Origin of the sequence: Microbacterium sp. UBA1612, assembly GCF_002321605.1 — a bacterium.
GTDB classification, from domain to species: Bacteria; Actinomycetota; Actinomycetes; order Actinomycetales; family Microbacteriaceae; genus Microbacterium; species Microbacterium luteum.
Genome location: NZ_DCMW01000004.1, coordinates 61,526 through 118,287, shown reverse-complemented (window position 1 = coordinate 118,287; position 56,762 = coordinate 61,526). Strand labels below are relative to the sequence as shown.

Annotated in this window: 55 protein-coding genes and 1 riboswitch (1 of these 56 cut by a window edge); of the genes, 29 read left to right on the top strand and 26 right to left on the bottom strand. The window is 69.5% G+C overall.

The features are described from left to right. Window positions 1–280: the 3' end of an isoprenyl transferase gene (locus B3S45_RS02525; RefSeq protein WP_194385469.1), read on the top strand. The gene continues 491 nt to the left of window position 1, outside the view; 280 of the gene's 771 nt are visible here — the last part of the coding sequence; its start codon lies beyond the left edge, outside the window; its stop codon occupies window positions 278–280. A 227-nt stretch (window positions 281–507) separates the two neighbouring features. Beyond that, window positions 508–1,863, top strand: coding sequence for a PhoH family protein (locus tag B3S45_RS02520; RefSeq protein ID WP_071042882.1), 1,356 nt, complete (start codon window positions 508–510; stop codon window positions 1,861–1,863). A gap of 137 nt (window positions 1,864–2,000) precedes the next feature. On the opposite strand, the gene B3S45_RS02515 is transcribed toward B3S45_RS02520, so the two are convergent. The 7 genes from B3S45_RS02515 to xseA are packed head-to-tail and all read right to left on the bottom strand — an operon-like array spanning window position 2,001 to window position 8,472. Beyond that, window positions 2,001–2,657, bottom strand: a complete 657-nt coding sequence (locus tag B3S45_RS02515) for a response regulator transcription factor (protein ID WP_071042883.1) — start codon at window positions 2,655–2,657, stop codon at window positions 2,001–2,003. Further along, on the bottom strand, window positions 2,654–4,162 hold the full coding sequence (locus B3S45_RS02510) for a sensor histidine kinase (RefSeq protein WP_071042884.1): 1,509 nt from the start codon (window positions 4,160–4,162) through the stop codon (window positions 2,654–2,656). Before B3S45_RS02510 ends, B3S45_RS02515 begins: the two co-directional genes overlap by 4 nt. A gap of 38 nt (window positions 4,163–4,200) precedes the next feature. After that, window positions 4,201–5,595 carry a class II fumarate hydratase gene (locus B3S45_RS02505; protein ID WP_194384959.1) on the bottom strand — a complete coding sequence of 465 codons (1,395 nt, stop codon included), beginning with the start codon at window positions 5,593–5,595 and terminating at the stop codon, window positions 4,201–4,203. A gap of 30 nt (window positions 5,596–5,625) precedes the next feature. Further along, entirely contained in the window at window positions 5,626–6,225 is a 600-nt protein-coding gene (locus B3S45_RS02500; protein WP_083336368.1) for a carbonic anhydrase, read from the bottom strand. 32 nt (window positions 6,226–6,257) lie between these two features. Continuing rightward, a complete protein-coding gene (locus tag B3S45_RS02495) occupies window positions 6,258–6,896 on the bottom strand; it encodes a DUF4245 family protein (protein WP_194384960.1) in 639 nt (212 codons plus the stop codon). Next, window positions 6,896–7,147, bottom strand: a complete 252-nt coding sequence (locus tag B3S45_RS02490) for an exodeoxyribonuclease VII small subunit (RefSeq protein WP_071042888.1) — start codon at window positions 7,145–7,147, stop codon at window positions 6,896–6,898. The genes B3S45_RS02495 and B3S45_RS02490 overlap by 1 nt, the downstream gene beginning before the upstream one ends. Further along, window positions 7,144–8,472, bottom strand: coding sequence for an exodeoxyribonuclease VII large subunit (gene xseA / locus B3S45_RS02485; RefSeq protein ID WP_071042889.1), 1,329 nt, complete (start codon window positions 8,470–8,472; stop codon window positions 7,144–7,146). The genes B3S45_RS02490 and xseA overlap by 4 nt, the downstream gene beginning before the upstream one ends. Window positions 8,473–8,575: 103 nt before the next feature. Between xseA and B3S45_RS02480 the strand changes: the two genes are divergently transcribed. After that, window positions 8,576–9,598, top strand: coding sequence for a 4-hydroxy-3-methylbut-2-enyl diphosphate reductase (locus B3S45_RS02480; RefSeq protein ID WP_286717212.1), 1,023 nt, complete (start codon window positions 8,576–8,578; stop codon window positions 9,596–9,598). Beyond that, on the top strand, window positions 9,595–10,182 hold the full coding sequence (locus B3S45_RS02475) for a DUF6264 family protein (protein ID WP_194384961.1): 588 nt from the start codon (window positions 9,595–9,597) through the stop codon (window positions 10,180–10,182). The genes B3S45_RS02480 and B3S45_RS02475 overlap by 4 nt, the downstream gene beginning before the upstream one ends. Before the next feature lie 247 nt (window positions 10,183–10,429). Here the strand turns inward: B3S45_RS02475 and fbaA are convergent, their stop codons facing one another. Beyond that, on the bottom strand, window positions 10,430–11,461 hold the full coding sequence (gene fbaA, locus B3S45_RS02470) for a class II fructose-bisphosphate aldolase (protein ID WP_286717181.1): 1,032 nt from the start codon (window positions 11,459–11,461) through the stop codon (window positions 10,430–10,432). A gap of 203 nt (window positions 11,462–11,664) precedes the next feature. Here fbaA and glpX point away from each other — a divergent pair, with 203 nt between their 5' ends. Next, complete coding sequence (gene glpX / locus B3S45_RS02465; RefSeq protein WP_071042894.1) at window positions 11,665–12,654, top strand: class II fructose-bisphosphatase; 990 nt, start codon at window positions 11,665–11,667, stop codon at window positions 12,652–12,654. A 138-nt stretch (window positions 12,655–12,792) separates the two neighbouring features. Further along, entirely contained in the window at window positions 12,793–12,999 is a 207-nt protein-coding gene (locus B3S45_RS02460) for a UDP-N-acetylmuramyl pentapeptide phosphotransferase (RefSeq protein WP_071042895.1), read from the top strand. Window position 13,000: 1 nt separating this feature from the next. Here the strand turns inward: B3S45_RS02460 and B3S45_RS02455 are convergent, their stop codons facing one another. Further along, on the bottom strand, window positions 13,001–14,332 hold the full coding sequence (locus B3S45_RS02455; RefSeq protein WP_071042896.1) for a DNA recombination protein RmuC: 1,332 nt from the start codon (window positions 14,330–14,332) through the stop codon (window positions 13,001–13,003). Between the two features lie 111 nt (window positions 14,333–14,443). Next, complete coding sequence (locus B3S45_RS02450) at window positions 14,444–15,052, bottom strand: exonuclease domain-containing protein (RefSeq protein WP_071043357.1); 609 nt, start codon at window positions 15,050–15,052, stop codon at window positions 14,444–14,446. A gap of 64 nt (window positions 15,053–15,116) precedes the next feature. Between B3S45_RS02450 and ychF the strand changes: the two genes are divergently transcribed. Next, the gene (gene ychF / locus B3S45_RS02445; RefSeq protein WP_071042897.1) at window positions 15,117–16,190 is read left to right on the top strand and encodes a redox-regulated ATPase YchF; all 1,074 of its coding nucleotides are present in this window, start codon (window positions 15,117–15,119) and stop codon (window positions 16,188–16,190) included. Between the two features lie 21 nt (window positions 16,191–16,211). Here ychF and B3S45_RS02440 read toward each other — a convergent pair whose 3' ends face one another. Beyond that, window positions 16,212–16,517: a hypothetical protein gene (locus B3S45_RS02440; protein ID WP_071042898.1), complete on the bottom strand. Its 306-nt coding sequence runs from the start codon at window positions 16,515–16,517 to the stop codon at window positions 16,212–16,214. A gap of 219 nt (window positions 16,518–16,736) precedes the next feature. On the opposite strand from B3S45_RS02440, the gene B3S45_RS02435 reads away from it, so the two are divergent. After that, entirely contained in the window at window positions 16,737–17,153 is a 417-nt protein-coding gene (locus B3S45_RS02435; protein WP_071042899.1) for an arsenate reductase ArsC, read from the top strand. Window positions 17,154–17,207: 54 nt separating this feature from the next. Here B3S45_RS02435 and B3S45_RS02430 read toward each other — a convergent pair whose 3' ends face one another. Continuing rightward, complete coding sequence (locus tag B3S45_RS02430; protein ID WP_071042900.1) at window positions 17,208–17,708, bottom strand: GNAT family N-acetyltransferase; 501 nt, start codon at window positions 17,706–17,708, stop codon at window positions 17,208–17,210. A gap of 57 nt (window positions 17,709–17,765) precedes the next feature. Between B3S45_RS02430 and B3S45_RS02425 the strand changes: the two genes are divergently transcribed. Together B3S45_RS02425 and B3S45_RS02420 are read left to right on the top strand one after the other, a co-directional pair. After that, on the top strand, window positions 17,766–18,650 hold the full coding sequence (locus tag B3S45_RS02425) for a metalloregulator ArsR/SmtB family transcription factor (protein ID WP_075807064.1): 885 nt from the start codon (window positions 17,766–17,768) through the stop codon (window positions 18,648–18,650). A 20-nt stretch (window positions 18,651–18,670) separates the two neighbouring features. Continuing rightward, window positions 18,671–19,522 (top strand): DNA-formamidopyrimidine glycosylase family protein, encoded by an 852-nt coding sequence (locus B3S45_RS02420; protein WP_286717176.1) that lies wholly within the window; start codon window positions 18,671–18,673, stop codon window positions 19,520–19,522. A gap of 197 nt (window positions 19,523–19,719) precedes the next feature. On the opposite strand, the gene B3S45_RS02415 is transcribed toward B3S45_RS02420, so the two are convergent. From B3S45_RS02415 to B3S45_RS02405, 3 genes are all read right to left on the bottom strand, one after another. Beyond that, window positions 19,720–20,271: a type 1 glutamine amidotransferase domain-containing protein gene (locus B3S45_RS02415; RefSeq protein ID WP_071042902.1), complete on the bottom strand. Its 552-nt coding sequence runs from the start codon at window positions 20,269–20,271 to the stop codon at window positions 19,720–19,722. Between the two features lie 105 nt (window positions 20,272–20,376). Continuing rightward, window positions 20,377–21,894, bottom strand: coding sequence for a DHA2 family efflux MFS transporter permease subunit (locus tag B3S45_RS02410; protein ID WP_194384963.1), 1,518 nt, complete (start codon window positions 21,892–21,894; stop codon window positions 20,377–20,379). 154 nt (window positions 21,895–22,048) lie between these two features. Next, a complete protein-coding gene (locus B3S45_RS02405; RefSeq protein WP_071042904.1) occupies window positions 22,049–22,249 on the bottom strand; it encodes a hypothetical protein in 201 nt (66 codons plus the stop codon). Window positions 22,250–22,291: 42 nt separating this feature from the next. Between B3S45_RS02405 and B3S45_RS02400 the strand changes: the two genes are divergently transcribed. After that, on the top strand, window positions 22,292–24,256 hold the full coding sequence (locus B3S45_RS02400; protein WP_071043359.1) for an ABC transporter ATP-binding protein: 1,965 nt from the start codon (window positions 22,292–22,294) through the stop codon (window positions 24,254–24,256). Here B3S45_RS02400 and B3S45_RS02395 read toward each other — a convergent pair. The 6 genes from B3S45_RS02395 to B3S45_RS02370 are packed head-to-tail and all read right to left on the bottom strand — an operon-like array spanning window position 24,243 to window position 30,860. Beyond that, window positions 24,243–25,205 (bottom strand): glycosyltransferase family 2 protein, encoded by a 963-nt coding sequence (locus B3S45_RS02395; protein ID WP_286717175.1) that lies wholly within the window; start codon window positions 25,203–25,205, stop codon window positions 24,243–24,245. The two genes, B3S45_RS02400 and B3S45_RS02395, sit on opposite strands and share 14 nt — an antisense overlap. A 24-nt stretch (window positions 25,206–25,229) precedes the next feature. After that, window positions 25,230–26,357, bottom strand: a complete 1,128-nt coding sequence (locus B3S45_RS02390) for a cysteine desulfurase family protein (protein ID WP_286717174.1) — start codon at window positions 26,355–26,357, stop codon at window positions 25,230–25,232. 4 nt (window positions 26,358–26,361) lie between these two features. Next, window positions 26,362–27,225, bottom strand: coding sequence for a carboxylating nicotinate-nucleotide diphosphorylase (gene nadC, locus B3S45_RS02385; RefSeq protein WP_194384965.1), 864 nt, complete (start codon window positions 27,223–27,225; stop codon window positions 26,362–26,364). Next, window positions 27,219–28,772: an L-aspartate oxidase gene (nadB, locus tag B3S45_RS02380; protein WP_194384966.1), complete on the bottom strand. Its 1,554-nt coding sequence runs from the start codon at window positions 28,770–28,772 to the stop codon at window positions 27,219–27,221. Before nadB ends, nadC begins: the two co-directional genes overlap by 7 nt. Window positions 28,773–28,782: 10 nt before the next feature. Continuing rightward, the gene (gene nadA / locus B3S45_RS02375) at window positions 28,783–30,105 is read right to left on the bottom strand and encodes a quinolinate synthase NadA (protein WP_194384967.1); all 1,323 of its coding nucleotides are present in this window, start codon (window positions 30,103–30,105) and stop codon (window positions 28,783–28,785) included. 29 nt (window positions 30,106–30,134) lie between these two features. Next, entirely contained in the window at window positions 30,135–30,860 is a 726-nt protein-coding gene (locus tag B3S45_RS02370; protein ID WP_083336351.1) for an NUDIX hydrolase, read from the bottom strand. A gap of 112 nt (window positions 30,861–30,972) precedes the next feature. On the opposite strand from B3S45_RS02370, the gene B3S45_RS02365 reads away from it, so the two are divergent. The 4 genes from B3S45_RS02365 (at window position 30,973) to gcvP (ending at window position 36,935) form a co-directional block, all read left to right on the top strand. Next, entirely contained in the window at window positions 30,973–32,145 is a 1,173-nt protein-coding gene (locus B3S45_RS02365; RefSeq protein WP_194385471.1) for a MarP family serine protease, read from the top strand. Window positions 32,146–32,228: 83 nt separating this feature from the next. Further along, a riboswitch (glycine riboswitch) is annotated at window positions 32,229–32,319 on the top strand. Window positions 32,320–32,467: 148 nt separating this feature from the next. Continuing rightward, window positions 32,468–33,673, top strand: coding sequence for a glycine cleavage system aminomethyltransferase GcvT (gene gcvT, locus B3S45_RS02360; protein ID WP_286717172.1), 1,206 nt, complete (start codon window positions 32,468–32,470; stop codon window positions 33,671–33,673). After that, on the top strand, window positions 33,670–34,053 hold the full coding sequence (gene gcvH, locus B3S45_RS02355) for a glycine cleavage system protein GcvH (protein ID WP_071042913.1): 384 nt from the start codon (window positions 33,670–33,672) through the stop codon (window positions 34,051–34,053). Before gcvT ends, gcvH begins: the two co-directional genes overlap by 4 nt. Before the next feature lie 62 nt (window positions 34,054–34,115). Further along, the gene (gcvP, locus tag B3S45_RS02350) at window positions 34,116–36,935 is read left to right on the top strand and encodes an aminomethyl-transferring glycine dehydrogenase (RefSeq protein WP_414683062.1); all 2,820 of its coding nucleotides are present in this window, start codon (window positions 34,116–34,118) and stop codon (window positions 36,933–36,935) included. A 54-nt stretch (window positions 36,936–36,989) separates the two neighbouring features. On the opposite strand, the gene B3S45_RS02345 is transcribed toward gcvP, so the two are convergent. Next, window positions 36,990–37,769 carry a CPBP family intramembrane glutamic endopeptidase gene (locus B3S45_RS02345; protein WP_071042914.1) on the bottom strand — a complete coding sequence of 260 codons (780 nt, stop codon included), beginning with the start codon at window positions 37,767–37,769 and terminating at the stop codon, window positions 36,990–36,992. Between the two features lie 159 nt (window positions 37,770–37,928). On the opposite strand from B3S45_RS02345, the gene B3S45_RS02340 reads away from it, so the two are divergent. From B3S45_RS02340 to B3S45_RS02330, 3 genes are all read left to right on the top strand, one after another. Then, window positions 37,929–39,761 (top strand): ABC transporter family substrate-binding protein, encoded by a 1,833-nt coding sequence (locus B3S45_RS02340; protein WP_071042915.1) that lies wholly within the window; start codon window positions 37,929–37,931, stop codon window positions 39,759–39,761. 161 nt (window positions 39,762–39,922) lie between these two features. Next, complete coding sequence (locus tag B3S45_RS02335; RefSeq protein ID WP_071042916.1) at window positions 39,923–41,440, top strand: ABC transporter permease; 1,518 nt, start codon at window positions 39,923–39,925, stop codon at window positions 41,438–41,440. A gap of 3 nt (window positions 41,441–41,443) precedes the next feature. Continuing rightward, window positions 41,444–42,652, top strand: a complete 1,209-nt coding sequence (locus B3S45_RS02330; RefSeq protein WP_071042917.1) for an ABC transporter permease — start codon at window positions 41,444–41,446, stop codon at window positions 42,650–42,652. A gap of 7 nt (window positions 42,653–42,659) precedes the next feature. Here the strand turns inward: B3S45_RS02330 and B3S45_RS02325 are convergent, their stop codons facing one another. Continuing rightward, entirely contained in the window at window positions 42,660–43,268 is a 609-nt protein-coding gene (locus B3S45_RS02325) for a PH domain-containing protein (protein WP_071042918.1), read from the bottom strand. 31 nt (window positions 43,269–43,299) lie between these two features. Here B3S45_RS02325 and B3S45_RS02320 point away from each other — a divergent pair, with 31 nt between their 5' ends. The 8 genes from B3S45_RS02320 (at window position 43,300) to B3S45_RS02285 (ending at window position 51,814) form a co-directional block, all read left to right on the top strand. Further along, window positions 43,300–45,201 (top strand): dipeptide ABC transporter ATP-binding protein, encoded by a 1,902-nt coding sequence (locus B3S45_RS02320; RefSeq protein WP_286717164.1) that lies wholly within the window; start codon window positions 43,300–43,302, stop codon window positions 45,199–45,201. 80 nt (window positions 45,202–45,281) lie between these two features. After that, window positions 45,282–47,195, top strand: coding sequence for a translational GTPase TypA (gene typA / locus B3S45_RS02315; protein WP_071042920.1), 1,914 nt, complete (start codon window positions 45,282–45,284; stop codon window positions 47,193–47,195). A gap of 215 nt (window positions 47,196–47,410) precedes the next feature. Next, complete coding sequence (locus B3S45_RS02310; RefSeq protein ID WP_071043364.1) at window positions 47,411–48,163, top strand: AzlC family ABC transporter permease; 753 nt, start codon at window positions 47,411–47,413, stop codon at window positions 48,161–48,163. Beyond that, window positions 48,160–48,474 carry an AzlD domain-containing protein gene (locus B3S45_RS02305; protein ID WP_194384971.1) on the top strand — a complete coding sequence of 105 codons (315 nt, stop codon included), beginning with the start codon at window positions 48,160–48,162 and terminating at the stop codon, window positions 48,472–48,474. Before B3S45_RS02310 ends, B3S45_RS02305 begins: the two co-directional genes overlap by 4 nt. Before the next feature lie 23 nt (window positions 48,475–48,497). Then, complete coding sequence (locus tag B3S45_RS02300; protein ID WP_071042922.1) at window positions 48,498–48,881, top strand: histidinol dehydrogenase; 384 nt, start codon at window positions 48,498–48,500, stop codon at window positions 48,879–48,881. A gap of 9 nt (window positions 48,882–48,890) precedes the next feature. Then, window positions 48,891–49,211 carry a ferredoxin gene (gene fdxA, locus B3S45_RS02295; protein WP_071042923.1) on the top strand — a complete coding sequence of 107 codons (321 nt, stop codon included), beginning with the start codon at window positions 48,891–48,893 and terminating at the stop codon, window positions 49,209–49,211. A 3-nt stretch (window positions 49,212–49,214) separates the two neighbouring features. Continuing rightward, on the top strand, window positions 49,215–50,327 hold the full coding sequence (gene dapC / locus B3S45_RS02290; protein WP_071042924.1) for a succinyldiaminopimelate transaminase: 1,113 nt from the start codon (window positions 49,215–49,217) through the stop codon (window positions 50,325–50,327). Between the two features lie 191 nt (window positions 50,328–50,518). Further along, window positions 50,519–51,814 (top strand): citrate synthase, encoded by a 1,296-nt coding sequence (locus B3S45_RS02285; protein WP_075807067.1) that lies wholly within the window; start codon window positions 50,519–50,521, stop codon window positions 51,812–51,814. A gap of 43 nt (window positions 51,815–51,857) precedes the next feature. Here the strand turns inward: B3S45_RS02285 and B3S45_RS02280 are convergent, their stop codons facing one another. Genes B3S45_RS02280 through dapD form a run of 3 tightly spaced genes read right to left on the bottom strand, consistent with a single transcriptional unit; the run spans window position 51,858 to window position 54,153 of the window. Then, window positions 51,858–52,520: a hypothetical protein gene (locus B3S45_RS02280; RefSeq protein WP_071042925.1), complete on the bottom strand. Its 663-nt coding sequence runs from the start codon at window positions 52,518–52,520 to the stop codon at window positions 51,858–51,860. Window positions 52,521–52,559: 39 nt separating this feature from the next. Continuing rightward, complete coding sequence (locus B3S45_RS02275; protein ID WP_071042926.1) at window positions 52,560–53,165, bottom strand: YdcF family protein; 606 nt, start codon at window positions 53,163–53,165, stop codon at window positions 52,560–52,562. 31 nt (window positions 53,166–53,196) lie between these two features. Then, on the bottom strand, window positions 53,197–54,153 hold the full coding sequence (dapD, locus tag B3S45_RS02270) for a 2,3,4,5-tetrahydropyridine-2,6-dicarboxylate N-succinyltransferase (RefSeq protein ID WP_286717159.1): 957 nt from the start codon (window positions 54,151–54,153) through the stop codon (window positions 53,197–53,199). Window positions 54,154–54,197: 44 nt separating this feature from the next. Here dapD and dapE point away from each other — a divergent pair, with 44 nt between their 5' ends. From dapE to B3S45_RS02255, 3 genes are all read left to right on the top strand, one after another. Beyond that, window positions 54,198–55,271, top strand: a complete 1,074-nt coding sequence (gene dapE, locus B3S45_RS02265) for a succinyl-diaminopimelate desuccinylase (RefSeq protein ID WP_286717157.1) — start codon at window positions 54,198–54,200, stop codon at window positions 55,269–55,271. Next, a complete protein-coding gene (locus tag B3S45_RS02260) occupies window positions 55,268–56,479 on the top strand; it encodes a hypothetical protein (RefSeq protein WP_083336352.1) in 1,212 nt (403 codons plus the stop codon). Before dapE ends, B3S45_RS02260 begins: the two co-directional genes overlap by 4 nt. A gap of 74 nt (window positions 56,480–56,553) precedes the next feature. Further along, complete coding sequence (locus B3S45_RS02255) at window positions 56,554–56,727, top strand: DUF3117 domain-containing protein (protein ID WP_064485917.1); 174 nt, start codon at window positions 56,554–56,556, stop codon at window positions 56,725–56,727. Window positions 56,728–56,762: the final 35 nt, after the last annotated feature.

The following is a 56,762-nucleotide window of genomic DNA, read 5'->3' as shown; positions in this document are numbered from 1 at the left end:
CCTCATCTCCGCCCACCACCGCAGCGGCGGTTCGTTGGAGGATCTCGCGGAGAGCCTCACTCCGGAGCAGATCGGGGAGCACCTCTACACGGGCGGACAGCCCGATCCGGACCTGGTCATCCGCACGTCGGGCGAGCAGCGTCTCAGCGACTTCCTGCTGTGGCAGTCCGCGCACAGCGAGTTCTACTTCGTCGAAGCGCTCGGGCCCGACCTGCGCGAGGTGGACTTCCTGCGCGCGATGCGCGACTACGCAGAGCGCGATCGGCGCTACGGCAGCTGAACGGATGCGGCGTCACGTCGTCGCATCCAGGAATTCACTCCGGCGTAACGCGCGGACAGCGTGTCGGGATGGCGTGTCGCCGTTCGCGGTCGTAGCTTCAGAGCATCGGGCAAGGCGCCCGGTCGAGTCGGCCTCGAAGGATCGCGACTCGTGACCCACGGTCGACTCGAGTTCCCGGGTACCGGACCCGGAGCGGGGAGTGGGTTGTGACCGCACGAGCACCACACATGCAGCGCCGACAGGACGAGGGCACCGCGGGTCTGGGGGAGGCGATCCCCGACGACCAGGACCAGGCGCTTCGCACCTACGTGCTGGACACCTCGGTTCTGCTGAGCGATCCACGGGCCATCTCGCGGTTCGCCGAGCACAATGTCGTCATCCCGGTTGTGGTGATCTCCGAGCTGGAGGGGAAGCGCCACGATCCCGAGATCGGCTACTTCGCCCGGCAGGCGCTGCGCCTCCTCGACGACCTGCGCACCGATCACGGCCGGCTGGATTTCCCGATCCCGATCGGTGAGGGAGGCACGCTGCGTGTCGAGCTCAACAACACCGACGCCGCGGTGCTCCCGTCCGGTATGCGGATGGGCGACAACGACTCCCGCATCCTCGCGGTGGCGATGCACCTGTCACAGGACGGCACCGAGGTGGTGGTCGTCTCCAAAGACATGCCCATGCGGGTGAAGGCCGCCTCGCTCGGCATCAGCTCGGAGGAATACCTCGCCGAGCAGGCCGTCGACTCCGGGTGGACCGGCATCGCCTCGATCGACGTCTCCGGCGATGACATCAGCGACCTCTACGAGAGCGAAGTGGCCGTCAGCGACGACGTCGTGGGCCTCCCGGTGAACACGGGCTTGATCATCCACTCCGAACGCGGCTCCGCACTCGGGAGGGTGACCGGAGACGGCTCCTACCGGCTGGTGCGCGGTGACCGGGACATGTTCGGCCTGCACGGTCGATCGGCCGAGCAGCGCATCGCGATCGACCTGCTGATGGATCCCGACGTGGGGATCGTCTCGCTCGGTGGCCGCGCCGGCACGGGCAAGTCCGCTCTCGCGCTGTGCGCGGGCCTGGAGTCCGTCCTGGAACGTCAGCAGCAGAAGAAGATCATCGTCTTCCGGCCGCTCTACGCCGTCGGCGGGCAGGAGCTGGGCTACCTGCCGGGCGATCAGGGCGAGAAGATGAATCCGTGGGGTCAGGCCGTCTTCGACACCCTCGGTTCCATCGTCTCGTCGAACGTCTTCGACGAGGTGGTCGAGCGCGGGCTCCTGGAGGTGCTGCCGCTGACCCACATCCGCGGTCGCTCGCTGCACGATGCGTTCGTGATCGTCGACGAAGCCCAGTCTCTGGAGCGCAATGTGCTGCTGACGGTGCTCAGCCGGATCGGGCAGAACTCCCGCGTCGTGCTCACCCACGACGTCGGGCAGCGTGACAACCTGCGCGTCGGGCGCCACGATGGCGTCGCGTCCGTGATCGAGACGCTGAAGGGTCACGACCTCTTCGGACACGTCACGCTCACGCGTTCGGAGCGCTCGGCCATCGCCGCGCTCGTGACGGAGCTGCTGGAAGCAGGGGAGCTGTCCTGACGGACATGAGAGGACTCTCATCGGCCTTTCCTCCGGCTCTCATCTGAGAGCGAGAGCATGGAAGATGCCACGGTCCCCCCGCCTGGCATCTCAGCCCCCGGCGCCCCGCGACGCCGGGGGCTCTTCCGTGCCGGTGGCTATTCCCACCGGTAGCCCGCGCCGCGCACGGTGGCGATGTGGTGGGCGCCGAGCTTGCCGCGGAGGTAGCGCACGTAGACGTCGACGACGTTGGAGCCCGGGTCGAAATCGAGTCCCCAGACCCGGCTGAGGAGCTGCTCGCGGCTCAGCACGTGACCGGGACTGCGCAGGAATTGCTCGGCGAGCGCGAACTCCCGCGCCGACAGTTCGACCTCTCGGCCGCCCACAGTCGCCCGGCGACCGAGGATGTCGAGGGTCACGTCGCCGTGGGACACCGACGTGCCGGCGGGTGCGGCGTGTTCGCGCAGCCGCGAACGGATGCGTGCGAGGAGCTCGTCGAAGGTGAACGGCTTCGGGACGTAGTCGTTCGCGCCGGCGTCGAGTCCGTCGACGGTGTCGCGTGTGCTCGAGCGCGCCGTGAGCATGATGACCGGAACCGCCGAGCCGTGGCCGCGGAGGCGGCGAAGCACCTCGAACCCGTCCATGGACGGCAGGCCGACGTCCAGCAGTACGAGCGCCACATCGTCGTCGAGCGCCCGGGCGAGCCCCTCGGCACCGTCTTCGACGACGGCCGTCGCGTAGCCGGCCGATTCCAGGCCGCGCCCCACGAACGAGGCGATGCGCGGTTCGTCTTCGATGATGAGGATCAGGGTCACGACGAGGCCTCTCTCTGGAGCACGTCTCCGGCGCGCACGGGGGCAGGCAGCTCGGAGGTCGGGGACGGCAGGTGGATCGTGAAGGTCGCGCCGCCGCCGGACGTGTCGGTCACGACGCATCGACCCCCGTGGCCCTTCGCGATCGCATCGACGATCGCCAGGCCCAGTCCCGAGCCTCCCACGGCGCGGGATCCGTGGGCGCGATCGAAGCGCCGGAAGATGCGGTGACGCTGCGCGCGGGGGATCCCCGGCCCGTGATCGCGGACCCACAGGCGAGCACCCGACGGCTCGAGGGTGCTTCCGATCTCGATCGGGGTGCCTTCGGGGGTGTACTTGGCGGCGTTGTCGGCGAGCTGCAGCCACGCCTGCAGGAGTCGATCCTTGTCGCCGACGACCTTCCCCCGCGCCGTGTGCTCGATCTGCCAGTGGTGGCCGGGGATGACGGCGACGAGTTCGCCGACGCGTGCGGTGAGGACCGCGAGGCTGACGGGTTTCATCTCGAGCTCGTCGCCTTCGACGGTCGCGAGGAGATCGATGTCGCTGACCAGGCGGGTCATGCGGTCGAGCTCGGCGATACCGATGTCGCGCGTCGCGACGACGTCGTCCCGGTCGTCCGGGTTCATGACCTCCAGGTGCCCGCGCACGATCGTGATCGGCGTCTTCAGTTCGTGCCGCACATCGTCCAGGAGCTGACGCTGCACATCGACCGAGCCTTCGAGGCGATCGAGCATCTCGTTGACGGTGCGCGTCATGTCCGAGATGTCGTCGTTGCCCTGCGGACTCAGGCGGGGTGACAGGTCAGCCAGGGTGATGACGCCGGCGGCATCCCGCAGGTGCCGGATGGGGGAGAGCAGCCGTCCGGCCACGAACCACGCGACGAAGCCGATCGCGACGACCACGGCGAGCGCGACGACGCCGAAGGTGATCATCGAGGCGATCACGGGCTGCAGCTCGGCGTCGAGGTTGACGGCACGCACGTAGATTCCCGACGAGGAATCCTCGTCGAGCTCGACGGGGATCGCGATGTATCGCAGTGTGCCGCGCTCCGTGGACACGGTGCCCAGGACGGTGCGGTCGGATTCGTCGACCGCAGCCACGACGGCGTCGACGAGTTCGCTGTCGTCGGCGATGTCGAACCCCGACAGCGTCGTGGGGCGATACTGCACCTCGCCGTCGACGATCGCGGCGGAGCCCTCGTTCCGCGCCGGCACGAGGCGGGCGACCGCGGTCTGCAGGTATTCCTCGACCGAGGCGAAGTCCTCCAGCACGAGGTCGTCGTCGCCGCCGTCGGATGCCGGAGCCCCGGCGCTCTCGTCGGTGGTGACGGCCACCGTGCGCAGCTGCTCGACCTGCGTGCGCAAGCGCTCGTCGACGGTGGTCAGCGTGCGTTCCCGCTGCGCGAGGAACGTGACGCTGCCGACGACGATCAGCCCCACCGCGGCGACGGCGACGATCGCGCCGAGGATGCGCGCTCTCGCCGACAGGGGGCGTGGCAGGGACGACATCCCTCGATTATCGCGCCGAGGGGTGCCGGCGGTCACGATCAGCCCGGATGCGTCATCGAGAGCAGGTCGAGCTTCTCGTCGAGCTGCTCCAGCGTGATCTCACCGCGGTCGACGTAGCCCAGCGAGATGACGGCCTCCCGCACGGTGATCCCTTCGGCGACGGAGTGCTTGGCGATCTTCGCCGCCGCTTCGTAGCCGATGATCTTGTTCAGGGGTGTGACGATCGACGGCGACATGCCCGCGAAGGCGGCGGCCCGCTCGATGTTGGCCTCGAGGCCGTCGATGGTCTTGTCCGCGAGGACGCGGCTGACGTTGGCCAGGAGCGAGATCGACTCGAGAAGAGCCGTCCCCATGACCGGGATGGCGACGTTGAGCTCGAACGAGCCGGTGCCGCCGGCCCACGCGATGGTGGCGTCGTTCCCGATCACCCGTGCGCAGACCATGAGCGTCGCCTCGGGGATCACGGGGTTGACCTTGCCGGGCATGATCGATGATCCCGGCTGCAGGTCGGGGATGTGCAGTTCCCCGAGACCGGTGTTGGGTCCGGATCCCATCCACCGCAGATCGTTGTTGATCTTGGTCAGCGACACGGCCACGGTGCGAAGCGCACCCGATGCCTCGACGAGGGCGTCGCGCGCGCCCTGCGCTTCGAAGTGATCCTTGGCCTCGGTGATCGGCAGTTCGGTGTCGGCCACGATGAGTTCGAGGACTTTCTGCGGAAAGCCCAGCGGGGTGTTGATGCCGGTGCCGGTCGCGGTGCCGCCCAGCGGCACCTCGGCCACGCGGGGGATGACCGCCTGCACCCGCTCGATGCCGAGGCGGATCTGGCGCGCATAGCCGCCGAACTCCTGACCGAGGGTGACCGGCGTCGCATCCATCAGGTGCGTCCGACCCGACTTCACGACGTCCTTCCACTGCTCGGCCTTGGCCTCGAGGGCCACCGCGAGGTGATCGAGTCCCGGGATGAGGTCGTCGATGATCTCCTGCGTCGCGGCGATGTGCACCGAGGTGGGGAACACGTCGTTGGAGGACTGCGAGGCGTTGACGTGGTCGTTCGGGTGAACGGGGGAGCCGAGCGCGCGCGTCGCGAGCGTGGCGAGCACCTCGTTCATGTTCATGTTCGAGCTGGTGCCGCTGCCGGTCTGGTACACGTCGATCGGGAACTGGTCGGCGTGCGACCCCGCGATGACCTCGTCGGCGGCACCCGCGATCGCATCGGCGATCGCACCGTCGAGTGTGCCGAGCTCCTTGTTGGCCAGCGCCGCGGCCTTCTTGATGCGCGCCAGGGCGACGATCTGCGCCGGGTCGAGCGGGTCGCCCGAGATCGGAAAGTTCTCCACGGCGCGCTGGGTCTGCGCGGCGTAGAGCGCATTCTTGGGCACGCGCACCTCGCCCATGGTGTCGTGCTCGATGCGGTACTCGGTGTCGGTCACGTCGTCGTTCCTCCCGTTTCTCAGAGTCGTTCAGGCGTCGGCGTCGACGACGCCCACGGTGATGTCGGGCACGGCGGTGCCCTCGGACAAGCGGTAGTTCGCCCCGACGATCGCCAGGCGCCCGGCGGCGACGGCGTCGCTGATCAGCTCGCTCGAGTGCAGCAGCTCGCCGACCGTGTCGCGGAGATGTTCGCGACCGACCTCTTCGGGGTTGAGCGGCTCGCCCGGATGCTGCTGCTGGAGACGACGCGCCGCGGGAACGATCGGCGCGACCTGTCGCCAGATGCGCGGGGGCAGGGGTGCCGCGTCGGCGGCGGTGCTGTCCATGGCCGCCCTGACGGCGCCGCACGCGTCGTGGCCGAGCACGACGATCAGCGGCACCTCGAGCACCGCGACGGCGTATTCCAGGCTCCCCACGACCGAGTCCGAGATCACCTGGCCGGCGTTTCGCACGACGAAGAGATCGCCGAGGCCCTGGTCGAAGATGATCTCCGCGGACAGGCGGGAGTCCGAGCATCCGAACAGCGCCGCGACCGGCTTCTGTGCCGCGGCGAGCTCGTGACGACGCTCGACATCCTGCCGCGGATGCTGCGGCTCGCCCGCGACGAACCGGCCGTTGCCGGTCGCCATGTCGGTCCAGGCCTGGGCGGGGGTGGGTGCGCTCACGATGCCTCCTGCAGCTCGCGGATCTGGTCGGCGACGCTCTCGGCGGCCTGCGTGAGGCTCGCCTCGTCGGTGTCGCCGTAGATGAGGACGGTGTCGGCACCGGCGGCCACCGCCAGCCCCTGGGTGATGTTGCCCTCTTCGCCGGAGGTGCCGACGTCGTAGCGATCCCAGGTGATGCCGTCGATGGTGACGGTGTCTTCGATCTCGGCGCCGCGGAGGACGCGGGAGGCCCAGGCGGCGTCCGCGTCGAATCCCTGCTCGATGCGGACGTAACCCTGCGCCGATTCCGGAACGTACACGATGGTCCATGCGCGGACGGTGTCGTCGCTCTCGACGACGGCGCTGTTCACTCGCCAGGTTTCGGGCAGCTCCGGCACGATCAGGTCGTCGTCTCCGCCCGATTCGATGGTGGCGGCGGTCTCGGCCACGTCGATCTCGGTCGCCGGCAGCTGTCCACGCGGCACGGCGAGGATGATCACGGCCACGATGCCGAGCGTGACGAGCAGGGCGACGACGAGGTTGCGGACGGTCTTGCTCGACCGGTAGGCGGCGGATGACGCCGCCTTGCGCGCGGCGGTCTCATCAGGGGTCTCCGGGCGCCCGAGCTCGGCGACGACGCGGGGCTGCTTGGCCATCACGCGGTGGCGCCGGAGGGAGCGTCGGCGTCTTCCGAACGGGAGCGGGCCTCGTCGAGGCGACGCTTGGCCCCCAGCAGCCACTGCTCGCACCGGTCGGCGAGGGCTTCCCCGCGCTCCCACAGCTGCAGCGACTCCTCCAGGGTCGGAGCGCCCTGCTCGAGTTGGGCGACGACCCGCACGAGTTCGTCGCGCGCGTCTTCGAAGGAGAGCCCCTCGACATCCGTGCCGGGTGCGCTCGTCTCGGTCATGGTTCCATCCTAGGTGTCGTCCGTTCGTCACTCGTCGCGGCATCGGCGGGGTGCCCGCCCGTGATCTCGCCGTCGGATCGTGCCGCGAAGGCTCCTCGGCCGACGGTCACAACCACCGGACTGCCCGCGGGTGCCTGGGCCGCGTCGCGGACGATCTCACCGCTGTCGAGATGGGCGATCGCGTACCCGCGGGCGAGCGTGGACGCCGGGGAGAGGGCCCGGAGCGAGGCGCGCAGCTCCGCGGCGCGGCGGTGCTGCGCATCCAGGAGTCGTTCGACGATCTCGCGACCGCGCGCCACCTCCACCCAGAGGTGGTGCGACCGGGACTCGAGCATCGTCTGCGGTGTGCGGAGCACGGGGCGCGAACGCAGATGTTCGAGCTGGCTGATGTCGTGCGAGACCCGCTGGGTGAGTCGGCCGGTCAGCCGCGCGCGCAGGTGGGTCACGAGAGCTCGCTGCTCCGCGACGTCCGGCACGACGCGCTTGGCCGCATCCGTCGGTGTGGATGCGCGAAGGTCGGCGACGTCGTCCAGGAGCGGGCGATCGTTCTCGTGGCCGATCGCGCTCACGATCGGCGTCGCCGCCGCTGCGACGGCACGCAGCAGGCGTTCGTCGCTGAATCCGAGGAGCGTCTGCGGATCTCCGCCGCCGCGGGCGATGATGATCACGTCGACGTCGGGGTCCGCGTCGAGAGTGCGCAGGGCGGCGATCGTCTCGGGCACGCACCGGTCGCCCTGCACGGCGGCATGGCGGGTGCGGAACCTCACCTGCGGCCATCGCAGCTCGGCGTTGCGGTGCACGTCCTTCTCCGCGTCGGACCGTTCGCCCGTGATGAGTCCGATGACGTGCGGGAGGAAGGGGAGCGGCTTCTTCCGCTCCGGGTCGAACAGCCCCTCGGCGCGAAGCTGGGCTCGGAGCTTCTCGATCCTCTCGAGCTGCTCGCCGAGACCCACCTGTCGCAGGGAGGACACGGCGAAGCTGAAGTCGCCGGACCGGGGGAAGTAGTCCGCCTTGACGCACGCGACCACGTGATCGCCCACGGAGAAATCCCCCCGCATCCGCTGCCGGGTCGAGGACCACAGTCGTACCGAGACGGTCGAGTCGGTCGCGAGGTCCTTGATGCGCCCGAAGACGTTGCCGCCGCGCACGTTCCAGCTGGTGATCTCGCCTTCGACCCAGACCGACCCCCACCGCTCGATGAACCCGCGGATGGTGTCGTTGAGGCGACCGACCGAGGTCGGTGTGGTGGGAGAAGAATCCCGCGGCGCGACCGAGTCGGGCGGGGGCGCCTGTCCCGGCATCGATTCGGCCGCGAAGGAGGTCATCGGGTCCTTTCTGGGTGCTGAGCACCTGTTCAGGCCGCAACCGTAGACTTGAGGGGTGACCACGACCGCGCCCGCAGTGTCCGTCAGCCTGCCGGCTCCCCGTGTGCCGGGACGGCGAGACCGGCTCCAGGATATCCCCGTCGTCGGACACAAACGTGTGCTCCTGGCCGCTCCCCGTGGATACTGCGCGGGTGTGGATCGTGCGGTCGTGGCTGTCGAGAAGGCCCTCGACCGGTACGGCGCCCCCGTCTACGTGCGCAAGCAGATCGTGCACAACCGGCACGTCGTGAGCGAGCTGGAGCGGCGGGGTGCGGTCTTCGTCGACGAGGTCGACGAGGTTCCCGAGGGCGCACACGTGGTCTTCAGTGCCCACGGTGTCTCCCCGGCGGTCGTCTCGTCCGCCGACGCCCGCGGGCTCCAGGCCATCGACGCCACGTGTCCGCTGGTGACCAAGGTGCACCGCGAGGCGGTGCGGTTCGCTCGCGACGACTATGAGATCCTCTTGATCGGCCATGACGGCCACGAAGAGGTCGAGGGCACAGCCGGCGAGGCGCCCGACCACGTCACGGTGGTGAATTCGCCGGAGGCCGCCACGACGGTCGCGGTCAAGGACCCGACGAAGGTGGTGTGGCTGTCGCAGACGACGTTGTCGGTCGACGAGACGATGGAGACGGTCCGCCGGCTGCGTGAGCGGTTCCCGCAGCTGCAGGACCCCCCGTCGGATGACATCTGCTACGCGACGCAGAACCGGCAGGTCGCGATCAAGAAGGTCGCGGTCGGCGCCGACCTCGTGATCGTCGTGGGATCGGCGAACTCGTCCAACTCGGTGCGCCTGGTGGAGGTCGCCCTGGAATACGGGGCGAAGGCCGCATACCGGGTGGACTACGCCGACGAAGTGCGACAGGAGTGGCTCGAAGGCGTCGAGACCGTCGGTGTGACCAGCGGCGCATCCGTGCCCGAGGTGCTCGTCGCGCAGGTGCTCGAAGATCTCGCCCATGCCGGCTACCGCGACGTCGAAGAAGTGCGCACCGCGGAGGAGGATCTGATCTTCTCGCTGCCGAAGGAACTGCGCGGCGACGACTCCGCCCGACGCGGCGGGCGGGCGACGACGGGATCCGGAGCATGAGCGAGCCGAACACGGAGGGCGCGCGCCCTCGTCCCCAGTACGGCGAGTACGCGAGCACCGAGGAGCAGCGTCGTCGTATCCAGCAGCCCGATGCCACGTGGGCGCTCGAGAGCGGGCAGCAGCTGGACCAGAACCCCGCGCAGCAGCACAGTCCGGCGGAGGCGGCCCCGCTCGCGGATGACACCGCCGAGACGGACCTGACGCGGCGGCGACGGGTGGCTGATCGCGTCATCACGATCGGCCTGCTCGTGTACGGGCTCTTCAACGTCTTCACCAGCATCCCGCTGTTCACCGACTACAGCGCGTACGCGGCGAGCCTCTTCGAGATGATGGGGCTGCAGGCGACCCTCAGCGACCCGGAGGGGGCGCGCGCGTGGGGATTCGCCGCCGCGGTCGTTCTCGGCCTCGGGTGGTTGCTGACCGCCGTGGTGTCGTGGATGAGCATGCGGCGCGGGCGGATCAGCTGGTGGATCCCGCTCGTCGGCGCCCTCGTCTTCTCCTTCGCCAGCGGCATCCTGCTCACCGTGCCGCTGTTCCTGGACCCGGGCGTGTGGGACGTGCTCGTTTCCGGCGCGAGCAGCTGATTCACCCTCGGCTCTCGCCACGCGCCGCAGGTTTCCTCCCTCCCGCCGGTGTCCTCCCTCCTGCAGGCGTCCTCCCTCCTGCAGGCGTCCTCCCTGCGGCGGGCACCAACTCAGGCTGAGTGCGGGATCGGTGGCGCCCAGGGCCTCCCAACGCCCGCTGAGCCTGACTTCGTGCACGCCGAGGCCGACGAGACGAAGGCGAATGGCCCCGCCACCCGAAGGTGACGGGGCCATTCGTGGAGCGGCGTCAGGCTCCGAGGCTCTTGCCGTGCGAGCCCAGCTGCTGCGTCGCGGCGACGACGCGTGCCGCCATCGCTGTCTCGGCGACCTTGCCCCAGGCGCGCGGGTCGTACTGCTTCTTGTTGCCGACCTCGCCGTCGACCTTCAGCACGCCCTCGTAGTTGGAGAGCATGTAGCCGGCGACGGCGCGCGTGAACGCGTACTGCGTGTCGGTGTCGATGTTCATCTTCACGACTCCGTTGGCGACTGCGAGGGCGATTTCCTCGTCGGTCGAGCCGCTGCCGCCATGGAAGACGAGGTCCAGCGGCTTGGCGTCGGTACCGAAGGTCGCGGCGATCCCTTCCTGGACCTCGCCGAGGAGTTCGGGGCGGAGCTTGACGTTGCCCGGCTTGTACACACCGTGCACGTTGCCGAAGGTGAGCGCCGAGATGTAGCGGCCCTTCTCGCCGAGGCCGAGGGTCTCGACGGCCTTCGTGACGTCCGCGACGGTCGTGTAGAGCGCCTCGTTGGAGCCCTCGTGCTTCACGCCGTCCTCCTCGCCGCCGACGACGCCGATCTCGACCTCGAGGATCGAGTTGATGTTCTTCATGCGGGGGAGCAGGTCTGCGGCGATCTCGATGTTCTCGTCCAGCGGCACCGCCGAGCCGTCCCACATGTGCGACTGGAAGATCGGCTCGCCACCGGCCTTCACCTGCTCCTCGGAAGCCTCCAGCAGCGGCAGGACGAAGGTCGGCAGGGCATCCTTCGGGCAGTGGTCGGTGTGGAGGGCCACGGTGATCGGGTAGCTCTTGGCGACCTCGGTCACGTACCGGGCGAACGCGAGTGCGCCGGCGGCGCGGTTCTTCACCGTGTGACCGGCGAAGTAGTCAGCTCCACCCGTGGTCACCTGCAGGATGCCGTCCGAACCGGCCTCGGTGAGACCCTGCAGCACGGCGTTGATGGTCTGCGAGCTGGAGACGTTGATCGCGGGGTACGCGAATCCGCCCGCCTTCGCGCGGTCCAGCATGTCGGCGTACTGATCGGGAGTGGCGACGGGCATGGGTGCTCCTTCGTGACGGGGTCGACACTTCGAGTGTATCGATCCGGTCGAGGCCGTCGGAGGCCGGCTCCGGGCGTCAAGATCGCCCGGTCCCGCGCGATGGGATGCGCGAATTGCGCCACTGCGAAAGAACTGTCATTCCTTCGCCGTTGCCCCTCGTGATTTCCCGCGATCTTCAGGAGCACGCTGGATAGAGTCGACCCATGGTGAGTCTTACCGGCGATATGAGCCCCCTGCACCCCGACCGGAACCTGGCTCTCGAGCTCGTGCGCGCAACGGAGGCGGCGTCGATCCGCGCGGTGCCGTTCATCGGCCGCGGCGCCAAAGAAGCGGCCGACGGCGCGGCCGTGGATGCGATGCGGGCGTTCCTGACCACCGTCAACTTCGATGGCACGATCGTCATCGGCGAGGGCGAGAAGGACAACGCGCCGATGCTGTTCAACGGCGAGCGCGTCGGAAACGGTCGTGGTCCGCAGTGCGACGTGGCTGTCGACCCGATCGACGGCACATCGCTGACGGCCGCCGGGCGCAACAACGCCCTCTCCGTCATCGCGGTCGCCGACCGCGGCTCGATGCTCGACGCGTCGAGCGTGTTCTACATGGACAAGCTCGTGACCGGCCCCGCCGGCGTCGGAGTGGTCGACATCCGGCTTCCCATCGGCGAGAACATCCGCCTCCTCGCGGGCGCGCTCGGCAAGCCCGTCGAGGAGATGGTCGTCTCGGTGCTCCACCGACCTCGTCACGAGAAGCTCATCGACGAGATCCGCGAGGCGGGGGCGGGAACGCGTCTCATGAGCGACGGCGACGTCGCCGGCGGCATCAACGCCGCCCGTCACAACGCGCGCACGGACATGTGCGTGGGTGTCGGCGGCAGCCCCGAGGGCATCGTCACCGCGTGTGCCATCAAGGCCCTGGGCGGGCACATCCAGGGCCGGCTGTGGCCGCGCGACGACGACGAGAAGCAGAAGGGCATCGATGCCGGTCTGCAGTTCGGCGACCACGTGTACGAAGCCGACGAGATGGTCAAGGGAAAGAACACGATCTTCGTCGCGACGGGTGTGACCGACGGCCAGCTCGTGGCGGGCGTTCGCCGAGAGGGCGGCTACGTCTACACCGAGAGCGTCGTGCTGCGTGGCGCCTCGGGCACCCTGCGCCGTATCTCGTCGGAGCATCTCACCTCGAAGTGGCTGTGAGCCGGCTCTCGGCCGAGACGGCCGGACGGGCGGCGAGATCGTGATGGGTATGTGACAAGGCTCTCAGCATCGCTGTGGGAGACTGGGGGCGTCCGTCAGAGGAGACGCCGAACCTTCAACCCAGCGAGGGAGAACTCGATGTCCGCCACCAGCGGAACCACCACGCAGACCGGCGCGCAGGCCGTCGTCGCCGACGCGACCGATCCCGCCCGTCGACCGGATGTGCTCTTCCGGGTGCGACGCGAAGAGGGTCAGCAGCCGTCGGCGTGGTGGATGATCGGTGCCTTCGTCGGTGTCTCGGCGGCGGTGATCGTGCTGCTCAGCTTCGTGCCCGGCGGCGCCTGAGCTAACGCGCGCTCTCCTCGTCGCGCGACGACTGCGCAGAGGCCCCGGACGCGTCACCATCCGCTGTGGGCGTATCGAGCCGGAATCGAAGCGCTCCGATGTCTGCGCCCTGAGCGGGAAGCAGCTCGGGGGCGACGACTCGTCGCGGGCTGCTCTCGATCGGCGCGGGCGCCGTCGCGGAGTCCAGCTTCGTCTCATCGATGCCGGGGAATCGACGGGCCGTCACCAGGACGCGTGACTCGAGGGACCCGATGAGGCCGTTGTAGCTGTCGATCGTCCGCTCGATCGCGCGACGGAGATCGTCTGCGTGCCCGGACAGCGTCGAAAGTCGCGCGTACAGCTCGTTGCCGAGATCGAACAGGGTGCGCGCCTCTTCGGAGACGTTCTGCTGGGTCCACGTGAAGGCGACCGTCTTGAGCACCGCCCAGAGGTTGACCGGGGAAGCCAGGGCGACGCGTCGACCGAACGCGTACTCGAGCAGGCTCGGATCGGCTTCCAGCGCCGCGGCGAGCAGCGCTTCGCTCGGGATGAAGCACACGACGAACTCGGGACTGGCCGACAATCCCGCCCAGTACTGTTTCTTCGCGAGAGCGTCGACGTGCGAGCGAACCGCCTTCACGTGCTTGCGGAGGAGGCTCTCGCGGCGCGCAGCGTCGTCTCCGGTGGCGGTGAACGGAATCGCGCTCGCCTCGAGGTAGGCATCCAGGGGGACCTTCGCGTCGATGGCGATCGCCTTCTCGCCGGGCAGGCGCACGACCATATCGGGTCGGCCGGCGCCGGCATCGGAGTGCACGGATGCCTGCAGGTCGAAGTCGACGTATCGCGTGAGCCCGGCTGCCTCGACGACGCGTCGCAGCTGCGTCTCTCCCCAGACGCCGCGGGTGCTCCCCGAACGCAGTGCGCCCGCGAGCGCCTCCGTGGTCGCTCGCAACTGCTCGTCGGATTCGTGCGACCGTCGCAGCTGCTCGGCGAGAGCGCCGAACTGGTGGTGCCGGTCCCGTTCCAGCTCATCGACCTTGCCCTGCATGGTCTGCAGAGTCTCGTGCACCGGCGAAAGGGCGCGGAGAATCGCCTGCTCTCGGCGCTCGCGATCGTCGCGCGCCGCGAGGTCGGATCGCGCCTGGGACGCCAGCTCCCGATACAGCAGCTGCTGGTGATCGAGTTGCGCCTGCACCCCCTGCCGCGCGGCGTTCGCGGCGGCGACCTGGGCGCGCAGGTCGGCGATCTGCGTGTGCGAACGCGTCGCGGCTCGCGCCCCGCCGGCGGCCCAGCCGGCCAGAAGGCCCGCGAACAGTGCCGCGACGGCGAGGAGGGGAAGGAGCATCGTGTCCATGCCGACACTCTCTCGCAGACCTCCGACACCGCCTCTCTCGGCACGCGCCGGCGCGTTGAAGCGGCGTCCCGACCGACGGGGCCGCCGTCCCGGCCAGGCCGGCGCGATCGATCAGGCGGCGACGACGGCGGATGCCGCGCGACCTGCCGTGGCCGGTGCGATCTGCGAGACCCTCACCCCGGTCGCCTCCGCGAGGGCCACGATGTCGGCGGCGCCGGCACGGCGCGCGGCATCCACCATCACGTGCGCGCAGGCGAGCGCGTCGGCAGTGGCGTTGTGGTGCGCGAAGGAGGCGAAACCGGCCTCGGCGGCGACGAACGGCAGGCGATACGACTCGAGCGAGTACACCCGGCGGGCCACCTGAAGGCTGCAGGCGTACCGATAGGGCGGGCACTCGTCACCGGTCGCCTCGCATGCGCGCTTGATGACGGCCATGTCGAAGCCGGCGTTGTGGGCGACGAGGATGTCCTCGCCCACGAACGAGGCGATGTCCGAGAGCTGCTCGGTCCACGTCGCCGCATCCGCAACGTCCCGGGCTTGGATTCCGTGGATGCGGGTGTTCAGTTCGAAGAACGCATCGTGACCGACAGGTGGCCTGATCAGCCATCCGGTCTTCGCCACGACCTCTCCGGCGCGCACACGGACGAGTCCGACGGCGCAGGCCGATGCGCTGCTGGAATTCGCCGTCTCGAAGTCGATCGCCGTGAAATCCAGTGACACGTCGACAGCATCGCGTGCGAGCGGCGTCTTCTCGCGCAGGCGCGCCGCCCTAGACTGGACTCCCGTGGCTCTCACCATCGGAATCGTCGGACTCCCGAATGTCGGCAAGTCGACCCTCTTCAACGCGCTGACCAAGAACCAGGTGCTCGCGGCGAACTATCCGTTCGCCACGATCGAGCCCAACGTCGGGGTGGTGAGTCTGCCCGATCCGCGCCTGGCCCGCCTGGCCGAGATCTTCTCCAGCGAGCGGGTGCTGCCGGCGACGGTGTCGTTCGTGGACATCGCCGGCATCGTGCGGGGCGCGAGCGAAGGGGAGGGTCTGGGCAACCAGTTCCTCGCGAACATCCGTGAAGCCGATGCCATCGCGCAGGTCGTTCGCGGCTTCGCGGACGACGATGTCGTTCACGTGGACGGCGAGGTGAATCCCGCGAGCGACATGGAGACGATCAACGCCGAGCTTCAGCTGGCCGACCTGCAGACGCTCGAGAAGGCGATCCCGCGGTTCGAGAAGGAGGTCAGGGGCAAGAAGACCGATCCTGCCGTGCTGGCCGCGGCCGTCGCCGCCAAGGATGCCTTGGACGCGGGGACCCTTCTCTCCGGAGCGGGCCTCGACCTCGAGCCCATCAAGGAGCTCGGGCTGCTCACATCGAAGCCCTTCATCTTCGTCTTCAACGTCGACGAGGCCGTGCTCACGGACGATGCGCGCAAGGCCGAGCTCGCGGCGTTGGTCGCCCCCGCTCAGGCCGTGTTCCTCGATGCCAAGATCGAGTCCGAGTTGATCGACCTCGACGCCGCGGACGCCGCGGAACTGCTGGCCGCGACCGGTCAGGAAGAATCGGGCCTCGACCAGCTCGCCCGCATCGGATTCGACACCCTCGGCCTGCAGACGTACCTCACGGCCGGGCCGAAGGAGGCGCGCGCCTGGACGATCCCGCAGGGCGCGAAGGCTCCGCAGGCGGCGGGCGTCATCCACACCGACTTCGAGAAGGGCTTCATCAAGGCGGAGGTCATCTCGTTCGACGACCTCGTCGCGTGCGGTTCGGTCCTGGAGGCTCGCTCTCGCGGAAAGGCCCGCCTCGAGGGCAAGGAATACGTCATGCGCGACGGCGACGTGGTGGAGTTCCGCTTCAACAACTGAGCCCGTGCCCGCAGTCGGATCTCACGCGAGATCAGGCAGACGAAGCCAGGGTGAGGATGCGGTGAACCGCATCGTCTCCGCGCCGACGGGGAGCATGGCGATCTCGGCAAGGGATGCGTCGATGTCGAGCAGGTGATGCGTGTGCGTGGTTCCCCAGCACTCGGGATCGTGATCGACGCCGCCGCAGGAGAAGGACCAGCCGTCGGGTCCGTGCACGACGTAGCGCACCGAGCGCTCCTGTCGGAAGAGGTGGCAACAGGCGACGGCGTAGACATCGAAACCTCTCGGCATCGGTGTCGGACGGTTGCTGTTCGTGGATGAGGACATGGGCGTGCTCCGATCGTCGGGAGAGGGGCACGCTCTCGATGTGATTCCGAGGCTATGTCGGGCCCCCGACATCGCCGTCGGAGTGAACGCGCACAGCGCAGACTGGACGAAGCATAGATAACCATCTATGCTTTTGCTCAGCAGCTACGACCGCTGTGGCGTCGGCTTCCCCCGGCACCGCCCCTCGATCTTGTGTTCTCCATCCGTGAAGGAGCCGTCATGACCGGCAAGCCGTCTGTCCTCTTCGTGTGTGTCCACAATGCCGGCCGTTCGCAGATGGCGGCCGGGTTCCTCGAGGAGCTCGGCGCCGGTCGCGTCGATGTGCTCTCGGCGGGATCGGCGCCGAAGAACGAGATCAATCCCGTCGCGGTGGCGGCGATGGCCGAAGAGGGCATCGACATTGCGGGCAACTCCCCGAAGGTGCTGACGGTCGACGCCGTGAAGGAGTCCGATGTCGTGATCACGATGGGCTGCGGCGACGCGTGCCCCATCTTCCCCGGGAAGCGCTACGAGGACTGGCAGCTCGACGACCCGGCCGGCCAGGGAATCGAGGCGGTGCGCCCCATCCGCGACGAGATCCGGGGCCGTGTCGAGGCCCTTCTCGCCGACCTGCTCGCCGAAGAGGGTGCGGCATGACCGGTACGCAGGGCCAGGGTGTTGCGCGGTCCGGTCACTCCGAGGCGAGTGCGGTCACTCCGAGGCGAGTGCTGCCAGAGCCTCACCGGTCAGCCGCTGCGTGGTCCATTCCTTCATCGGGATGGCTCCCAACCCGCGGTAGAAGGCGATCGACGGCGCATTCCAGTCCAAGACGGTCCACTCCAGGCGGGAGTAGCCCCGCGCGCGGCACTCGTGAGCGAGAGCCGCGATGAGGGCTTTCCCGTATCCCCGGCCACGCTCGGTCTCCTCGACGAAGAGATCCTCGAGCCAGATGCCGTGCGTCCCGGTCCACGTGGAGTACGTGAGGAACCACACGGCGATCCCGACGATCCGACCTTGGCGCTCCACGACGTGGGCGAAGACCTTCGGTGCTGCGCCGAAGAACCGGTCGGTGATCATCTCGACGGTGTTCTCGACGGCATCGGGTTCGCGCTCGTAGGCCGCGAGGCGTCGGATGCTGTCGAGAAGCCCCTGTTCGTCACCGGGCTGGGCCGGCCGGAGGACGGCGTCGTGGGGGAGAAGGCGCGGAGTCACGAGGTCAGCGTATCCGTCTCGCCACCGATCGCCGGAGCGAGAGATAGACTCACATCTATGCATGCGGCTGCGAATGAGCGACGCCTGACGGCGCTCGGGGATCCCACACGCTCCCGCATCCTGCGCCTCATCCGGGATTCCCACGACGGGCGCGCGCTGGTCGGAGAGCTGGCAGCGACCCTCGGACTGACGCAGCCCACGATCAGCCACCACATGAAGGCGCTGCTCGCCGAGGGATTCCTCGTGCGCAAGCCGGAAGGCCGTCGCGTCTGGTACGCGATTCATCCGGACGAAGACGACAGGATCGCGGCGTTCCTCGGGCAGAAGATCGGGCCGGAGCCGGACACAGCTCGCATCGTCGCGGACCTCACCACGAGATTCCGTGGCGTCTTCGGCGTCGAGACGATCCGATCGGTCGTGACCGACAGCCTTGTCCGCCTGCGCGGCGACGACACGGCGGCGCCGTTTCTCGCGTCGCGCACGGCAGCGTTCGCCTCATCGCGGCTCGAAGCCTTGGCGCGCGCCGACGCGGGCCCCGACGACACGCCGCATGTGCTCTTCGTGTGCGTGCAGAACGCCGGGCGGTCCCAGCTCGCGGCGGGAATTCTGCGTCACCTCGCCGGCGACCGGCTCCGCGTCGCGACTGCGGGTTCGCAGCCGGCCACGGAGGTGCGTTCGAGCATCATCGCTGCGCTCGATGAGATCGGCATTCCGGCCACGGGAGACTTCCCCAAGCCGCTCACGGAAGAGGCGGTGCGCGCTGCCAGCGTCGTCATCACGATGGGATGCGGTGACGCGTGTCCCGTGCTTCCCGGGCGACGATATCTCGACTGGGATCTCGAAGACCCGGCGGGGCTGCCGCCGGCCGGCGTGCGGGCGATCCGCGATGACATCGACCGTCGCGTGCGCGCGCTCTACAGCGAATTGGTGCCGGCCGCGTGATCCGATGACATGATGAGCGCATGCCGGAGTCGCCCGAGGTTCACGCACTGACAGAGGCCTTGCGATCTCGACTCCTGGATGCGCGAATCGTGCGCATCGACCTCGCGGAATTCCGCGTGTGGAAGAGCCGCGATCGCCGGCCCGAGACGTTGGCGGGCGCGCTGATCACGGGCGTCACACGCGCCGGCAAGCACACGCTCGTCGCGACCGACCGCGGTGTTCTGGTCATCTCCTACGGGCGCGCCGGGTGGGCACGCTGGCATGGCGATGGATCGGATGACGGCGACGGCGGCGACACCGACGGCCAACGCGACGAGCCGCCCGTCGTCGCGACCCTCGAGACGGATCGCGATGGGCCGGTCCACTTCACGGAGGCGGCGGACTGGCTGTCGTTCTCCCTCGCGCTGGTCGAAGACGCGCATACGCTGCCGGCCATCGCCGCGCTGGGGCCGGATCCGGCGCGATCCGACTACACGCGCGCTGACTTCGACGGCGTGGTGGTGGGACGGCGCAAACAGCTGAAGGCCCTCCTGCAGGAGCAGAAGTCGTTCGCGGGGGTGGGGAACGCGTACTCCGACGAGATCCTGCAGGTCGCCGGGTTGTCACCGCTCGCGCAGGCGTCGACCCTCACCGAGGATGAACGCGACCGGCTGTATGACGCTCTCCGTTCCGTGCTCCACGACGCCGTCACCGCGAGAGCCACCGTGCCGATCGCGCACCAGAAGGCCGCGAAGACGGCGGCGATGCGTGTTCATGGACGCGCACACGAGGCGTGCCCCGTGTGCGGCGGCGTCATCCACGACGTACCCGGGTCGCGCGGCGGCGCTCAGTACTGCCCGGGGTGTCAGACGAGCGGTGTGCCGCTGACATGACGTGCGCACGGCGATACGATCGGGACATGACCACGTCGAACCTGCCGACCCCTTCGGTCGATGACAAGAAGCTGCTCGCCACCATCGAGACCGCATCCGAGGGCTCCTGCTGCGGCGGAGGCGCCTGCGGCGGCGAGTGATTCCGCGATGACGTGAGGGGAGTCGGGTCGAGGCCCGGCTCCCCTCACGTCAGTGGTTCAGGCCGTCTGGCCGGCGTGCTGACCCTCGGCGATCTCCTCCACCGTCTTGGCGTTGAAGGCCGGCAGATCGTCGGGCGTGCGACTCGAGGTCAGTCCCTGATCGACGACGACCTCCTCGTCGACCCAGGTTGCCCCGGCGTTGCGCAGGTCGGTCTTGAGGCTGGGATAGCTCGTGAGCGTGCGCCCTTCCAGGACCCCGGCATCGGCGAGGATCCAGGCTCCGTGACAGATCACGGAGACGGGCTTGTGCTGTGTGAAGAACGCGCGCACGAACGCCACAGCCCGGTCGTCCATCCGGAGATGATCGGCGTTCACGACACCGCCGGGGAGCACGAGCGCGTCGAACCGGTCCGCCTGCGCGGATGCCACATCGAGGTCGACACTCTGCTCGTGGCCGTTCTTGCCGGTCACGGTCCCGTCGGCGGGGGAGACGAGTGTCGCCTGTCCGCCGGCGGATGTCACCGCACCCCAGGGGCTGGTCAGTTCGCTGTCTTCGAACCCGTCGGTCAGGAGGAAGGCGACCTTCTTGCCGTCGATGTTCTCGGTCATCGCATGACTCCTTTCGGTCGGTCGGCTCCACGTTAGGTGAGGGTCGCGAACCCTCGGAGGGGATTGCGCGCCCGCGGCGCGGACGCTACCGACCGACGTCGCCGGTCAGTGCGCCATCGGTGCGGGTGCGTCGTCGGACTCATCCGGCTTGCGAATGAAGAACGCGCCCACGATGAGGGTCAGCGACACGATCGCGGAGATGAGGAACGCGGCGTGCGCGCCCTGGGCGCCGGCCGCGATCTCGTCGGTGCCGGCGTCCATGGCGGCCGTCTGCACCCCCGACATGACGGCGACGAGCAGAGCGATGCCCGCGGCGCCGCCGACCTGCTGCATGGTGCTGACGACCGCCGAACCGTAGGAGTAGAACCGGCGGGGGAGCGAGGCCAGTGAGGCCGTGAACAGCGGGGTGAACGACATCGCCAGGCCCAGCGACAGGGCGGTCTGCGCGATGAGGATGAGCCAGATCGGCGTGTTCTGATCGAACGTCGTGAACATCCACAGCACGCCGGAAGCGATGATCGAGCCCGGGAAGAGCAGCACCCGCGGCCCGAAGCGGTCGTAGAGGCGTCCGACGACGGGACCGGCGAGTCCCATCAGCAGCGCGCCGGGGAGGACCACCAGCCCCGTCACCGAGGCGGAGACCTCGAGCACGTTCTGCATGTAGAGCGGAATGATCGTGATGGCGCCGAAGAACGAGATCGACAGCAGCCCGAACTGGGCGACCGAGAGCGAGAAGTTCGCCGAACGGAACACACGCAGATCGAGCAGGGGCACGCCGCGCGTCTGCAGCGCGATCTGGCGCCACGCGAACAGGGCGAGGGCGATGGCGCCCACCGCGAGAGACACGATCAGCGTCGTGGTGGCGGCCGTACCGGCGGCCTCTTCGGCGGCGGAGCCACCGTGTGCGGCCGCGCCGCCGATCTGGCTCAGGCCGTAGACGACGCCGCCGAACCCGAACGCGGACAGGACCACGGAGAGTGCGTCGATGGGCTCACGGATCGTCTCACCGATGTTGCGGATCCATATCGCGCCCACCGCGAGCGCCGCGAGGGCGATCGGCAGCACGATGCCGAAGATCCAGCGCCAGCCGAGGGTGTCCAGCAGCACGCCGGACATCGTCGGACCGATGGCGGGTGCGAGCGCGATCACCATGCTGACGCGTCCCATCATCCGGCCGCGCGCGTGCGGCGGCACGACGTTCATGATGGTCGTCATCAGCAGCGGCATCATGATCGCCGTGCCCGAAGCCTGCACCACGCGTCCGACCAGCAGGGTCGGGAAGCCGGGCGAGACCAGGGCGATGAGGGTCCCGAGCGAGAACAGGCTCATCGCCGCGATGAACATCACCCGTGTCGGGAAGCGGCGCAGGAGGAAGCCGGTGATCGGGATGACCACGGCCATCGTGAGCATGAACGCCGTGGTCAGCCACTGCGCCGCGACGGCGGTGATGCCGAGATCGGTGATGAGGTGGGGGATGGCCACACCCATCGTCGTCTCGTTGAGGATCGCGACGAAGGCCGCGGCCAGGAGGAGCCAGATGACCCGGTTGCCGTCGGCCGAGACCGTGCCCGTGCGAGGAAGGCCGACGGTGCCGGTGCCGGGCTGGACGTCAGTGGCGGCCATGGGGTCTCCGATGGATCGGTCGCGCGAGCGAGAGGGAGAGGATGCGCGAGCGCGCAGCAGAACCGCGCCGAAAACGGCGCACGTCACAGGCTAACGGCGGCAGCCGACACCGGTATTCCCACTCCGCGGATTTTTCCGCGGAGTTGTCGGAGTCTCAGCTGTCGGAGGCCTCGTCGTCCCACTGCTCGGACCCGATCGCGTCGGTCGGCTCCGGCGTGGGCTCGCGGTCCTGCCAGCCGTGAGGCGTCGGGTTGACCATCTCCTCCACGGGCACCTTCTTCAGCTCGTCGATCTCCTCGCGCAGCGCCTCGAGGTCGGATCCGTCGTGTGCAGGCTGGTCGCCGGAGGTGCTCATGGAGCCGAGCCTACCGTGCACGGTTAGCCTGAATCCATGACGATGCTCGGGCCGCCCGGCCGCGGTGGAGGCTTCCGCGGTGTCGACGAGGCCGCGCAGCGTCGACAGAACGCGCAGGCTCCGCGGGTGCGGAATCTGGGGTCCCGCGTGGTGGCGCTGTTCCGGCCCTACGCGGGGCGCATCGCGGTCACCGCGGTGCTGGTGATCGCCGCCGCGGCGGTCGCGGTCATCCCGCCTCTGCTGGTGCAGCGCGTGTTCGACGACGCCCTGTTCCCCGTCGACGGATCGGCTCCGAATCTCTCACTGCTCGTGGTGCTGGTGGCCGCGATGATCGGACTCTTCCTGCTCTCCTCAGGTCTGTCGGTGATTCAGACCTGGCTCACCGCCACCGTCGGAAACAGCGTGACGGGCGATCTGCGCGTGCGCCTGTTCGAGCATCTGCAGTCCATGGAACTGGCCTTCTTCACGCGCACCAAGACCGGTGCCATCCAGTCCCGTCTGCAGAACGACGTCGGCGGTGTGGCCGGGGTGCTCACCAACACCGTCACCAGCATCTTGGGCAACGCCGTGACCGTCGTCGCCTCGCTCGTCGCGATGGTGATCATCGACTGGCGCCTCACGCTCATCGCCGTCGCGATCATGCCCTTCCTGGTGATCGTGCAGCGGCGAGTCGGTCAGGTGCGGGCCCGCATCGCCGGCGAGACCCAGGAGTCGCTGTCGGAGCTGACGGCCATCACCCAGGAGACCCTGAGCGTGTCCGGCATCCTGCTGTCGAAGTCCTTCAACCGGCAGCGCACCGAGTCGCAGCGTTTCCAGGAGGAGAACCGCAATCAGGTGCGGCTGCAGGTGCGCCGGGCCATGAGCGGTCAGGGATTCTTCGCGGTCGTGCAGGTGCTGATGTCCAGTGTTCCGGCCATCATCTACCTGGTCGCGGGCTATCTCATCACCGGCGGCGCCGACGCGATCACCGCGGGCACGATCGTCGCCTTCACGACCGTGCAGGCGCGCCTGCTCATGCCGCTCATGGGCCTCATGCGCGTCGCGCTCGACCTCCAGACGTCCTCGGCGCTGTTCGCCCGCATCTTCGAGTACCTCGACCTGACACCGACGATCAGCGACCGCCCCGACGCCATGAGCGTCGACGACGCTCCCGGCCCGCTCGGTCGTGTCGAGTTCCGCGATGTCGCGTTCCGGTATCCGGATGCCGCCCCGGACACCGCCGCGACCCTGGACGGCGTCTCCTTCGAGGTAGAGCCGGGACAGCACGTCGCGTTCGTCGGGCCCTCGGGCGCGGGCAAGACGACGATCCTCTATCTCACCCCGCGCATGTACGCCGCGACCGGCGGCGAGGTGCGCTTCGCCGGGGCGAACGTCGAGACCCTCGCTGGCGCGTCGATCATCGACCACGTCGGCATCGTGTCGCAGGAGACGTACCTGTTCCACGCGTCCATCCGCGAGAACCTGCGCTACGCCAAGCCCGATGCGACCGACGCCGAGCTCGAAAGCGCATGTCGCGCGGCGAACATCCACCACGTCATCGCGCGATTCGCGGACGGGTACGACACCGTCGTCGGCGAGAGGGGATACCGGCTGTCCGGCGGGGAGAAGCAGCGCATCGCGATCGCCCGCGTGCTGCTGAAGGACCCGCCCGTGCTCCTCCTGGACGAGGCGACCTCCGCACTCGACACGGTGTCGGAGCGGGTGGTGCAGGAAGCGCTGGAGACGGCATCGCGGGGGCGCACGACGTTGTCGATCGCGCACCGGCTGTCGACGGTGATCGGCGCCGATGTGATCCATGTCGTCGATGGCGGCCGCATCGTCGAGTCCGGCACGCACGGCGACCTCGTCGCCCGGGGCGGCCTCTACGCGGAACTCGCGGCCCAGCAGCTGGCGGCCTCCCGCATCCTGGAGACCGAGGAGGCGGAGCCGCATCCCCCGATGCCCGAACGTCGCGGCGACCGGGCCCCCGATGACGTCGTCGACCCCGAAGTCGTCACCAGAGGCTGACCGCGTCGATCGTCGCCCGCAGCGCCGGATCGAGCCGCGTGCGAGCGGACTCGGCGCGATCCCAGACATCGCGGGTGAACGCACCCAGAAGCTTGCGGTAGGCGGGGTCGGGGTGGGATTCGGCGATGGGCACGAGGCGCGGCACATCCATCGACAGGATGAGGAGCACCCGCTCCTGCAGGGCGGCCGGCACGCGCGCCGCGTCGAGGACGCCCAGCCCCGCCGTCATCGCGTCGAGGCAGTCCCGCAGCACCTCCACCCGCTCCTCGTGCTGGGTGATCGAGGAGCCGTCGGCACGCACGCGCCAGCGCACGACCACGTCGGGCACCGTGTCGAACCGGCGGGCTCGCGTGTACATCTGCTGGGCCAGCACCTGGTCCTCGTAGAGGCGACCCTCGGGAAATCGCAGGCCGGCTCGCCGCCAGAAGTCCGACCGGCTGACCTTGGACCACGCCACCACGTTTCCTCCGGCGGCCGGATGCGCCGCCAGAGTGGTCGCTCGCCGGGCGGGGGCGGTCGCCGCCGCGACCCACGGCTGCACCTCGCCCTCGACGTAGCCGCCGCGGCCGTCGGGACGAAGTCGGGTGTACGCCCCGACGGCGAAGTCGCTGCCGGTTTCCTCGAGGACGCCCAGCAGGGTGGCCAGCGCCGTCGGGGTGAGCTCATCGTCGGCGTCGAGGAAGCCGAGGTACGGGGTGCCGACGCGGGCGAGCCCGGTGTTGCGTGAGGCGCCCAGCCCGCGCCGGTGCTCGTGCCGCACGAGGCGGAAGCGGCGGTCGGAAGCGGCGGCTGTCGCGAAGACCTCGGCGGTGGTGTCGTTCGACCGGTCGTCGACGAGCACGGCGGTCCAGTCCTCGCGGGTCTGCGCCCTGAGGGAGGCGAGGGCGGCGGGTGCGTAGCCGGCGACGTTCCAGCCGGGAACGATCACGGTGATCGCAGGACTCGTCACGTGCCTGATCCTCCAGCTGCCGCGTCACACCCCGGCGACCGAGGCGGCGACGGCGACGGCGACGGCATCCAGCGACCCGACCCACGCGTGCGGCAGGGTGAATCTCACCGCGGTGCGGGCGAGATCGTGCTCGACACCGATCGCGGTGAGCACGTGGGAGGCTTCCTCGCTTCCCGCCGCACACGCCGATCCGCTGGAGGAGATCACGCCGCGACGCTCCAATTCGAGCAGCACCGCTTCGCCGCTGACGCCGGCGAAGGTGAAGCTCGCCGTTCCCGGGAGGCGCCTCTGGGGGTGACCGGTGAGCCGTGCCGAGGGAACCTCGCGCAGCACGCGCGCGACGAAGGCGTCCCGCGCCGCCGCGACCCGGGCCGCGGCCTCCTCGCGCTCGGCCTCGGCGAGTTCGAGCGCGACGGCGAAGCCCACCGCGCCCGCGACGTTCTCGGTCCCCGATCGTCGATCGCGCTGCTGACCGCCGCCGTGGATCACCGGCTCGAGGGGGATCCGCCCGCGGATCATCGCGACGCCGATGCCCTTCGGGGCGCCGAGCTTGTGTCCTGCGAGCGTGAGCGCGTCGGCGCCCAGCCCGGACAGGCGCATCCACCCGGCGGCCTGCACCGCGTCGAGGTGAAGACGCGCCGACCCACGAGCGTCGGCCAGCGCGGCCGCATCCTGCACGGTGCCGATCTCGTTGTTGGCCAGCCCGATGCTCACCACGGCCGTGTCCGGCCGCACGGCACCGGCCAGGTCGCCGGGATCGATGACCCCGTCGGCGTCGACGGGGAGCACCGTCACCTCGAAGCCGTGCAGCCGACGCAGATAGCCGACGGATGCGAGCACGGACTCGTGCTCGATCGGGGACGTGATCACATGCCGCGCGCCGGAGTTCTGCAGGGCCGCCAGCGCGATGCCCTTGATCGCGAGGTTGTTGGCCTCGGTCCCCCCGGAGGTGAACACGATGTCGCCGGGCCGCACGCCGAGTACCCGCGCCACGCGGCGCCGGGCGTCGTCGAGCGCCGCCGCGGCTTGCTCGCCGACGGTGTGGTGGCTGGAGGGGTTGCCGTATGCCGAGGTGAGAAAGGGCGACATCGCCTCGAGCACCTCACGCCGCACCGGTGTCGTGGCGGCGTTGTCCAGGTAGAGGCCCGACACCTCCTCACGCCTCCGATGCCGCGACCCGGATGTCCAGGCCGAGGTCGAGAGCGCGGGCTGAGTGCGTGAGAGCTCCCACAGAGATGACGTCGACGCCGGTCTCGGCGATCGCGCGCACCTGCTCGAGCGAGACCCCTCCCGACGCCTCCACGATCGCTGCGCCGCCGATCCGCTGCACGCCGGCGCGCAGATCGTCGAGGGAGAAGTTGTCGAGCATGATCGTGCCCACACCGGCCGCGAGGACTGCGTCGAGCTGGTCGAGCCGGTCGACCTCGACCTCGACGTGGGTCGTGTGGGGAAGCCGCGCTATGGCACCGTTCAGGGCCGCGGTGACGGAGACGCCCCGGTCCTTCAGGACCGCCAGATGGTTGTCCTTGACCATCACGGCGTCGCTGAGCGATGTGCGATGGTTGTGGCCGCCGCCGCAGCGAACCGCGTGACGCTCGAAGGTGCGCAGGAGCGGCGTGGTCTTGCGCGTGTCGGCGATGCGCGCGCCCGTGTGCGCGACCTCGGCGACGTACCGGGCGGTGAGGGTGGCGATCCCCGACATCCGCTGCACGAAATTCAGACCCACCCGTTCGGCCGTGAGCACGGCGCGCGCCGCTCCGGTGACCACCGCGAGCGTGCGTCGCGCCGCGAACGCTTCACCGTCCGCGTAGCGCACGTCGACGTCGATCGACGGGTCGGTGAGTCGGAACGCCGCTGCGAAGACGGTGCCGCCGGCGAAGACGCCCGGCTCACGCGAGGTCAACTCTGCGCGGGCGACGGCGTCTTCGGGGATCAGGGTCTCGCTGGTCAGGTCGCCCCAGGGCGCGTCTTCGTCGAGTGCGGCCTCGACGATCCGGTCGATCACACGGCGGGTCAGCATGGGGCTCCGATCAGGGCGGGGGAGCGGTGCGCGGACGGACCGGCGTTCGGCTCATCGATGCGGACGTGGGCACCGACCGAGCCGGTACGGGCGGATGCCGCCGCGAGCATGTGCTCGGCGACCAGCAGCAGGTTGTCGTCTTCGGCACCGGAGTCGTTCGCCGCGGTCTCCGGCCGGGCACTCCGCCATGCTGCGACCGTCTCCGCGGCCTGACGGAGACCCTCGCCGTCGCGGAGGAGTCCGGCGTGTCGCCACATCAGATCCTGCAGGGCGGCGCGGGTGAACGGCGTCGTCGGAGCTCCCGTGTTCCGTGCGGGAAGTGCTGCGGCTACCGGCGGGGTCGCGCGGGACGCTGTGATGCCGGACCGGCTGCCCGCGTCGGCTGCGGCTGCCACCCGCGCACCGAACACCACCCCTTCGAGAAGCGAATTGGAGGCCAGCCGGTTCGCGCCGTGCAGTCCGGTCCGTGCCGTCTCACCCGCGGCCATCAGACCCGGAACGCTCGTGCGGCCGTCGAGGTCGGTGACGACGCCGCCCATCAGGTAGTGGGCCGCCGGCGTTACCGGGATCGGCGTCCGCGACCAGTCGATTCCGGCCGCTCGCACGGCGCGGTCGATCGTGGGGAAGCGGGCCGCGAGGAAGGCGGTAAGGGCGTCGGCATCGTGACGGAGACCGGTGGCGTCGAGATGCACGGGCCGCCCGCCCTGCCGCATCATCGCGTCGGCGATTGCACGGGCGACAACATCGCGGGGGGCGAGCTCGCCGTCGGGATGAGCGTCCAGGGCGAAGCGGCGTCCGGTGTCGTCGATGAGCACGGCGCCCTCGCCACGGACGGCTTCCGACACCAGGAACGGCTCGGGCGCAGCGAGCACGGTGGGATGGAACTGCACGAACTCCAGATCGGCGACAGCCGCCCCGGCGCGCAGGGCCATGGCGATGCCATCGCCGGTCGCAATACGAGGATTGGTCGTGTGCGAGAAGAGGTGCCCCGCGCCACCGGTCGCGAGGACGACGGCATCGGCGGTCAGGACCTCGCCGTCGCGGATCGTCACGCCGCATGCGCGGCCATGCTCGATGACGATGTCGGCGGCGAAGCAGTGCTCCCGCACGGCGATCCCGGGCGTTCGTCGCACCATCGCCGACAGGGCACGCTGGATCTCGCGACCGGTTGCGTCGCCGCCGGCATGGATGACCCGCGCGGAGGAGTGCGCGGCCTCGAGACCGCGGACGAAGCGTCCGGTGTCGTCGGTGTCGAAGACGACCCCGCGTGCCACCAGCTCCGCGATCGCCGATGCTCCGGACTCGGCCACGATCCGCGCCGCGCTCGGGTCGCCGAGCCCCGCGGCGGCGGTCAGCGTGTCGGCGACGTGCGCGTCGACGCTGTCGTCGGGGAACGTCACGGCGGCGATGCCGCCCTGCGCCCACGCGGTCGCCGTGTCGTCGAGTGCGCTCTTGGTCACGACGGTGACCTCGATGCCGCGCGCGGCGCTGTGCAGGGCGGCGGTGAGGCCGGCGATTCCGCTCCCGACCACGACGAGGGTTCGCACGGGTCTCACCTCACGCCGCCGGGGGCTTGGCGGCGAGCATCCGTTCGAGCGCGACACGCGCGGGATCGGCCACCTCGGCCGGCACCGTGATGCGGTTCTCAACGCGCCCGGCGACAAGGCCCTCGAGCGTCCACGCGAGATATCCCGGGTGGATGCGGTACATGGTCGAGCACGGGCAGACCACCGGGTCGAGGCAGAAGATCGTGTGCTGCGGGTGCTCCGCGGCGAGCCGCTGCACGAGGTTGATCTCGGTGCCGATGGCGAAGGTCGTCGGCTCCGCGGCCGCCCGGATGGCCTTGCGGATGTAGTCCGTCGATCCCGACTCGTCGGCGGCGTCGACGACGGCCATGGGGCACTCCGGATGCACGATGACGCGCACCCCGGGGTGCTCCGCGCGTGCCTTGTCGATCTGGTCGACGGTGAAGCGCCGATGCACCGAGCAGAATCCGTGCCACAGGATGACGCGGGCGGCGTCGAGCGTGCCCTCGTCCGAGCCGCCGAGCGGTCGGTTCGGATTCCACATGGGCATCTGTTCGAGGGGCACGCCCATCGCCTTCGCGGTGTTACGTCCGAGGTGCTGGTCGGGGAAGAAGAGCACGCGGCGTCCGCGCTCGAACGCCCACTCCAGCACGGTGCGCGCGTTCGAGGACGTGCACACGATCCCCCCGTGGCGGCCGACGAAGCCCTTGATGGCGGCGGAGGAGTTCATGTACGTGACGGGGATGACCGGCACGCGGCCGTCCGAATCGACGGCGGCCATGTCTCCATAGACCTCTTCGAGCTGCTCCCAGCACTCCTCGACCTGGTCGATGTCGGCCATGTCGGCCATGGAGCAGCCCGCCGCGAGGTTCGGGAGGATGACCGCCTGCTCCGGCCCGGACAGCAGGTCGGCGGTCTCGGCCATGAAGTGCACGCCGCAGAAGACGATCGCCTCGGCATCGGGGTGCTCCAGCGCGGCGTTCGCGAGCTGGAAGGAGTCGCCGACGTAGTCCGCGTGGGTGACGACCTCTTCGCGCTGATAGAAGTGCCCGAGCACGACGACGCGGTCTCCGAGCGTGTCCTTGGCGGCGCGGATGCGTGCGTCGAGCTCGGCGTCGCTCGCCTCGCGGTACTCGGCGGGCAGCTCGCCCTGCCGGGGCGCGCCGGTGGGGATCACGTCGCCCATCGACGCGCCGGGGCCGTAGCCGGGTCGGGTATCGATCTCCCACGGGCCGTCGGCGAGGTCTGTCGAGCACGTGTCGGCAGGGTCGGAGCCGGCGACGATGCGCTGGATGAGGTGGTCGACGGAAGCGTCGGTGGGACGGGGCTGCAGCGTGACGGGGGTGGCGGCCATGGCGTCCTCTCTTCTCTCGATGGTGGCGGTCAGATGCGCGCGCCGAGCGGCCCGCGATCGGCCAGCTCGACGTCGCGGTTGTAGCGGTAGAGGCGGGCGGGGCGGTGGCTTCCGGTGCGGAACCGCTCGGTCGGGATGAGCGTTCCCGAGCCCTCGGCCTGACGCCGGAAGTTCGCGGGGTCCAGGCGCCGGCGCAGGATCGCCTCGTAGACCTCGCGCAGTTCCGCGAGGGTGAACTCGTCCGCGAGGAGGCCGTGCGCGATGCGGCTGTAGCCGACCTTGTTGCGCAGGCGCCACAGCGCGTAGTCGACGATCTCGTTGTGGTCGAAGGCGAGCCGTGGCAGGTCCGTCGCATCGAACCACGCGACGTTCTCGGGAGCGTCGCCGGCCGCGGCGTGGGCGGCCAGCTGCGCATCCACGTCGTCTTGGCGCAGCAGCGCCCAGTAGATGATCGAGACGACGCGGCCGGGGGAGCGGTCGACGTCGCCGAAGGCGTAGAGCTGCTCGAGGTAGCTCGGCTGGAGACCGGTGGTCTCGGCGAGCGTCCGCGATGCGGCGGCATCCAGCCCCTCGGAGATGTCGAGCCACCCTCCGGGGAGCGCCCACCGTCCTTCGTGGGGATCGCGGGTGCGGCGCACCAGAGGCAGGCTGAGCGAGATCGCGTCGCCGCGACGGCGCACGGTGAAGATGACCGTCGAGACGGCGACGCGCGTGACGTCATCACCGGTCTCGGAACTTCGTGTCACCATGACCATTACCTCCGCGACCGATCTTAGTGTCGATGGGACCAGAAGTCCAACCGCGGCTCCGTCGGCACCGCCCGGCGGTCTCATAGCTGTGGCGTCTAGGGTGCGAGGGGGAGGACTCGTGCTGCTGCTGGACATCGTGCTGATCGTGATGCTCGTCATCGCGTTGATCGTGGGCGCCGTGCGCGGCTTCATCGCCAGTCTCGGCTCCCTCATCGGCCTGGTCGTCGGCGTGCTCGCGGCGTGGTGGCTCGTGCCCCTGGTCAACGATGCGTGGCCCTATCCCGAGTGGCGCTCGCTCGTCGTCGTGGGGCTCGCCCTCGTTCTGGTGCTCGGCGGGACGGCGATCGGCGCGGGCATCGCCGGCAGGATCCGCTCCGGCGTCGACCGCACGCCGCTGCGCATCATCGACCGGCTGCTCGGGGCGGCCGCCGGCGTGGTGGCCACCGCCCTCGCCCTGTCCCTCATCGGCGCGAGCGTCACCGCCACCGGCGCGCCGATGCTCGCTCCGGCGGTCGGATCCTCGCAGGTGCTGCAGACGATCGATCGCTACACGCCGACGCCGGTGTCGCAGGCGATGGCACAGCTTCGCGCGATCGTGCTGGATGACGGCATCCCCCGGTTGGGGGAGCTGCTTGCGCCGCAGGCGGAGGCGACGGAGCCGCCGATCGCCCTCGACGACCCCGAACTCGCCACCGCGGCGGCATCCGTCGCGCGCGTCTCCGGCACCGCGTATGCGTGCGGCACGAGCTCCACCGGGAGCGGGTTCGTCATCGCCGCCGATCGCGTCGTCACGAACGCACACGTGATCGCGGGGGTCGACGAGCCGCTCGTGCAGCTCCCCGGCGGCCAAGCGCTCGCCGGTCGTGTCGTGTACTTCGACGCCGTCGACGACATCGCCGTGATCGCCGTCGACGGGCTCGATGCCGAGCCGCTGGCGCTCGGCGACGTGCTCACTCCCGGGTCCGCCGCCGTCGTGCAGGGCTACCCGCTGGGCGGGCCCTTCACCCAGAACAACGCGCAGGTGCTCTCCACCGGCACCGTTCCGGTCCCGGACATCTACTCCGACCGGTCCGAGCCCCGGGAGATCTACACCCTCGAGGCGCTCGTGCGTCCCGGCAATTCCGGCGGACCGGTGCTCACCGGTGACGGGGTCGTCGTGGGCATCGTCTTCGCACGTGGGCAGAACGACGACACCCGCGGCTATGCCGCGACCAACACGGAGCTCGTCGACGTCGCCGCCGCCGCTCCGGGTCTGACGGACCCGGTCTCCTCCGGCGACTGCACGAGCTGATCGCAGGCCGCGCCACTCCGGCGAAAGACTGTTCCCCGTCTCGACCGACTGGCTATGCTGGTCGGACACGTCAACACAGGCCGACGATCGGGTCGGGAGAGCCCCGGGTGACCGGGCACCGAAGGAGCAAGCCTCCCCGCCAATCTCTCAGGTAATGCGTACCGCTCCGATCTGGCCGACTCTGGAAAGCGACCCTGCACGCGGGGTCCGCCGATGGTGAAAGTCCGGGCATCCGTGCCTCGACGAATCTCTCAGGCCCATGACAGAGGGGGAGTTCACATCCGCTCGTCCGAACGGATGCCCGACCGGACCGGGAGAACTCATGACCGACCCCCGCACCACGGCGCTGCACACGCGCCACCAGGCACTCGGCGCCTCCTTCACCGACTTCGGCGGATGGCTCATGCCGGTGCGCTACTCGTCGGATCTCGCGGAGCACCGCGCGGTGCGCGAAGCGGCGGGCCTGTTCGACATCTCGCACATGGCGGAATTCCTCGTGACCGGCCCCCGCGCCGGCGATTTCCTCGACGACGCCCTCGCGGGTCGGTTCTCGGCGCTCCCGATCGGCAAGGCCACCTACTCACTCGTCCTGACCGAATCGGGCGGCATCGTCGATGACGTCATCGTCTATCGCCTCGGTGAGGAGTGGTTCCTCGTCATCGCCAACGCCGGCAACCGCGACGCGGTCGGCAGCGCGCTCGACGAGCGGCTGCGCGCTTTTCCGGCACCCACTCCGGCGAGCGCCGCCGACGAGAGTGGTTCGTTCGCGTTCGTCGCCGGAGCCCAGCCCCGCGTGGAAGACGTCTCCGACGTCTCGGCGCTGATCGCCCTCCAAGGTCCCCGGGCCGCGCAGATCCTCGCCGACGTGAGCGGACTCGAGCTCGTCGCGCCGCCGGTCGGACGCGACGGCGTGCGCGAGGAGTGGGCGGTCGCGGATCTCGGCTCCTACGCGGCACGCGGAGCGGCGTTCGCGGGCACGACCGTCGTCGTCTGCCGCACCGGCTACACCGGCGAAGACGGATTCGAACTCCTGATCGCCGCCGACGCCGCGCCTGCGCTGTGGGACGCCGTCCTGGAGGCGGGAGAGCCCCAAGGGCTCATTCCGGCGGGACTCGCCGCGCGCGACACCCTTCGCCTCGAAGCGGGCATGCCGCTCTACGGCCACGAGCTCGGCCGCCATGTCCGTCCCGCTCAGGCCGGGCTCGGCCGCGTCGTCGCGATGGGCAAAGACGACTTCGTCGGAAAGGCAGCGCTCGCCGAGGCCCAGGACCCGGCGGCGCGGGTGCTCGTGGGGCTCGTCTCCGGGGGCCGCCGGGCCGCTCGTGCGGGCTACGCCGTGCTGGCCGGAGACGACATCGTCGGCGAGGTCACCAGCGGCGCCCTGAGCCCCACGCTCGGCCATCCGATCGCGATGGCCTTCGTCGACCCCGCCCAGGCAGAGCCCGGAACAGCCCTCGCCCTCGACGTGCGGGGGACCCGCATCCCCGCGACCGTGACCGCCCTGCCCTTCTACCGGAGGAACCGATGACCGACACCACCGCCCTGAAGTACACCGCCGAGCACGAATGGATCGCCCTGGACGGCGACACCGCGACCATCGGCATCACCGCCTTCGCCGCCGAGAAGCTCGGCGACATCGTCTTCGTCGAACTGCCCGGTGTGGGATCCGAGGTCTCCGCGGATGCCGTCTGCGGCGAGATCGAATCGACCAAGTCGGTCGGAGAACTGTACGCGCCGCTGACGGGAACCGTCTCGGCCGTCAACGACGCCGCCGTGGACGATCCGTCGCTGGTGAACTCCGACCCCTTCGGCCAGGGGTGGCTCATCAAGCTCACCGTCGACCCGGCCGCCGTCGACGGACTCCTCGACCACGAGGCGTACGCGAAGCTCACCGGCGGGCAGGCGTGACGGGCGGAGCCGCGGCCTTCGCCGCCCGCCATATCGGCACGGACGGTGCCGCCCAGCGGGTCATGCTCGACACGATCGGCTACGCCGACACCGCCGCTCTCCTGGAGGCGGCCGTTCCGGCGTCCATCCGTCTCGCCGACGGAGCCGGCCTGCACCTCGAGGCCGCCACCGAGGCCGAAGCGCTCGCCGAGCTGCGCACCCTCGCCGACGGCAACACCGTCGCGCGATCGATGATCGGGCTCGGCTACCACGACACCCACACCCCCGCGGTCATCGCACGCAACGTGTTCGAGAACCCGTCGTGGTACACCGCCTACACCCCCTATCAGCCCGAGATCTCCCAGGGGCGGCTGGAGGCGCTCATCACCTTCCAGACGATGGTGACCGATCTCACCGGGCTCGACACGGCGAACGCATCGATGCTGGACGAATCGACCGCGGTCGTGGAGGGCATGCTCGTCGCGCGACGCGCGTCGAAGAGCCCCTCGAACGTCTTTCTGGTCGACGCCGACGCGCTGCCGCAGACGCACGCTCTCCTCGCTCACCGCGCCGCGGCGCTCGGGATCGAGCTGCGCCCGGTCGACTTCACCGCAGGCGCCTCGGTCGACGGTGACGCGTTCGGCGCCTTCATCCAGTACCCCGGAGCCTCCGGGCAGGTGTGGGACCCCGCCGAGGTCATCGCCGCGGTGAAGGATGCCGGCGGTCGCGTCGTCGTCGCCGCCGACCTGCTCGCGCTCACGCTGCTGCGCTCGCCCGGCTCGCTCGGGGCCGACATCGCCGTGGGGACCACCCAGCGATTCGGCGTGCCCATGGGCTTCGGCGGGCCGCACGCCGGCTACATGGCGGTGCGTTCCGGCCTGGAGCGTCAGCTTCCCGGACGCCTCGTCGGCGTGTCGCAGGACGCCGACGGCGCCCCCGCCTACCGCCTGTCCCTGCAGACGCGCGAGCAGCACATCCGTCGAGAGAAGGCGACGTCGAACATCTGCACCGCGCAGGTGCTGCTGGCGGTCATGGCGGCGATGTACGCCGTCTACCACGGCCCCGAGGGCCTGCGTGCGATCGCCCGGTCGGTGCACGGGCAGGCGACGCTCGTCGCCGACGCGCTCACGGCGCGGGGGCTGCCGGTGCTCGCCGAATCGTTCTTCGACACGATCCAGGTGAGGGTGGCGAACGCCGACGCCGTGATCGACGCCGCCCGCGCGCGCGGCATCCTGCTTCGCCGGGTGGACGAGGGCACCGTCGGGGTGAGCTTCGATGAGGTCTCGGCGTCGACGCGCGGGATCGTCGAGGACCTCCTGGCGGCGTTCGGGGGCGCGGATGACGCCGGGGCGGCGCCCGCCGGCGGGCCTGTCGGCACGGCCGCGGCGCAGTCCTTCCCGGCGGCGCTGCGGCGCACGGACGACTGCCTCACGCATCCGGTGTTCACCACCCACCACTCCGAGACCGCCATGATGCGGTACCTCAAGCAGCTCGCCGACCGTGACTACGCCCTCGATCGCGGGATGATCCCGCTCGGGTCGTGCACCATGAAGCTCAACGCCGCCACCGAGATGGCCGCGGTGTCCTGGCCCGAGTTCGCGCGGATGCATCCGTTCGCGCCTGCCGAGCACGTGACGGGATACCTCGACCTCGTCACGCAGCTCGAGCAGTGGCTCGCCGACCTGACGGGCTACGACGCCGTCTCGCTGCAGCCGAACGCGGGATCGCAGGGCGAGCTCGCCGGCCTCCTCGCGATCCGCGGCTACCACCGCTCGCGCGGTGACGATCGGCGCGCGGTGTGCCTCATCCCGTCGTCGGCACACGGGACCAACGCCGCGTCGGCGGTGCTGGCGGGCATGCGGGTCGTCGTGGTGGCGTGCGATGAGGCCGGCAACGTCGACCTCGACGATCTGCGCTCGAAGGTGGAGGCGCACCGGGACGAGCTGTCGGCGCTCATGATCACCTATCCGTCGACGCACGGGGTCTACGAGCACGACGTCATCGAGATCACACGGGCGGTGCACGACGCCGGCGGTCAGGTCTACGTCGACGGCGCGAACCTCAACGCCCTGCTGGGGTTCGCCCGCTTCGGAGACCTCGGCGGCGACGTTTCGCACCTGAATCTGCACAAGACCTTCGCGATCCCGCACGGCGGCGGCGGTCCGGGCGTCGGACCCGTCGCCGCGAAAGCCCATCTCGCCCCCTTCCTGCCGTCGCACCCGCAGGCGCAGCGGGCGGAGCATGCCGGTGGGCACGCGTTCGACGGCGGCCCCGTCTCCGCGGCGCCGTACGGTTCGGCGTCGATCCTGCCGATCTCGTGGGCGTACGTGCGCCTCATGGGAACGCGGGGGCTCACCGAGGCCACGGCGTCGGCGGTGCTGGCGGCGAACTACATCGCGGCGCGGCTGAAGGACCACTTCCCGGTGCTCTACGCCGGGGAGAACGGCCTCGTCGCCCACGAGTGCATCCTCGACCTCCGGCCGCTGCGGGAGTCGACGGGCATCACGGTCGACGATGTCGCCAAGCGACTCATCGACTACGGCTTCCACGCCCCGACGATGTCGTTCCCGGTGGCGGGCACCCTCATGGTCGAGCCGACCGAGTCGGAAGACCTTGCGGAGCTCGACCGGTTCGTCGAGGCGATGATCGCGATCAAGGGCGAGGCGGACCGCGTCGCGACGGGGGAGTGGCCGGTCGGCGACAACCCCCTCGTGAACGCCCCGCACACGGCGGCATCGATCGCCGCGGCCGATTGGCCGCATCCCTACTCCCGGGAGACCGCGGTCTTCCCGGTGCGCAGCCTCGTGCGCACGAAGTACTGGCCGCCGGTGCGTCGCATCGACCAGGCCTACGGCGATCGCAATCTCGTGTGCGCCTGCCCGCCGCCCGAGGCCTTCGCCTGACCCCGTTGCGAGACCCGGGTTCGCGTCCGACACCCGGGTCTCGGCGGTCGGGGGTCAGAAGAGGGCCGGCCAAAGGGCGACGGCCAGCGGATAGCCGACGAAGGCGACGACGTCGAGCAGCGTGTGGGCGATCACGAGAGGCATGACGCGACCCCAGCGGTGGTAGCACCAGCCGAAGACGACACCCATCGCGATGTTCCCGACGATCGCTCCGAAGCCCTGGTAGGCGTGGTACGCGCCGCGGAGGGCGGCGGTCGAGAGGATGATCGTCCACGTCGACCACCCCACACGCCGCAGCCGATCGAAGAGGTAGCCGATGAAGATGACCTCCTCGGTCAGTCCCGCCCGGAGCGCTGACAGGGCGAGGAGCGGGATCGTCCACCATGCCGCGTCGAGGGGCGAGGCCACCACCGAGACGGTGACACCGAGGGCGCGTCCGGCGGCGTAGAGCGCCAGCCCGGGGATGCCGATCGCGGCCGTCAGGAGCACTCCGCGGCCGAGGTCGCCGCCGAAGCGGGAAAAGTCCAGGCCGATCCGGCGCAGAGCGCTCTTCCCGGGTTCCCACAGCAGGTAGATCACGAGCGCGACCAGGGCGAGATCGAAGAAGAGGTCGAGCAGCCGATAGAGGGCATCCCACAGCGCGAGGTCGTCGCGCGCAGTGTTCAGCTGCGCCTCCTGCTGCCCGAGCGGAGTCTCGACAAGGAGGCGACGCACGAGCGTGAGCAGGCTGTAGACGGCGGACTGTCCCACCGTCACGGCGAGGACCAGACCGATCTCCCACCACGTGCGAGCGTTGCCGAAACGTGCAGAGTCGGGGGCGGGGGACGACGTCACGTTGTCAGATTGTCACATTCCGGTCGCCTTGAGTTAAGGCTCTGTAACGTTTGCCAAGGATGTTTTGACCATCTCCCACCCCGTGCTTAGGGTTTTCCCATCCGCGCCTGAGCCGGGTCATACCCGGGGTCAGGCGCATAAACCTGCACAGGAGGAATAGTGAGAATCAAGCGCTTCGCGACGGCGGTGGGCCTCACCGCGGTCGGAGCCCTGGTGGTTTCGGGCTGCGCGCCCGGCGGCGACAGCGGCGACTCGGGTCTGGTCGAGGGATCATCCATCACCGCCGCATGGAACCAGGCGTTCTATTCGATGAACGGCAACACGTCGTTCGGAAACGCCACGGCGAACAACAACATCAACTACTTGGTGCTCGACGGGTTCAACTACTACAACAACACCCCGGAGCTCGTGCAGAACACCTCGTTCGGCACCTACGAGCTGGTGTCGGAAGACCCGCTGACGGTCACCTACACCGTCGCCGAGGGCGTCAACTGGTCCGACGGCACTCCTGTGGACGCCGCCGACCTGATGCTGAACTGGGCCGCGCTCTCGCGCGCGCTGGACACGCCGGACTTCGACCCGAACGACTTCGTCGACCCCGACACCGGTGAATTCACCGACGCGTTCCCGACCGATGTCGTCTACTTCGACTCGGGTGCCACTCCCGACTCGGGCATGGGCCTGGTCACGGAGACCCCGGAGATCGGCGACGACGGCCGGTCGATCACGATGACGTTCAACGAGCCGTTCGTGGACTGGGACCTCGTCTTCGCGTCCCCGCTCCCGGCCCACATCATCGCCGAGAAGTCCCTCGACATCGAGGACGCCGACGAGGCCAAGCAGGCCGTCCTCGACGCGATCGAGTCCGAGGACGCCGCCGCCCTTGCGCCGATGGCCTCCTTCTGGAACTCGGGCTTCAACTTCACCGAGATGCCCGAGGACACCGACCTCGTGACCGCGAGCGGCCCGTACATGATCAGCGACTACGTCGCCGACCAGTACGTCACCCTCACCGCGAACCCCGAGTACTCCGGTGACAACTCGCCGAACATCGAAGAGATCACCATCCGCTTCATCCCCGACCCGCTCGCCGCGGTGCAGGCGCTGGAGAACGGTGACGTCGACATCATCCAGCCGCAGGCGACCGCCGACATCACGACGGCGCTCGAGGCGATCGACGGCATCACCGTCACCACCGGTCTCGGCGGCACGTACGAGCACGTCGACCTGCAGTTCGACAACGGCAAGAACCCCGAGAACATCTTCAGCAACCCGCAGGTGCGCGAGGCGTTCATGATGACGGTTCCGCGACAGGAGATCGTCGACACGCTGATCAAGCCGATCATCGGCGACGACGCGATCCTGCGCGACTCGCAGCTGTTCGTTCCGGGCGCCGAGGGCTACGACGAGTCCGCCGCGAACAACACGTCGGCCGACTACGCCGAGGTCGACATCGAGGGCGCGCGTCAGCTGCTCGAGGAGTCGGGTGTCACCGACACCTCGGTCTGCATCCTCTACGCCTCGAACAACCCGCGCCGCGTCAACGAGTTCGCGCTCATCCAGGCGTCGGCCAACGAGGCCGGCTTCGATGTCACCGACTGCGGTTCGGAGGAGTGGGGCGGTCTGCTCGGAACGCCCGGCGCCTACGACGCGTCGCTGTTCGGATGGCAGTCCACGAGCCTGGGCGTCACCAACTCGCTGCCGACCTTCGTCACCAACGGCATCAACAACCTGAACTTCTACTCCAACGAGGAGGTCGACAGCATCATCTCGCAGCTGAACGTCGCCTTCGACCCGCAGGAGCAGATCGATCTTCAGGTCGAGATGGACCGCCTGCTGTGGGAGGACTTCTACGGCGTGACGATCTACCAGTTCCCTGAGGTCACGGCCTTCAGCGATCGCGTGGAGAACATCGACCCGTCGATCCTCGCCCCGACGATCTTCTGGAACGCCTGGGACTGGGCAGTCACCGACAGCGCCACCGAGGAGTGATCCGCACCGGTTCGCCGCGGCCTGACGGTCGCGGCGGACCGGGTGGGCGCGGGCCGAGGCCCGCCGCCCGCACGTACACTTCTCAGTGATCGAGCGTGCGGCTCGGGGAGCCCCCGGGCCGCACGCTTGTGCTGACAGACCGATAGGCAGGCAGCCACACCATGGCTTCATTCATCATCCGGCGACTGATCGCGTCCATCTTCGTGCTCTTCGCCGCGACCTTCCTCATGTACATCCTGACCTCGTTCGCGGGTGATCCCCTCGACGAGCTCAGGCAGTCCAACGCCCCGAACAAGGCGGAACTCATCGAGTCCCGCACGCGGCTTCTCAACCTCGACGTGCCCCCGCCGCTGCGCTACTTCCTCTGGCTCGGGGGAATCTTCCGCGGTGACTTCGGCGTCAGCGTGCAGGGTCAGCCCGTCAACGCGCTCCTCGGCAACGCCATCACCGCGACGCTGACTCTCGTCACGACCGCGACGATCGTCGCCATCGTGCTCGGCATCTCGGTCGGCATCGTCTCCGCCCTGCGCCAGTACAGCGGCTTCGACTACTTCGTCACCTTCCTCTCCTTCCTCTTCTTCTCGCTTCCGATCTTCTGGGTCGCGGTGCTCCTCAAGCAGTACGGCGCCATCGAGATCAACAACTGGCTCGCCGACCCCACGTTCGCGATACCCGTCATCATCGTCGTCTCGCTGCTGGCGGGTCTGCTGTGGATGTCCGTCATCGGCGGCACCTGGAAGCGCCGGCTGATCATCTTCGGCATCAGCGCGCTGGCGACCGGGGCCGTGATGACCTACCTGTCGCTTACTCGCTGGTTCTCCGACCCGAGCATCGGCATCGTCGTCTACAGCGCGCTCGCGATCGGGATCGCCTTCGGTGTGACAGCGGTGTCCACCGGACTGCAGAACCGCCGTGCCCTGTACGTGGCCCTCGGCATCGCCGGGGCCGGCATCGCCCTCTACTACCCGATGATGACCTCCCTCCTGAACGGGATGACCCTCGGACTGTTCGTCGTCTACGCGGTCGCCACGGTGCTCGTCTGCGGCGCGGTCGGCTGGTTCCTGGGCGGCGCCGATCGCGGACCGGTGGTGCGCACGGCTGCCCTGACCGGTGTGCTCGTTGCCGCCTTCATCGCCCTCGAGAAGTACATGCAGTACTGGGAGGCCTACTCCAATTCCAGCCGCATCCGAGGCCGTCCGATCGCCACCGTCGGCGCGTCGACCCCGGGTCTCGGCGGCAACTTCTGGGTGCAGGGGATCGACCTGTTCACGCACCTGCTGCTGCCCACGATCGCGATCATCCTCGTGTCGTTCGCGAGCTACACCCGCTACTCGCGCGCGAGCCTGCTCGAAGTGATGAACCAGGACTACATCCGCACCGCGAAGGCGAAGGGCCTCACGCAGCGCACCGTCGTGGTCCGCCACGCTTTCCGCAACGCCCTCATCCCGATCACGACGATCATCGCGTTCGATGTGGGAGCGATCGTCGGCGGCGCGGTGATCACCGAGACCGTCTTCGGCTGGACCGGGATGGGACGCCTCTTCGTCGACGGGCTCAACGCCGTCGACCCCAACCCCGTGATGGCCTTCTTCGTCGTCACCGGAGCGCTGGCCGTGCTGTTCAACCTGGTCGCCGACCTCGTGTACGCAGCGCTCGACCCCAGGATCAAGGTGGGCTGACCCGTGAACACCACGAAGAACGACAACGTCAGCGAGAAGGAAGCTCGCGCCGAGGTCTCCATCGAGCAGAAGGAGACCGAGGGCCTCAGCCAGGGGCAGATCGTCCGTCGGCGGTTCTTCCGCCATCGCGGCGCGCTCGCGGCCATGGTCGTGCTCATCTTCATCGTGCTGCTCGCCTTCACCTCCGTCGGGGTGACCCTGTGGGGGCTCCGGATCCCCGGTTGGTGGCAGTACGACTGGACCGAGATCCCCGCCGTCGAGAACGGCGGTCGCCCGACGATGAGCCTGCTCCCCGAGTTCCTCGGGGGCGCGGGCATCCAGTTCGGCGACCACCCCTTCGGTCAGGACGAGGTCGGCCGCGACATCTTCGCCGTCGTCATGCGCGGTGCGCAGCAGTCGATCATGGTGATGGTCATCGCCGGAGTCGTGGCGACCGTCATCGGTGTCGTCATCGGTGCGCTCGCGGGCTACTACCGCAAGGCCACCGACTCGGTCCTGATGCGCTTCACCGACATCGTCATCACCATTCCGCTCATCGTGATCGGCTCGGTGCTCGGCAACGCGTTCGGCAACCTCGGCGCCGCGGTGCTCGGCGTCGTGATCGGCCTGTTCGCGTGGACGTCGATGGCGCGCCTGGTGCGAGGCGAGTTCCTGAGCCTGCGCGAGCGCGAGTTCGTCGACGCGGCGCGGGTTTCGGGTGCGCGGGACCGGCGGATCATCTTCCGCCACATCCTTCCCAACGCCGTCGGCGTGATCGTCGTCAACGCGACGCTGCTGATGGCCGGTGCCATCCTCCTCGAGTCGGCGCTGAGCTTCCTCGGCTTCGGTGTGCAGTCGCCGGACACGTCGCTCGGAAAGCTCGTGTCGGACAATCAGGCCGCCTTCTCGACACGGCCGTGGCTGTTCTGGTGGCCGGGCCTGTTCATCATCGCGATCGCGCTGTGCATCAACTTCATCGGCGACGGACTGCGTGACGCCTTCGACCCGCGTCAGAAGAAGATGCCGAGCGAGCGGGCGATGGCTCGTGCCGGTCGCGCCGGGGGACCGGTGGCGCCCGTCGCCGCCGGGGCCGCCGGCTCGGAGGGTGGCGAGCAGCACACCGTGACCGTCGGCGGCGAAGCCGTGTTCACGGGAGATGTGACCAACTATCACGATCCCCGCCCCGAGGAGCCCGGTGACGGACGGCACGAGCCGCTCGACCCGGAGCGATGACGTGCGCTCAGACCATCAGACCGATCACCGTCGCGGCCGCAAGGAGCGCGACGGTGGTCAGGCTCGCCCAGTGCCACGTCACCGTCGCGGCCTCCGGGTCCTCCCCGTGGGCGAAGGCCCCCTCGGACTCGAGGCGGTCCCAGTGCTGACGGATCACCTGCGCGAGGTTGCCGCTGGGGACGCTCGAGGCGTCACTCGGTCGCAGGCTCCCGTGCGCGCCTCGCGCCGACGCGGAGACGCCGTCGAAGTCGGCACGAGACAGGCCGAAGAGCCGATGGCGACCGGGCGCTGGCGTCGCCCACACCGACACGCGACGGCGCGCCGTCTGCAGCGACAGCGAGTAGCGTGTGTCGATCGCGTGGATGGCCGGCCACGGCACGAAGAAGGTGCGGAACGGGTTGACCACCGTGATCCCGTGCACCTGGATGTGCAGCCGGGGCCTCCAGAACAGCGCCCACGCCACCACCGCCACCAGGGCGATCGGCCAGCCGTAGCGCAGCAGATCACCCGGCCCGCTCCACACGAGGGAGCCCAGTCCCGCGGCGCAGACGATCCCCATGATCACGGCGAGCACGCGACCGAACACGGGGCGGTAATCGACTTCCTCAAACGACATGACCTCAAGCTTCTCAGATCGGAATCCTGCAATGACTGACACCTCGGGCATCCACGCGAGCACCGCGCACGCGCACCAGGGTCTCCCCGAGACCGTTCTCGAGGTGTCCAACCTCGGGGTCGAGTTCTGGGTGGAGGGGGAGTTCTACCCGGCCGCCGTCGACATGAACTACGTCGTCCGTCGCGGCGAGGTGCTCGCGATCGTCGGCGAGTCGGGTTCGGGCAAGAGCACCAGCTCGATGTCGCTGCTCGGTCTGCTGCCGGAGAACTCCCGCGTCACCGGCTCCATCAAGCTTCTGGGCAGGGAACTGCGCGGCGTCGACGAGAGCGAGCTTCGCGCCCTCCGCGGCAACGAGATCTCCGTCATCTTCCAGGAGCCGATGACCGCTCTGAACCCGGTGTACACCATCGGCTTCCAGATCAGTGAGGCGCTTCGCTCGCACGACCGCGCGATCGCTCCGTCGGCGGCCAAGGAGCGCGCGATCGAGCTGCTGCGCATGGTCGAGATGCCGAACCCCGAGCAGTCGTTCAACAAGTATCCGCACCAGCTCTCGGGTGGGCAGCGCCAGCGCGCGATGATCGCGCAGTCCATCTCGTGCGACCCGCTGCTGCTGATCGCGGACGAGCCGACGACGGCCCTGGACGTCACGGTGCAGGCCGAGATCCTCGACCTCCTGCGCAACCTCCACAAGCGGCTGGACTCGGCGATCATCCTCATCACCCACGACATGGGTGTGGTCGCCGACATCGCCGACCGGATCATGGTGATGAAGAACGGCGTCGTCGTCGAATCGGGAACCGTGGGCGAGATCTTCCACGACCCCAAGCACCCCTACACGCGACAGCTCCTGGCCTCCGTGCCCCACCTCGGCCTGGGCGTGCTGGAGGATGCCGACACCTCCGAGGGAGAAGAGGTGCGCACCGACACCTCGGCCGTGCCGGTCGTGTCGGCCATCCGGGAGCGTGCCACCGAGGTCGAGCCCTCGCAGGCGGGTCTCGATCCGGTGCTGTCCTTCCAGGACGTCGCGATCGAGTATCCCAAGCGCGGCCGCATCCCTGCCTTCCGCGCCGCCGAGCACATCGACCTGGACGTCTATCCCGGCGAGATCGTGGGTCTGGTCGGCGAGTCCGGCTCGGGCAAGACGACCCTCGGACGGGCCGCGGTCGGCCTGCTCCCGATCGCGGAGGGGAAGCTCACCGCGGTCGGCGCCGACATCTCCGGCGCGTCGGCGAAGGAGCTGTTCGCCATCCGTCGTCGCACCGGCATCGTCTTCCAGGACCCGGCGTCGTCGCTGAACCCGCGCATGCCGATCGGGCAGTCCATCGGCGAACCGATCCTGCTGGCCGGGGAGGCCAAGGGCAAGGAGCTGGACCGTCGGGTGGAGACGCTGCTCTCCCAGGTCGAGCTGCCCGCGTCCTATCGCAACCGCTTCCCGCACGAGCTGTCCGGCGGTCAGCGTCAGCGCGTCGGGATCGCCCGCGCACTGGCTCTCGCTCCCGAACTCCTCGTCGCGGACGAGCCCACCTCGGCGCTCGACGTCTCGGTGCAGGCGCGCTTCCTCGACCTCCTCCAGGAGCTGCAGCAGGAGCTCAAGTTCGCGTGCCTGTTCATCAGCCACGACCTCGCCGTCGTGGACATCCTCGCGCACCGCATCGCGGTGATGAACCACGGCAAGCTCGTCGAGACCGGGACGCGAGACCAGATCCTCCGCGGCGCACGCGACCCCTACACCCGGCGCCTGATCGCCGCCGTTCCGGTGCCCGATCCCGAGGAGCAGCGCAAGCGTCGCGCGGCACGTGCGGCCCTGCTCGGCGAGCGCGCTCCGGAGACCGGGCGGGTGCCTTCGCAGCCGTCCGACCCGTCGCTGCCGCAGCAGTTCAACGAGGCGACGGACAGCCGCCGGCACGGACAGTCGGGGGCGACCGGGGGCTGACGCGGGCCGTCGGTCGGGAGGCCGGTAGACTGGGATGCGCTCGATTCCGGGCGCATCCCTCACTCGGCAAGGACCCCCTCATGGCGCACGCCCTTCGCACCGACCTCCGCAACGTCGCGATCGTCGCGCACGTCGACCACGGTAAGACGACCCTCGTGGACGCGATGCTGCGCCAGACCGGTTCGTTCGGGGAGCACGCGCACGTCGAGGAGCGGGCGATGGACTCCAACGACCTGGAGCGTGAGAAGGGCATCACGATCCTCGCCAAGAACACGGCGATCACCTACAACGGTGCCCACACCGACGAGCCGGTGACCATCAACGTCATCGACACCCCCGGGCACGCGGACTTCGGCGGCGAGGTCGAGCGCGGACTGTCGATGGTCGACGGCGTCGTGCTGCTCGTGGATGCCTCGGAGGGGCCGCTTCCGCAGACCCGTTTCGTGCTGCGCAAGGCGCTCGAGGCGAAGCTGCCGGTGATCCTGCTGGTGAACAAGACCGACCGTCCCGACGCGCGGATCGCCGAGGTCGAGGAGGAGGCGCACGACCTGCTGCTCGGCCTCGCGTCCGACATGTCCGACGACGTGCCCGACCTCGACGTCGACGCGCTGCTCGATGTGCCCGTGGTCTACGCCTCCGGTCGTGCCGGCGCGGCATCCCGCACGCGACCCGCGAACGGCGAGCTGCCCGACAACGACGACCTCGAGCCGCTCTTCGAGGCGATCCTCGCGCACGTTCCGGCCCCGAGCTTCGACGACGAGGCTCCGCTGCAGGCCTGGGTGACGAACCTCGACTCGAGCCCCTTCCTCGGGCGTCTCGCGCTGCTGCGCGTGTTCAACGGCACCCTGAAGAAGGGGCAGACCGTCGCGTGGGTGCGCCACGACGGCTCCCACTCGACCGCGCGCATCACCGAGCTGCTGAAGACCCGTGCGCTCGAGCGCTACCCTGCCGAGTCGGCCGGCCCTGGCGACATCGTCGCGATCGCGGGGTTCGAGGACATCACGATCGGCGAGACGATCGCCGACCCCGACGACGTGCGCCCGCTCAAGGCGATCACCGTCGACGACCCCGCCATCTCGATGACGATCGGCACCAACACCTCGCCCCTGGTCGGCAAGGTCAAGGGACACAAGCTCACCGCGCGCATGGTGAAGGACCGCCTGGACCGCGAGCTGATCGGCAACGTCTCGCTCAAGGTCGTCGACATCGGCCGGCCCGACGCGTGGGAGGTGCAGGGGCGCGGGGAACTCGCCCTGGCCATCCTCGTGGAGAACATGCGCCGCGAAGGTTTCGAGCTCACCGTCGGCAAGCCCCAGGTGGTCACGCGCAAGAGCGAGGAGGGCAAGGTCCAGGAGCCTTACGAGCACCTGACGATCGACGCGCCCGAGGAGCACCTCGGCGCCATCACCCAGCTCATGGCCGGTCGCAAGGGCCGCATGGAGACGATGGTCAACCACGGCACCGGCTGGGTGCGGATGGAGTTCGTCGTGCCCTCGCGCGGCCTCATCGGGTTCCGCACCGAATTCCTGTCGGTCACCCGCGGCACGGGCATCGCCAACGCCATCTCGCACGGCTATGACGACTGGGCGGGGCAGATCGTCGCGCGACAGAACGGCTCCATCGTCGCCGACCGGGCAGGGGTGGCCACCCCGTTCGCCATGATGGCCCTGCAGGAGCGCATGTCGTTCTTCGTGCAGCCCACCGAGGAGGTGTACGAGGGCATGGTCGTGGGGGAGAACACCCGCTCCGAGGACATGGATGTGAACATCACCAAGGAGAAGAAGCTCACCAACATGCGCTCGTCGACCGCCGACGAGCTCGAGAAGCTCACCCCGCCGCGCCAGCTCTCGCTGGAGGAGTGCCTGGAGTTCGCCCGTGAGGACGAGTGCGTCGAGGTCACGCCCGAGCGCGTGCGCATCCGCAAGGTGATCCTCGACCAGACCGAGCGCGCCCGCCAGACCAGCCGCCTCAAGCGCCAGGACGCGAACGCCTGACCCGCCGCGTCGAGCGGTGAGCGCGCTGCCACAGCGCCGCCATCTCCGCATCGACATCGCGCGCCGGTGAACAACGCCGGAGATTCTCGAGCGCGGTGAGGACGCCGCCCGGTTTTCCGGGCCGCGGCCGCCATGCGCGCGCATGGACTCCTGCGTTGTTCACCGTGCCCGGCGGCGTCGCGTGAGAGTGTCGGAGCTGAACGGTGGTGACGTCGATGGATGAGGCGGCGGATGTGAACGACGAAGCGGACGCGCGCGCGGCGTGGCGCGAGGCCGTGGGCGTTGCGCTCGCCACGAGCGCCTACGGCGTGTCGTTCGGTGCCCTGGCGGTCGCGTCGGGACTGGACGTGTGGCAGGCGTGCGTGCTCAGCCTGCTGATGTTCACCGGCGGATCGCAGTTCGCCTTCGTCGGCGTCGTCGCCGCGGGCGGCGTGGCGGCCGCGCCCTCGGCGGTCGCGTCGGCGGCCCTGCTGGGGGTGCGCAACGTCGCCTACGGAATGCGGATGTCCCCGATCATCGGACGACGCCTGGCCACGCGGCTGGCCGCGGCCCCGTTCACGATCGACGAGTCCACCGCCGTCTCGCTTGCCCGCGAGACGCCGCGTGCGCGCACGATCGGGTTCTGGGTCACCGGGATCGGCATCTACGTCGGATGGAACCTGTCCACTCTCGCGGGCGCTCTCCTCGGCGACGTGCTCGGCGATCCGCGTGCGTACGGGCTGGACGCAGCTGCGGCCGCGGCGTTCCTCGCCCTGCTCTGGCCGCGCCTGCGGCACCGGCAGCCGATCGCGGTCGGGATCGCCGCAGCCGTCGTCGCAACCCTCCTCACCCCCGTGCTGATGCCGGGCATCCCGGTTCTTGTCGCCGCCGTGGTGGCCGTCGTGGTCGGGTGGTTCAACCTGCTGGGCCGCGAGGACCGTCCGCCCCGCGAGCCCGCCGACGCGCCCGAGCGGGAAGGGCTGCCGTGAACCTCTGGACCGCGGTGCTGATCGCCTCGATCATCTGCGTGGCGTTGAAGACGGTCGGCTACCTCATCCCGCCACGCTGGCTCGAGGCGCCGCGTCCCGCCCGCATCGCCGATCTGCTCACGGTGGCGCTGCTTGCCGCGCTCGTGGCCGTGCAGACGCTCGGTGACGGGCAGGCGGTGACCGTCGATGCGCGGGTGCCGGCGGTGCTCGTCGCGGCGGGGCTGCTGCTGCTGCGCGCACCGTTCCTCGTCGTCGTCGCCCTTGCCGCGGCGACGGCCGCCCTGCTGCGCCTGGTCGGCTGGGCGGCGTGACGCCCTCGGACTAGGCTGTCACGGTGAACTCGTCCCTCCCGGTGCGCCTGGCCACGTGGGCCCTCGCCTTCGTCATCGGAGCCTTCTACGGCCTCGCGGGCACGATCGGCCACTCCTACGCGATCGTGGGCATCCCCGTCGGCCTCGTCGTCGCGATCATCGGCTCGGCGGCCCTCCTCCTGGCGGTGCGGCTGCTCACGGCCGATCGCTGGTCGACCCTGGCAACGGGAGGGGGGATGATGGTCTCGACCCTCGTCTTCTCGGGTGAGGGGCCGGGCGGGTCCGTCGTGGTGCCGCAGACGGAGATCTCCCTCGTGTGGACCTTCGCGGTGCCGCTGGTCGTGGCGCTCGCGGTCGCCTGGCCGAGCCTGCCGTCGGTCGACGAAGCCGCCACGCGTGACGCGTAGACTGAGACCGTGACGTATGTGATCGCCCTCCCGTGCGTGGATGTCAAAGACCGCGCCTGCATCGACGAGTGTCCGGTCGACTGCATCTACGAGGGCGAGAGATCTCTCTACATCCACCCCGATGAGTGCGTCGACTGCGGAGCCTGCGAGCCGGTGTGCCCCGTCGAGGCGATCTACTACGAGGACGACCTGCCCGACGAATGGCAGGACTACTACAAGGCCAACGTCGAATTCTTCGACGACATCGGCTCGCCCGGTGGTGCCGCGAAGGTCGGCGTGATCGCCAAGGACCACCCGGTCATCGCCGCCCTCCCGCCGCAAGAGCACTGATCCGTGGGAGTCGCAGACCTCGCCGACTACCCCTGGGATGCGGTCGCTCCGTATGCGGAGCGGGCGCGCGCCCATCCCGACGGGATCGTCGACCTGTCGGTCGGCTCGCCCGTCGACCCGACTCCGGCGGTGGTCGCCGCCGCCATCGCGGCGGCGACGGACGCCCACGCTTACCCGCAGACCGTCGGCACGCCGGCCCTGCGCGAGGCGATCGTGCGCTGGTACGAGCGGCGGCGCGGCGTGACGGGGCTGACCACCGCGAACGTGCTCCCGACCATCGGGTCGAAAGAGCTCGTGGCGCTGCTGCCGTTGCTGCTCGGCCTCGGCTCCGGAGACATCGTCGTGCATCCGCGCGCCGCGTACCCCACGTACGAGGTCGGCGCACGTCTGGTCGGAGCGGTGCCGCTCGCCGCCGACGATCCCGCGGAGTGGCCCGCCGGCACCCGGCTGGTGTGGCTGAACTCGCCCGGCAACCCCGACGGACGGGTGCGGGATGCCGCGGCCCTGCGCGCCGCGGTCGAACGGGCCCGGGAGCTCGGTGCCGTCGTCGCATCGGACGAGTGCTACGCGCTGCTCGGATGGGATGCGCCGTGGGATGCCGTCGGCGTGCCGTCGGCGCTCGAGCCCGGCGTGACCGGTGGTGATCTCGCCGGCGTGCTCTCGGTGTATTCGCTGAGCAAGCAGTCCAACCTCGCGGGGTATCGGGCCGCGTTCGTCGCCGGCGACCCGGCGCTCATCGCCTCGCTGCTGACCGCCCGCAAGCACCTCGGGCTCATGCTGCCCGGGCCCGTGCAGGCGGCGATGATCGCGGCGCTCGACGACGACGCGCACGTCGACGCGCAGCGCGAGCTCTACCGCCGTCGCCGAGACGTGCTTCTTCCCGCTGTGCGCGAAGCGGGCTTCCGCGTCGACGCGAGCGAGGCGGGGCTCTACCTGTGGGCGACCGAGGGACGTGACGCGTGGGAGAGTCTCAGCCGGCTCGCCGACCTCGGGATCCTCGCCGGTCCCGGGCACTTCTACGGTGCCCACCATCCGCAGCACGTTCGCTTCTCGCTCACCGCCGCCGACGAGCGGATCGACGCCGCGGCGACGCGCCTGCGCGCTACCGTGCGCTGAGGGTGCCGTAGGAGGGATCCACCATCGGGTGCGGTCCATCTTTGGTCGTGTCATCAGTGGGCGCCCGCCATGGGTAGGCTGTAGAGCGCGCGGCCATCGCGAACATCGCCTTCCGCGCCGACCCGAGGGCACCACCCGGTGCCGGACGGGTCGACGACCCCCGGGACGACCAGAAATCGCGAGGAGGCGCCGTGAGCGACGCGGGCATTCAGCAGGACAACGCCACCATCACCATCGGTGGCACCACGACCGAATATCCGCTGGTGCACGGCACCGAGGGCGCGCCGAGCATCGATGTCTCGGCGCTGACGAAGAAGACCGGTTACACGGCGCTCGACTACGGCTTCGTCAACACCGCCGCGACCAAGTCGTCGATCACCTACATCGACGGCGATCAGGGCATCCTGCGCTATCGCGGGTACCCCATCGAACAGCTCGCCACCCATTCCAGCTACCTCGAGGTGGCGTGGCTGCTCCTGTACGGCGAGCTGCCGAGCGCCTCGGAGCTCGAGGCCTTCGACGGACGCATCCGTCGTCACACGCTTCTCCACGAAGACCTCAAGCGCTTCTTCTCGTCGCTGCCGCCGACCGCCCACCCCATGTCGGTGCTCTCGGCGGCGACCGCCGCTCTTTCGACGTACTACGAGAACGAGTCCGACCCGCACAATCCCGAGCACGTGGAGCTCAACACCATCCGCATGCTCGCCAAGCTCCCGGTCATCGCGGCGTACGCGCACAAGAAGAGCGTCGGGCAGGCGTTCCTCTATCCCGACAACGGGCTGAGCTTCGTCGACAACTTCCTGAAGCTCAACTTCGGTGTGCTCAGCGAGATCTACGAGGTCAACCCCGTCATGTCTCGGGCCCTGGAGCGCCTCCTCATCCTTCACGAGGACCACGAGCAGAATGCCTCCACGTCGACCGTTCGGCTCGTCGGCTCGACCGGAGCGAATCAGTTCTCCTCGATCTCGGCGGGCATCAACGCCCTGTACGGACCCCTCCACGGCGGCGCCAACGAGGCCGTGCTGGCGATGCTCGCGCAGATCCGGGATTCGGGTGAGAGCGTGCAGCGATTCGTCGAGCGCGTCAAGAACAAAGAAGACGGCGTGAAGCTCATGGGCTTCGGACATCGCGTCTACAAGAACTACGATCCGCGCGCGAAGCTCGTCAAGGAGTCGGCCGACGAGGTGCTCGAAGCGCTCGGTGTCAGCGATCCGCTCCTCGATCTCGCCAAGGAGCTCGAGGAGATCGCCCTCAGCGACGATTACTTCCGGGAGCGCCGCCTGTACCCGAACGTCGACTTCTACACCGGCGTGATCTACAAGGCGATGGGCTTCCCGACGCGGATGTTCACCCCCCTGTTCGCCATCGGCCGTCTGCCGGGATGGCTCGCCCACTGGCGCGAGATGCAGACCGATCCGCAGACCAAGATCGGCCGGCCGCAGCAGCTGTACGTCGGGTCGGCCGAACGCCGGTACCCCGGCGCCTGAGCGGGGCGGGGCCGCGCGGTCGATCGGCTCCGAGAACGACGGCTCAGCCGCCGGCGGGGGAGAACGTGTAGGAGAGCCCCACAGGTGCGTCTTCGCCCCGGATCGTGACCATCGCCCCGATCGTCATGCCGTTTGCCGTCACCGGCGGAAGTGCGGCCGCGTATTCACCGTCCGACGCGCCCGACGCGGCGGTGAGCTCCTCCTCCAGACGCGAGAAGTCCTCTTCGCGCCATCCCCAGGTCTCGGCGTCCTCCCGGAGCTGCCCGACCGCCGCCGTCCACGATGTCGGCGCGACGGGACGCAGCTCGACGGTGGTCACCGAGTCGGCGTCGGTCGTCAGCGTGAGCGCTTCGACGAGCTCGACGCTCGCGACGCCGTCGTCGCCGAGCAGGATGGCTCGCACCGGGACCAGGGGCTCCACCTGCTGCGAACCGGACGCGGGGAGCCCGAGGGATGCAGCCGGCTCCGCCGTCTCGCGAAGATCGATGCGGACGACCCCCTGTCGGGTGAGGTAGTCCACTCCGGCACGGGTGAACGTCGACATGCCGTCGTCGGTCACCTGGTCCGTCGACGGCGTCTGGGCCGGATCGGTCCACCACGAGTTCTGGATCGACAGGGCGCCCCACGCGATGGCCACGCAGATGATCGCGACCACGGTGATCGGCACCCATGACAGCGCACGCCGCTGCCGTCGGGTCAGGCGCATGGCCCGCGGCGCGAGGACGGCAGCATCATGCTTCTCAGGCTACGCGTCATCCGGTTGCTCCTCCGGTGGCGGAAGGCGCCGCCGATGCCGGATCGAGACGACGGTGCCGAGGATCTTGAACGGCAGCACTTCGCCGAAACGGTGGTCGGCGGCGCGCCGCAGGCGTGAGGCGAGGTCGGGTCGCTGCTCGGCGAGGGCGGCTCGTGCCATCTCGGCGTGCGGGGAATTGGACACGATCGCTATCGATTCGGCGTCTTCGATCAGGGGGATGATCTCGCGGAGGTTCTCCCGGGTCGACCGGCTCCCGGTCTCCAGGGCGATGGGTCCGCGGTAACCGCGCTCGCGGGCATAGCGCGCCATGATGCGTGCTTCCGGAACGGAGCTGTGCACTGCCCCGCCGCTCAGCACGAGCACCGTGCGCGGAACCCGCGGATCGATGGAGCGGATGCCCGCTCGCACGCGGTAGCGGTTGACGGCGTTCGCGCGCACGCCGCGATTGCCGTACCCGAGCACGACGATGGCTTCGACCCGGGGAGGCGTCGTGCGGCGGCGGGGAAGTCCGCGCCGGCTGGAGAGCCAGTGGTAGACATCGGCGGCGAGGGCGACCGCGATGACCGTGGCGACCGCGATCGTCGCCCCGGTCATCGCCGGGTTCCGCCGCACGTGCCGGTCCGGTTCAGGCGTGGAGGGCCTCGTTGAGCGTGACGCCCACGCCCGCTCGGGCGAGGGCCTCGATCGCTCCCGTGACGGAGTTGCGTCGCAGCAGCACGCCGTCGCGCCCGGAGAGGTCGCCCCCCTTGACGGTCGGGCGGCCGCCGTCGGCGACCGGCGGCTGATCGGCGAGCACGATCTTCGATCCGGCGGTGACGTAGAGCCCCGCCTCGACGACGCAGTCGTCGCCCAGCGAGATGCCGATGCCGGCATTGGCGCCCAGCAGCGTGCGCGCGCCGATCGACACCTTGTGGGTGCCGCCGCCGGAGAGGGTTCCCATGATCGACGCGCCGCCGCCGATGTCGCTGCCGTCGCCGACGACCACACCCTGCGAGATGCGTCCCTCGACCATCGACGCGCCGAGCGTGCCCGCGTTGAAGTTCACGAAGCCCTCGTGCATGACGGTCGTCCCGGGCGACAGGTAGGCACCGAGCCGCACACGCGACGCGTCGGCGATGCGCACGCCCTCGGGCGTGACGTAGTCGAGCAGGCGCGGGAACTTGTCCAGCCCCTGCACCTGGATTCCCTCGCGCGCCAGGAAGGGGCGCAGCCGCGTGGCATCGTCGGGGTGCATCGGCCCGGCGTTGGTCCAGGCGACGTTGGGCAGATGCCCGAAGATCCCGTCGAGGTTCAGACCGTTCGGGGCGACGAGGCGGTGGGACAGCGCGTGCAGTCGCAGGTAGGCGTCGGATGTGCCGGTCGGCGCGGCATCCAGGTCGATCTCCAGCGTCACCAGCTCGACGGAGACGGCGCGGCGCTCGTCGGGCACGGCCAGGTGGTCGAGGTTCTCGGTCGCCTTCGCGGGGTCGTATCCGCCGGGGATGCGGCCGGCAGTCGGGGAGGGGAACCAGGTGTCCAGCACCGTCCCCGACTCGGTCACCGTCGCCAGGCCCGTGCCCCAGACCCATCGTTCGTCGCTCATGCCGTCCACGCTACCGGCTGCGATGCGGTCGTTAGACTCGGGGGATGCCGGACCTCGACCTCACCGCAACGTCCGTCGACCTCACGCGCGCGATCTGCGACATGCCCAGCGTCTCGGACGACGAGACCGTGCTGGCCGATGCCATTCACCTCGCTCTCGCCGAGCACGGTCACCTCGACCTGCATCGCGACGGCGACACGATCGTCGCACGCACCCATCTCGGTCGTGACCGCCGCGTCGTCATCGCCGGGCACATCGACACCGTTCCGATCAATCAGAACGTGCCCACGCGCGACATCGAGATCGACGGCGAGCCGTTCATCTGGGGTCGTGGGACGGTCGACATGAAGGCCGGCGTCGCCGTGCAGCTGAAGCTGGCGGCGGAGCTCACGACGTCCAACGTCGATGTGACGTGGATGTGGTACGACCACGAGGAGGTCGCGGCCGAACGCAACGGTCTGACCCGCCTCGCGCGGAACAGCCCCGAGCTGTTCGCCGGCGACTTCGCGATCCTCGGCGAACCGTCCAACGGGCAGGTGGAGGGCGGCTGCAACGGCAACCTGCGCGCCGTCGTGCGCACCGAAGGGGTCAGAGCCCACAGTGCGCGCTCGTGGATCGGCGAGAACGCGATCCACAAGGCCGCTCCCATCCTCGCCCGCCTCGCGGAGTACCGCGCGCGGGAGGTCACCGTCGAAGGCCTCGCCTACCGCGAGGGGCTCAACGCGGTGCACGTGCGCGGAGGGGTGGCCGGCAACGTCATCCCCGACGCGTGCGAGGTCGAGGTCAACTACCGGTTCGCGCCCAGTCGCGACGGCGCCGAGGCGGAGCGCCATGTGCGCGAGGTCTTCGCGGGCTTCGACGTCGAGGTCGTCGACCTCTCCGAAGGGGCGCGACCCGGGCTCGATTCGCCGCTGGCGCAGGAGTTCCTCACGGCCGTCGGTGCCGAACCGCGCCCGAAGTACGGGTGGACGGACGTGGCACGGTTCTCGGCCATGGGCGTTCCCGCCGTCAACTACGGTCCCGGCGACCCGCACCTCGCACATCACGACGAGGAGCGGGTCCCCGTGGCGCAGATCGTCGAGGTCGAGCGCGGTCTGCGAGCGTGGCTGACCGCGTGACGGAGCGGGCGGAAGCTTCCGCCCCGTCGCTCTGGACGCGCCCGGCGCTGCGCGTCGCGTTGGTGTACCTGTCGGCGCGCGTGGTCACGAGCGCGTTCTTCGTTCTCGCCTCCGCGCTGGCCCCGGCGGATGCCCGGCACGGCCAGGGGGCGACGATCGGCACCTATGTGCTGGCGTGGGACGCCCAGTGGTACTGGCTCATCGCCTTTCAGGGGTATCCCACCGAGCTGCCGCTGACCGAGGCCGGCCGCGTCGCCGAGAACGCGTGGGCTTTCATGCCGCTGTATCCCGCACTGTCGGCGGTGGTCGCGGCGCCCTTCGGGCATTGGGGGGTCGGGGCGTTCCTGGTCACGCTCACGGCCGGCTACGGATGCGCGCTCGTGCTGCATCGGATGTTCCGCGAGCGTCTCGGCGAGAGCGCCGCGCTGTGGGGAGTGGTGTTCTTCTCCGCCGGGCCGCTCGCCGCCCTGCTGCAGGTGGGCTACGCCGAGGCGCTGTTCCTGTTCTTCCTGCTGCTGGCGATCCGCTGCGTGCAGAAGCGACGCTACGGCTGGCTGTACCTGCTCATCCCGCTCATGGGCTTCACGCGACCCGGGGTGCTCGCGTTCGCGCTGTTCCTCGCCCTCTACGGTCTGTGGCGGCTCACCCGTCGCACGGTCGAGCCGGTCACCCGCCGGGATGTCGTGCACATCCTGGCCCTGGGCGCCCTCGCGACGATCGTCGGGTTCTCGTGGCAGGTGATCGCGGCGGTGGTCACGACGGACGCGTCGGCTTATCTGGAGACAGAGCTGGCCTGGCGGCGGCAGTGGGTCGGCGACGCGGGCGGATTCCTGCCGTTCGAGGGGTGGGTGCAGGGAGCGACGTTCTGGTTCCCGCGGTGGGGACTGCCCGCCTGGCTCGGCGTCACCGCCCTGGTTCTGCTGGTGGCCGCTGTCGCCGCCCTTCTCCTGCTCGAGCCGCATGTCCGCAGACTCGGGATCGAAGTGCGCCTGTGGTCGGCGAGTTATCTCGTGTACCTTCTCGCGGTGTTCTTCCCGCAGTCGAGCACGTTCCGTCTGCTGTTCCCGCTCGCTCCGCTGGCCGGTGCGCTCGCCGTTCCCCCGTCCCGGCGGTGGCGGATCGGGGTGCTGGTGGCGTGTCTGATCGGCCAGGTGGTGTGGATCTACAACATGTACACGCTCGGAAACACGTTCTGGCGCATCCCCTGACGGCACATTTCCGTCGACGGGCGGGTGTGCACGATAAACTCGGGAGGCAGACCTCCACAAGAAAGGGAGCCACGATGGCAGCGATGAAGCCGAGAACCGGAGACGGGCCGATGGAGGCCGTGAAGGAGGGGCGCCTCATCATCGTGCGTGTTCCACTCGAGGGTGGGGGCCGTTTGGTCGTCTCTGTGAACGATGCTGAGGCCAAGGAGCTTCACGACGTTCTGGGGGGTGTCGTCAGCGCAGCCTGACGTACGTTCTCGTCTCACACACGAAAAGGCCGGTC

Bases quoted from the DNA above. Each gene is read 5' to 3' on its own strand.
- B3S45_RS02520 (WP_071042882.1), top strand. From the start codon at position 508: ATGCAGCGCCGACAGGACGAGGGCACCGCGGGTCTGGGGGAGGCGATC.
- B3S45_RS02510 (WP_071042884.1), bottom strand. From the start codon at position 4,162: ATGTCGTCCCTGCCACGCCCCCTGTCGGCGAGAGCGCGCATCCTCGGC.
- B3S45_RS02500 (WP_083336368.1), bottom strand. From the start codon at position 6,225: ATGGCGACCGGCAACGGCCGGTTCGTCGCGGGCGAGCCGCAGCATCCG.
- B3S45_RS02495 (WP_194384960.1), bottom strand. From the start codon at position 6,896: ATGGCCAAGCAGCCCCGCGTCGTCGCCGAGCTCGGGCGCCCGGAGACC.
- B3S45_RS02490 (WP_071042888.1), bottom strand. From the start codon at position 7,147: ATGACCGAGACGAGCGCACCCGGCACGGATGTCGAGGGGCTCTCCTTC.
- xseA (WP_071042889.1), bottom strand. From the start codon at position 8,472: ATGACCTCCTTCGCGGCCGAATCGATGCCGGGACAGGCGCCCCCGCCC.
- B3S45_RS02475 (WP_194384961.1), top strand. From the start codon at position 9,595: ATGAGCGAGCCGAACACGGAGGGCGCGCGCCCTCGTCCCCAGTACGGC.
- fbaA (WP_286717181.1), bottom strand. From the start codon at position 11,461: ATGCCCGTCGCCACTCCCGATCAGTACGCCGACATGCTGGACCGCGCG.
- glpX (WP_071042894.1), top strand. From the start codon at position 11,665: ATGGTGAGTCTTACCGGCGATATGAGCCCCCTGCACCCCGACCGGAAC.
- B3S45_RS02460 (WP_071042895.1), top strand. From the start codon at position 12,793: ATGTCCGCCACCAGCGGAACCACCACGCAGACCGGCGCGCAGGCCGTC.
- B3S45_RS02455 (WP_071042896.1), bottom strand. From the start codon at position 14,332: ATGGACACGATGCTCCTTCCCCTCCTCGCCGTCGCGGCACTGTTCGCG.
- B3S45_RS02440 (WP_071042898.1), bottom strand. From the start codon at position 16,517: ATGTCCTCATCCACGAACAGCAACCGTCCGACACCGATGCCGAGAGGT.
- B3S45_RS02435 (WP_071042899.1), top strand. From the start codon at position 16,737: ATGACCGGCAAGCCGTCTGTCCTCTTCGTGTGTGTCCACAATGCCGGC.
- B3S45_RS02425 (WP_075807064.1), top strand. From the start codon at position 17,766: ATGCATGCGGCTGCGAATGAGCGACGCCTGACGGCGCTCGGGGATCCC.
- B3S45_RS02420 (WP_286717176.1), top strand. From the start codon at position 18,671: ATGCCGGAGTCGCCCGAGGTTCACGCACTGACAGAGGCCTTGCGATCT.
- B3S45_RS02415 (WP_071042902.1), bottom strand. From the start codon at position 20,271: ATGACCGAGAACATCGACGGCAAGAAGGTCGCCTTCCTCCTGACCGAC.
- B3S45_RS02410 (WP_194384963.1), bottom strand. From the start codon at position 21,894: ATGGCCGCCACTGACGTCCAGCCCGGCACCGGCACCGTCGGCCTTCCT.
- B3S45_RS02405 (WP_071042904.1), bottom strand. From the start codon at position 22,249: ATGAGCACCTCCGGCGACCAGCCTGCACACGACGGATCCGACCTCGAG.
- B3S45_RS02400 (WP_071043359.1), top strand. From the start codon at position 22,292: ATGCTCGGGCCGCCCGGCCGCGGTGGAGGCTTCCGCGGTGTCGACGAG.
- nadC (WP_194384965.1), bottom strand. From the start codon at position 27,225: ATGCTGACCCGCCGTGTGATCGACCGGATCGTCGAGGCCGCACTCGAC.
- nadA (WP_194384967.1), bottom strand. From the start codon at position 30,105: ATGGCCGCCACCCCCGTCACGCTGCAGCCCCGTCCCACCGACGCTTCC.
- B3S45_RS02370 (WP_083336351.1), bottom strand. From the start codon at position 30,860: ATGGTCATGGTGACACGAAGTTCCGAGACCGGTGATGACGTCACGCGC.
- gcvT (WP_286717172.1), top strand. From the start codon at position 32,468: ATGACCGACCCCCGCACCACGGCGCTGCACACGCGCCACCAGGCACTC.
- gcvH (WP_071042913.1), top strand. From the start codon at position 33,670: ATGACCGACACCACCGCCCTGAAGTACACCGCCGAGCACGAATGGATC.
- gcvP (WP_414683062.1), top strand. From the start codon at position 34,116: ATGCTCGACACGATCGGCTACGCCGACACCGCCGCTCTCCTGGAGGCG.
- B3S45_RS02335 (WP_071042916.1), top strand. From the start codon at position 39,923: ATGGCTTCATTCATCATCCGGCGACTGATCGCGTCCATCTTCGTGCTC.
- B3S45_RS02325 (WP_071042918.1), bottom strand. From the start codon at position 43,268: ATGTCGTTTGAGGAAGTCGATTACCGCCCCGTGTTCGGTCGCGTGCTC.
- B3S45_RS02320 (WP_286717164.1), top strand. From the start codon at position 43,300: ATGACTGACACCTCGGGCATCCACGCGAGCACCGCGCACGCGCACCAG.
- typA (WP_071042920.1), top strand. From the start codon at position 45,282: ATGGCGCACGCCCTTCGCACCGACCTCCGCAACGTCGCGATCGTCGCG.
- B3S45_RS02310 (WP_071043364.1), top strand. From the start codon at position 47,411: ATGGATGAGGCGGCGGATGTGAACGACGAAGCGGACGCGCGCGCGGCG.
- B3S45_RS02280 (WP_071042925.1), bottom strand. From the start codon at position 52,520: ATGCGCCTGACCCGACGGCAGCGGCGTGCGCTGTCATGGGTGCCGATC.
- B3S45_RS02275 (WP_071042926.1), bottom strand. From the start codon at position 53,165: ATGACCGGGGCGACGATCGCGGTCGCCACGGTCATCGCGGTCGCCCTC.
- dapD (WP_286717159.1), bottom strand. From the start codon at position 54,153: ATGAGCGACGAACGATGGGTCTGGGGCACGGGCCTGGCGACGGTGACC.
- dapE (WP_286717157.1), top strand. From the start codon at position 54,198: ATGCCGGACCTCGACCTCACCGCAACGTCCGTCGACCTCACGCGCGCG.
- B3S45_RS02255 (WP_064485917.1), top strand. From the start codon at position 56,554: ATGGCAGCGATGAAGCCGAGAACCGGAGACGGGCCGATGGAGGCCGTG.